The organism is Cohnella baijiui (assembly GCF_020731285.1).
GTDB lineage: Bacteria > Bacillota > Bacilli > Paenibacillales > Paenibacillaceae > Cohnella.
The window spans coordinates 1-57,671 of sequence record NZ_JAJFOW010000011.1 but is presented as its reverse complement, the minus strand read 5'-3'; the positions used below and the strand labels follow the sequence as shown (position 1 = coordinate 57,671).

The following is a 57,671-nucleotide window of genomic DNA, read 5'->3' as shown; positions in this document are numbered from 1 at the left end:
AGGTCACGATCCCTTTGCCAAACTTGCTGCTAAGGGCGGAAGAGAAGAGCGGCGACATGTACGCGTCGATCGATCTCGTCGTGGACAAACTGGAACGCCAAATTCGCAAGCACAAGACGAAGATGAACCGCAAGCTGAAGCACCTGAACTCCTCCAAGGTGATGTTCAGGGAGGAGGCCGAATCGGCCGGACATACGGCAGCGGCGCTGCTGACGGACGAGGAAGAGGATTTCGAGCTCGTACGCACGAAGCGGTTTAAGTTCAAGCCGATGGACGTCGAAGAAGCGATCCTGCAAATGAACCTCGTCGGACATACGTTTTACGTCTTTGCGAATTCCGCCACGAAGGAAGTGAACGTAGTCTACCGCCGTACGGACGGGACCTACGGTCTGATCGAGTCGGACAACTAAACTTTACAAATGGATGCCCCGGCAATCTTTGCCGGGGCTTATTGATGTCCTCCGCGCCCGGCCTTCCTTGCCCCCATATCTCCAAGCTGTTAAAATAAGTAGATACGGCCATACCCGCATAAGGAAGGGGTCCAAACATGCTCGGATTGGTTAAAAAGATATTCGGAGACGCCAACGAACGCGAAGTGAAGAGGCTCACCAAGACGGTGGAGCAAATCAACGCGATGGAGCCGTCCGTTTCGGGACTAAGCGACGAACAGCTGCGCGCGAAGACGGATGAGTTCCGCGGCCGCCTGGAGAAGGGCGAGGAACTCGACGACCTGCTGCCCGAAGCGTTTGCCGTCGTCCGCGAAGCCGCGAAGCGCGTCCTGAAGATGCGCCATTTCGACGTGCAGCTGATCGGCGGTATGGTGCTTCATCAAGGCAAAATCTCGGAGATGAAGACCGGGGAAGGGAAAACGCTCGTCGGCACGCTCGCCGTCTATCTGAACGCCCTGTCCGGCAAAGGCGTGCACGTCGTCACGGTTAACGATTACCTGGCCCAGCGCGATAGCCAGCTCATGGGGCAAGTGTACGGGTTCCTGGGCATGACGGTCGGATGCAACCTGAACGGCCTGTCTCACGAGGAAAAGCAGCTGGCGTACGCATGCGACATTACGTACGGCACGAACAACGAGTTCGGCTTCGACTACCTGCGGGACAACATGGTGCTCTACAAAGAGCAAATGGTCCAACGGCCGCTCTACTACGCGATCATCGACGAAGTGGACTCCATCCTCATCGACGAGGCGCGGACGCCGCTGATCATTTCCGGACAAGCACAGAAGTCGACGCAGTTATACTATGCGGCAGACCGTTTCGCCAGCCGGCTCAAGGAGACCGACGATTACACGATCGACGTGAAGATGCGCACCATCGTGCTGACGGAGCAAGGGGTGACGAAGGCTGAAGAAGCGTTCAACATCGACAACCTGTTCTCGCACGAGCATGTGCTGCTGAACCACCACGTGAACCAAGCGCTGCGCGCTCGCTATATTATGAGACGAGACGTCGACTACGTCGTGCAGGAAGACGAAGTCGTCATCGTCGACGAATTCACCGGCCGCCTCATGGCCGGCCGTCGCTACAGCGACGGGCTGCACCAAGCGATCGAAGCGAAGGAAGGCCTCGAAGTCCAAAACGAGAGCATGACGCTTGCAACGATCACGTTCCAGAACTACTTCCGGATGTACCGCAAGCTGGCCGGCATGACCGGTACGGCGAAGACGGAGGAAGAGGAGTTCAAGCGGATCTACGGCCTCGAGGTTATCCAGGTCCCGACGAACCGGCCGAACATCCGCGCCGACATGCCGGACGTCGTCTACAAGTCGGAGAACGGCAAGTTCCGCGCCGTCGTCGACGAGATCGTCAAGCGGCACCAGACCGGCCAGCCGGTCCTCGTCGGCACCGTCTCGATCGAGAACTCCGAGCGGGTATCCGAGATGCTGAAGAAGAAGGGCATCAAGCACCAGGTGCTGAATGCCAAGTACCATGCCGAGGAAGCGACGATCATCTCGAGCGCGGGCCAGCGCGATACCGTGACGATCGCCACGAATATGGCCGGCCGCGGTACGGACATCCTGTTGGGTGAAGGCGTGCCCGATCTGGGCGGCCTGCACATCATCGGGACGGAGCGCCACGAGAGCCGCCGGATCGACAACCAGCTGCGCGGCCGCGCCGGCCGTCAGGGCGACCCCGGCTCGTCGCAGTTCTACCTCTCCATGGAGGACGAACTGATGCGCCGCTTCGGCGCCGACAATATTATGGGCATGATGGAGCGTCTCGGATTCGAGGAGGATTCCCCGATCGAGAGCAAGCTCATCAGCCGCGCGATCGAATCCGCGCAGAAGCGGGTCGAGGGCAGCAACTTCGACGCCCGCCGCGTCGTGCTCCAGTACGACGACGTCATCAACCTGCAGCGGGAGAAGATCTACGGCGACCGCCGGCAGATCCTGTACGCGGAGAACATCCGCGACGTTGTCACCGGCATGATCAAGTCCGTCGTCGAGCGCGCGGTCGAGAAGCATTGCCCGGGCGACGACGTGCCGGAGGATTGGGATCTCGAAGGTCTCGCCACCTATGCACAAGCGACGTTCCTGCCGGAAGGCTCCGTCGACAAAGACGAGCTTTGGGGCAAGGAGAAGGAAGAGCTCGTCGAGCTGCTGCTCGCCAAGATCGAGAAGGTGTACGACGAGCGGGAAGAGCAGATCGGCGTCGAGACGATGCGCGAGTTCGAGAAGGTCGTCGTCCTTCGGGCCGTCGACAGCAAGTGGATGGACCACATCGACGCGATGGACCAGCTGCGGCAGGGTATCCATCTCCGCGCTTACGGCGGCAACGATCCGCTCCGCGAGTATCAGTTCGAGGGACACAACATGTTCCTGAGCATGGTCGAGCGGATCGAGGAGGAAATCGCGCTCTACATCATGAAGGCACAGGTAGAGAGCAACGTGAAGCGCGAAGCGGTCGCCGAAGGCCAGGCCGTCGACACCAAGGCCGAGGCCGGCCCGAAGCGTCCGGCCAAGCAGGAGCAGCGCATCGGACGCAACGACCCCTGCCCGTGCGGCAGCGGCAAGAAATACAAAATGTGCCATGGTCGCATAGACTGACCATGACGCGACAGCGGTGCTTTTCCGTCGGCCGGTCCGGCGGAAGCACCGTTTCGCATGTCGTGCAGCAACGAACTTTTACACGAGGTGAGGGTATCCATGGCAATCAACGATACGTCCGTCAAGCAAGACCTTCGCGAGACCGCGAAGCGATTACAGCAACTTAGGGGGTCTCTTTGACTTAGATCTCAAGCTGGAAATGATCGCGAACTTCGAAGAGAAGATGAGCGCGCCGGACTTCTGGGACGACAACGAGAAGGCGCAGGGCGTCATCACCGAGCTGAACGCGATCCGCAGCGTCGTCGAGCAATACCAGAAGCTGTTCTCCGAGCAGGAGGACCTGGAAGGGATGCTCGAGATTCTGGAAGAAGAGACCGACGAAGAAATGGAAGCGGAGTGGGTTGCGAGCGTCAAGGCGTTGAACGAGAAGGTGGACGGCTTCGAGCTGCAGCTGCTCCTCAATCAGCCCTACGACAAATCCCATGCCATCCTGGAGCTGCATCCCGGCGCGGGCGGCACCGAGTCGCAGGACTGGGCGTCCATGCTCTATCGGATGTATACTCGCTGGGCGGAGAAGAAGGGTTTTAAAGTCGAGCTGTTGGACTACCTGCCGGGCGACGAAGCGGGCATCAAGAGCGTCACGATTATGGTCCGCGGCTACAATGCCTACGGCTATCTGAAGGCCGAGAAAGGCGTGCACCGCCTCGTGCGGATCTCGCCGTTCGACGCGTCGGGACGCCGCCATACGTCGTTCGTGTCCTGCGACGTCGTGCCGGAAATCCCGGACGACATCCAGATTGATATCCGGCCGGAAGACCTGCGCGTCGACACGTACCGCGCGAGCGGCGCCGGCGGCCAGCACATCAACAAAACCGACTCCGCGATCCGGATCACGCACTTGCCGACCGGCATCGTCGTCGCCTGTCAGACCGAGCGCTCCCAGATCTCCAACCGCGACCGCGCGATGAAGATGCTTCAATCCAAGCTTTACGAGAAAAAGATTCAGGAGCAGCAGGCAGAGCTTGCGGCGATCCGCGGCGAACAGCTCGACATCGCCTGGGGCAGCCAGATCCGCTCCTACGTCTTCCATCCGTACAGCATGGTGAAGGATCACCGCACCAGCGTCGAGACCGGCAACGTGCAGGCCGTCATGGATGGCGAACTCGATCCGTTCATCGACGGGTATTTGCGGAGCCAGATCCGGCAAGACCAGAACGACTAAACGCCTCCGGCGTATGCGCGCTTGCGGTCGATCCGCATTTGCATAGCTTCTCCTACAAGTTCTTACACTACCAGGTGTAAGAACTTTTTTGAGCGGTCGGCCGCGATTCGATTTCGAATCCTGCCGACTGCGTTCCGCACAGCTTTGACGCGGCCTCGTTGCGTTCAGCCATCGCCGCCGCCCGACGGGTTCGCCTTCCTTGTGCGCTTGGCGGACCCGTTTTTGCTTGCCAGATTCCGCGTATCCGAAAGGAAGTCGCCATCATGTCCAATTCGTCCAGCCTCCCCCGGGGCGTACAGCTGCCTCTAGAGCTGCGCCCCAACAAACGCCGGCGCAAGCCGCGCTCCCGCGTCTTCCAGGAAACGACGTCGCTCCTCCTGCTGATCGCAGGCGCCTTCCTCGTCGCGTTCAGCTTCAATATGTTCCTCCTGCCGAACAAGATCGCCTCCGGCGGCGTGTCCGGCATCTCCGTCATCGTGAACGCGCTGTTCGCCATCCCGCCAGCCTACACCCAATGGGTGCTCAATATCCCGCTCTTTATCGCGGGCATCTTCGTATTCGGCAGCCGCTTCGGCGTGAAGACCGCCGTCGGCTCCGTCGTGCTGCCGCTCTTCGTCCTGCTCACCGCCCATTGGACGCCGCCGACGCAAAATCCACTGCTCGCCGCCATCTACGGCGGACTGGGCGTCGGGATCGGCCTCGGCCTCGTCTTTCGCGGGCGGGCGTCAACCGGCGGGCTGGACGTCGCCGCCCAGATCATCCATCGCCTGACGGGTCTTACGCTCGGCATTGCCGTCGCGACGCTCGACGGACTCGTCATCCTTTCCGCCGGCATCCTCATCTCCCCGGAGAACGCGCTGTACGCGCTGATCGGGCTGTTCGTCACCAGCAAGACGATCGACGTCGTCCAGACCGGCCTCCAGACGTCGAAAGCCGCCTTCATCGTCACGTCCCAGCCGGAGAAGGTAAGCCAGGCGGTGCTGATCGATCTGGATCGCGGCTTGACCAAGCTCCAGGGCGAAGGGGGCTATACCGGCGAGCAGCGACCGGTGCTGCTAACGGTCGTCGGGCAAAACGAGGTGTCCCGGCTCAAGGCGCTCGTCCGCGAAGCGGACCCCGGCGCATTCGTCATCATCACCAGCGCGGCCGAAGTGCTCGGAGAAGGATTTCATGATCATCCATTGAATAAATAATCATTCGGATGTATAATGATTCACATCGAGAAGCTGCGGACCGATCTGCCATTCGGCTTTAGACATCCCCGCCGGAATTCGGTACAATGGGGATGGTTTGCCATTTCCGCGTTTGCGGATACGGCGCGATATTCGTTCGAGTTCTTATTCATCCTTTATATGACACCTACGATTAACGGGCTTGGATCCGGAACAGCGAACTTGAACCGCATTCGGGCCTGAACCCGGACACGTGCCGCCTGCGGGCGGCGCAGCCTATTTTTCTAGCAGAGGAGCGTCTCCGATGTCATCATCCTCCCTCGTACGCGCCGCCATTATCGGTTCCACCGGCTACGGCGGCGTCGAACTCATTCGTCTGTTGGCCGCCCACCCGCGCGTGACCGTCACGTCGGTCGTCTCCTCGTCGAGCGCCGGCGAGCCTTTTGCCGCGGGATACCCGCATCTGACGGAGATCCGCACCGACACGCTCGACGCGATCGACCCCGCGCTCATCGCCGGCAAGGCCGACGTCGTCTTCTTCGCCACCCCGCACGGCGTCAGCACGAAGCTGGCGGCCGACTTTCTCGCGGCGGGGATGAAGATCATCGACCTGTCGGGCGACTTCCGGCTGAAGTCGAGAGAGACCTACACCCAGTGGTATAAAAAAGAAGCACCGGAGCAGGACGTACTGGACCGGGCCGTGTACGGCATGTGCGAGCTGTTCGGCGACGAGGTGGCGGGCGTGGACTTCGTCTCCAACCCGGGGTGCTTCCCGACGGCGACGACGCTCGGCCTGTATCCGGCCGTGAAGGCCGGCTGGATCGATCCCGACACGATCATCGTCGACGCCAAGACCGGCGTCTCCGGCGCGGGCCGGGGATTGAGCCTGAGCTCGCACTTCTCCGAAGTGAACGAGAACCTGAAGGCGTACAAGATCCACCAGCACCAGCATACGCCGGAGATCGAGCAGGTGCTCTCCCGCGCGGCCGGCAGGCCGGTGACCGCATCGTTCACGACACATCTGATTCCGATGACGCGCGGCATCATGAGCACGATGTACGCCTCGCTCGCGGACCGGAGCCGCACGACGGCGGACTTCGCGGAGCTGTATCGCCAATTCTATGAAGGCCGCAAGTTCGTCCGCGTCCGGCCGACCGGCACGTGGCCGGCAACCAAGGAAGTGTACGGCTCGAACTACTGCGACATCGGCGTGCTCGTCGACGAGCGGACGAAGCGTCTCACGATCGTGTCGGTCATCGACAACCTCGTGAAGGGCGCCTCCGGACAGGCCATTCAAAACCTGAACTTGATGATGGGCTGGGACGAGACGCTGGGTCTCGAATTCGTCCCGGTGTATCCTTGATCGTACGCATTTATCGGCATTTATACGCGGCAGGCGAAACGGGGGAACGGATTGACCATGGGGAAGCGGTATGACATCGTGCCCGAAGGCGGCGTGACGACGCCCAAGGGATTTACGGCAGGCGGATTGCATTGCGGATTGAAAAAAACGGACCGCCACGATCTCGGCGCGATCGTTTGCGAGGTGCCGGCGGCGGCGGCGGCGGTCTACACGACGAATTTGTTCCAAGCGGCCCCGCTGCAGGTGACGCGCGAGAGCCTGGCCGAGGAGGGCAAGCTGCGGGCGGTCCTCGTGAACAGCGGCAACGCCAACGCCTGCACGGGCGAGCAGGGCGAACGGGACGCGCACGCGATGCGCGCCGAGCTGGCCGAAGCGATCGGCGTGCCGAAGCATCAGGTGGCAGTCGCTTCGACGGGTGTCATCGGCGAGCTGCTGAAGATGGACCGCGTATCCGCGGGCATCGGGCAGCTGCCGGCTAGGTTGAAGGGAGACGCGGCGGGGGCCGAAGACTTTTGCCAGGCGATTCTGACGACGGATCTGGTGAAAAAGACCGCATGCGTGCGGTTCGACGTCGACGGCCGGACCGTGACGATCGCGGGCGCGGCCAAAGGATCGGGCATGATCCATCCGAACATGGCGACGATGCTCGGCTTCGTCACGACGGACGCGGAGATCGGCTCCGAGGAGCTTCAGGCGCTGCTGCGCGAGGTGACGAACCTGACGTTTAACATGATCACCGTCGACGGGGACACAAGCACGAACGACATGCTCGTCGCGATGGCGAGCGGGCTCGCGGGCAACCGGCCGCTGACGCGAAGCCATCCGGAATGGGATGCCTTTGCCGAAGGGCTGCGCTACGTGTGCCAGGAGCTGGCCAAGGCGATCGCCCGCGACGGCGAAGGCGCGACCAAGCTGATCGAGACGACCGTCGCGGGCGCGGAGAGCGACGAAGCGGCCCAGGCGATCGCCAAGACGATCATCGGCTCGAGCCTCGTCAAGTCCGCCGCGTTCGGCGCGGACGCGAACTGGGGACGCATCATCGCGGCCGTCGGGCGCGCGGGCGTGCCGGTCAACGTGAACACGGTCGACGTTCGCCTCGGCGACATCCTCGTGCTCGAGCAGTCGCGGCCGATTCCGTTCGACGAGGACGCGGCGCTCGCTTATCTGAAGGGCGACACCGTCGCGATCGACGTGAACCTTCATATGGGCGGCGGTCGCGCGATCGCCTGGGGCTGTGACCTGACCTACGACTACGTGCGGATCAACGCCGCGTACCGGACCTAGGAGGATCGCGGCATGGCGACGAACCGATTCGTGATGAAATGCGGCGGCAGCACGCTGGCGGCGCTGCCGGACGCTTTTTTCCAAGACCTGAAGGAACTGCAGGAAAGCGGCGTTCAGCCGGTCATCGTACACGGCGGCGGACCCGCCATTAACGAGACGCTCGGCAAGCTCGGCATCGAGAGCAAGTTCCTGAACGGCCTGCGCGTCACCGACGAAGCGACGCTCGACGTCGTGGAGATGGTGCTCGCCGGCCGCATCAACAAAGAAATCGTGCGCAAGCTGCAGCAAAACGGCGCCCGCTCGCTCGGCCTCTCCGGCACGGACGGCCGGCTTATCGAGGCGCGGCCGGTGGCGAATGCGAACGAGGTCGGCCTCGTCGGCGACGTGACCGGCGTCAACGCGGCGCTCATCGAAGGCGTCGTAGCGCTCGGCTACCTGCCCGTCATCGCCCCGATTGGCATCGACGCGGCGGGCCAGCGTTACAATATCAACGCCGACACTGCGGCGGGCGCCGTCGCCTCGCATCTGGGCGTCGACACGATGATCGTCGTAACGGACGTTCCGGGCATCATGCGGACGATCGAAGGCGAGAAGCGCGTGCTGCCTCAAGCGACGTTCGCGGATATCGAAGAGATGATCGCCAGCGGCGAAATCTACGGCGGCATGATTCCCAAGGTTCGCGCCGCGATGGCCTGCCTGCACGGAGATGTGCGTGAAGTGCTCATCGTCGACGGCTCCGCGCCCCGCGTGCTGAGCCGGGCGGTGCGCGAAGGCGGCATCGGCACCCGCATTTTGCGCGCTTGATTCTGCCGGACAGCAGGCATTCATCCGCCGACGGCGGATTTCTGGATAAGCGCATGAAGCGCCTGCCTGCGTAGGGCATCTGGCAATTTTGGCAGAAAAGCAGCAGGCAGCATGCAATCGGCAATAGGCATCACCCCGCCGACGGCGGATCCGAGGAGAAGGAGTGGGTAAAATGAGCAGCTTGTTCCCGACTTACGCGAGATATCCGATCACGCTCGTAAAGGGCAAAGGCAGCCGCCTATGGGATGACCAGGGCAAGGAATATCTCGACTTCATGGGCGGGCTGGCCGTGACCAGTCTCGGCCATGTGCCGGACGAGGTGAAGGACGCGATCGTTGCCCAGCTGGGCGAGCTTTGGCACATGTCCAACCTGTTCAGCAACCCGAACCAGGAGAAAGCGGCCAAGCTGCTCACGGACAACAGCTGCGCCGATGCGGTCTTCTTCTGCAACAGCGGCGCCGAAGCGAACGAGGCCGCCATCAAGCTGGCCCGCCGCTACCACCAGAAGGTGCTCGGCAACGGCCGCTACGAAGTGATCGCCTTCAACCAGTCGTTCCACGGCCGCACGATCGCGACGCTGACGGCGACCGGCCAGGACAAGGTGAAGGAAGGCTTCCTCCCGCTGCCGGAAGGCTTCGTGCACGTGCCGCTGCACGATCTGCCGGCGCTCGAAGCGGCGATTAACGACCGTACCGCGGCGATCATGCTCGAGCTGGTGCAGGCGGAGGGCGGCGTTATCGTGGTCGATCCCGAATTCCTGCGCGGCGTGCGCGAGCTGTGCGACCGCCACGGCCTGCTCCTCATCCTCGACGAGATCCAGACCGGCATGGGCCGCACGGGCAAGCTGTTCGCCCACCAGCACTACGGCGTCGAGCCGGACATCTTTACGCTGGCCAAAGGCATCGGCAGCGGCTTCCCGGTCGGCGCGATGCTGGGCAAGGCCAAGCTCGTCCCCGCCTTCGTCGCAGGCGCGCATGCCTCGACGTTCGGGGGCACGCCGATCGCCGCAGCGGCGGTCGCCGCCACGATCGAGACGATGCTGAAGCTGGACGCGCCCGGCCGTGCGGCCGAGGCCGGCGATTATCTGATCGGCAAGCTTCAAGAGGCGCTCGGCGATCTGCCGAACGTCCTTGAGATCCGCGGCAAAGGCCTATTGATCGGTATCCAGTGCGCCGGTCCCGTGGCGGACCAGGTCGCAGAGCTGCATCGCCGCGGCCTGCTCGTCGTGACGGCGGGTCCGACGGTCATCCGCCTGCTGCCGAGCCTCCTCGTCACCCATGAAGAAATCGACCGGGCGGTGAGCCTCATTGCCGCCGTACTAACCGAACAGGCGGCGGCGAAGACCGTCGCGCCTTAACGAGTAGGAGGGACTGTCTTGCAACCGACCGCAAACATGGAGGAACTTGCTTTGCAGCTCAAGGGCCGGGATTTTCTCGGTCTCGTCGATTACCACCCCGATGAAATCCGCTACCTGCTCGATCTGGCGATCGAGCTGAAGCGCAAGCAAAAGGCCGGCGAGATTTACCACCCCCTGAAGGGCAAGTCGCTCGGCATGATTTTCGAGAAATCGTCCACCCGCACGCGGGTTTCCTTTGAAGTAGGTATGTATCAGCTGGGCGGCCAGGCGCTGTTCCTCAGCAAAAACGACATTCAGATGGGGCGCGGCGAGACGATCCGCGACACGGCGCAGACGATGTCCCGCTACCTGGACGGCATCATCATCCGGACGTTCGGCCACCGCAACGTCGTCGAGCTCGCCCGGTCCGCGACCGTGCCGGTCATCAACGCCCTGTCCGACCAGTCCCATCCGTGCCAGGCGCTGGCCGATTACCAGACGATTCTGGAGAAGAAGGGCAAGCTGGAAGGGATCAAGATCGCCTACATCGGCGACGGCAACAACATGCTGCACTCCCTCATGATCGGCGCGAGCAAGCTCGGCCTGCATTTCGCGAGCGCTTCCCCCGAGGGCTATGAACCGGACGCCGAGCAGGTGCGCCTCGCCCGCGAGTTCGCCGGCGAATTCGGCGGCAAGGTCGACGTCCTGCGCGACGCCCGCGAGGCGGTCGAAGGCGCGGACGTCATTTATACCGACGTCTGGGCGAGCATGGGCTTCGAGGAAGAGCAGAAGGAGCGGGAGCGTGCCTTCAAAGACTACCAAGTGAACGAAGCGCTCGCCGGACACGCCAAGAGCGACTACCTGTTCATGCACTGCCTGCCCGCCCATCGCGGCGAGGAAGTGACCGAGGGCGTCATCGACGGCCCGAATTCCGTCGTCTTCGACGAGGCCGAGAATCGCCTGCACGCGCAAAAAGCGATCATGGCCGCCATCATGTAACCATTTTTCGAACAGAGGAGCGGTATCCCTACCATGGCTAAAGAAAAAATCGTGCTCGCCTACTCCGGGGGCCTCGATACGTCCGTCATCCTGACGTGGCTCAAGGAAACCTACGATGCCGAGATCATCACCTTCACGGCCGACATCGGCCAGCGCGAGGAGCTCGAAGGCCTCGAGGAGAAGGCGATCAAGACCGGCGCGTCCAAAGTGTACATCGACGATCTGCAGGACGAGTTCGCGAAGGACTTTATCTTCCCGATGTTCCAGGCCGGCGCGCTGTATGAAGGCCAGTACCTGCTCGGCACGTCCATCGCGCGCCCGCTGATCGCCAAGCGCATGGTCGAGATCGCCCGCGCCGAAGGCGCGACCGCCATCGCGCACGGCGCCACCGGCAAAGGCAACGACCAGGTCCGCTTCGAGCTGACGGCGGCCGCGCTCGCGCCCGACATTAAGGTCATCGCGCCGTGGCGCGACGAGGCGTTCCGTGCCGCGTTCCCGGGCCGCGCCGAGATGATCGCCTACGCCGAGAAGCACGGCATCAACGTTCAAGCCTCCGCCGCCAAGCCTTACTCGATGGACCGCAACCTGCTGCACATCAGCTTCGAGAGCGGCATGCTCGAGGATCCGTGGTTCGACTCCAGCGCGCCGGACGTGCAGGACATGTACGTGCTGAGCGTTTCGCCGGAACAAGCGCCGGACACGCCCGAATACGTCGAGCTCGACTTTGAAGCGGGCGATTGCGTAGCCATTAACGGAGAGCGTCTCACGCCGCTCGGCATCATGAACAAGCTGAACGAGCTTGGCGGCAAGCACGGCATCGGCCGCGTCGACATGGTGGAGAACCGCTTCGTCGGCATGAAGAGCCGCGGCGTCTACGAGACGCCGGGCGGCAGCATCCTGTTCGCGGCGCACCGCAAGATGGAGTCGCTGACGATGGACCGCGATGTCATGCACCTGCGCGACTCGCTCATCTCCAAGTACAGCTCGCTCGTGTACAACGGCTTCTGGTTCGCGCCGGAGCGTCTGGCGATCCAGGCGCTCGTGGCCGAGTCGCAGAAAAACGTCATGGGCACCGTCCGTCTGAAGCTGTACAAAGGCAACATCATGGCCGCCGGCCTCAAGAGCCCGGTCAGCCTGTACAACCCGCACATCGCGACGATGGAGGCCGATCCGACCCAAGCGTACGACCAGGGGGACGCCACCGGCTTCATCCGCCTGAACGCGCTGCGTCTGAAGGTATCGTCCGGCGTGAACGGCGCTTCCGGCCTGAACTAAAAGCGGCGGAAGGACGGCGAGCGGCCGGCGCGGCTTCCCCGTCGATATTCGGCGGCGGGGAGGCAAGCGTTTGGCACCGTTCGCTGGTTCGTTTCCGTCCCTCCAGGCCGCGGCGGACTGGAACCGTCGCCAACGGCCAAGGCCGGCAGGGAGCACCGCGGGCGCCGCGCGCCTTCGGGGCTCCCATTTTTGCCGTTTGGGACGGCGGACGGCTTGATCCTATCTTTGGGAGCTATTAGTTGCATATGTACCTCCATTTTGGGATCGTAAGGACGTTAAATGCGATTTAGTTGCATTTGTACAACTAAATTCCTGAAATAAGATCGAAAACGCGAGAATTCATGAAATTAGTTGTACTTTTGCAACTAAAGGGCGTAATTGGGCGAGATCGCGCGAAAAAGGATGTAAATTTGCAACTATTTACGGCAGGATGCGGATTTGCAATTATTCTCGGTAGGATGCAGGTTTGCAACTTTTCTCGGCAGGGTGCGGGTTGGCGAATCGCAAGTCGCGGAAGCAAGCCCGGACTTCCATGGGATCGCCGTTAGCGAGACGGCTAGCAAGCGCAGTCGAATATGCATAAAGACGAAAGGGGCAAACGCACGCATGAGCAAGCTATGGGGCGGACGGTTCACGAAAAAGACCGATCAGTTGGTTGAGGAATATACCGCGTCGATTCCATTCGACAAAGAGCTGGCCGAGGAAGATATTCAGGGCAGCCTGGCGCACGTCTCGATGCTCGGACACTGCGGCATCCTGCCGGCGGACGACGTCGAGAAGATCAAGGAAGGCCTGCTCAAGGTCCGCAATCGCATCCAGCGGGGCGAGCAGGAGTTCGCGATCGCGGACGAAGACATCCATATGAACATCGAGAAGGCGCTCATCGACGAGATCGGGCCGGTCGGCGGCAAGCTGCACACCGGGCGCAGCCGCAACGACCAGGTCGCGACGGACATGCACTTGTACCTGCGCAAGCGCGTCGTGGAATTCGTGGATCTGCTGTCCAAGCTGCAGAACGCGCTGATCGGACAGGCCAAGGCGAACCTGGACACCATCGTCCCGGGTTACACGCATCTCCAGCGGGCTCAGCCGATCCTGTTCGCGCATCATCTGATGGCGTACGTGTCCATGTTCGGCCGCGACATCGAGCGCTTGCAGGACAGCTACAAGCGCATCGACGCCCTGCCGCTCGGCGCGGGGGCGCTGGCCGGCACGACGTTCGCGATCGACCGGCACTATACCGCCAAGCTGCTGAACTTCGGCCGCGTCTACGAGAACAGCCTCGACGCCGTCAGCGACCGCGACTTCATCGTCGAGTTTCTGGCCGGCGCCTCGCTGATCATGACGCATCTGTCGCGCCTGAGCGAGGAGCTGATCCTTTGGTCGAGCACGGAGTTCCAGTTCGTCGAGCTGGACGACGCGTTCTGCACCGGCTCGAGCATCATGCCTCAGAAGAAAAACCCGGACGTGCCCGAGCTCGTTCGCGGCAAAACCGGACGCGTCTACGGCAACCTCGTCGGCCTGCTGACGGTGCTGAAGTCGCTGCCGCTCGCCTATAACAAGGATATGCAGGAAGACAAGGAAGGCATGTTCGACACCGTCAAGACGCTCCAGGGCGCGCTCCAGCTGTTCGCGCCGATGATCGAGACGATGAAGGTGCGCAAGGAGCGCATGCGCCGCGCCGTCGACCAGGACTTCTCGAACGCGACCGACATCGCCGATTTCCTCGTGAACAAGGGCTTGCCGTTCCGCCAGGCGCACGAAGTCATCGGCAAGACGGTGCTGTACTGCATCCAGCAGAACAAGTTCCTGCTCGACCTCACGCTGGACGAGTTCAAGCAGTTCTCGCCGCTGTTCGACGACCGGATCTACGAAGTGCTCCAGCCGGCGACCGTCGTCAATGCGCGCAACGTCTACGGCGGCACCGCGACGAACCAAGTGTCCGAAGCGATCGCACGCGCCGAGGCCGAGCTCGCCCGCACGCAGGCGTGGACGGCCGAGTACGAAGCCAAAAGCCGCTAATCTTACGCGAATGAACGCAAAGAGGATCCCCGAACCGCCCGGCAGGCGGCTTGGGGATCCTCTTTTGCCTAAGCGGCGCATAACAAGACAGGGGAGGGGAGACCGTGCCGTTCCCGGGACGGGCTGTATGCTTCGGGCGAGAACGCGCCTAAGCCATCCACGCTATTTCATCCATCGAACCGTTCGAGCCGCCTACACCGGCTCCACCGGCGCTTCCTTGCCACCTTCGCCTGCGTCCGGGGGAGGCGCTGTCTTGCCTTCCGGCGGGGCGACGCGCGGGTCGGTCGGATTCACGGCGACGATCCGGTCCTGCGCCCGGTAGGTGGAGCGGTTCAGCTTGTCGCGCGAGGCGAGCGCGTCGTCGACGTATTTGAGCCGGAACGTGTCGACGACGAACCCGGCTGCACCGTTCTCGAGCACTTTCGTCTCGCCGGGCGCGACGCCTTCGTCCCGCACGTAGGTGAGCTTCGGCTCAAGCACCTTCACTTGCTCCGTTTTCAGCTCGTAGCGCACATGCTCATCCATCGTGCCGAACAGCTTGACGGTCAGCTTTTTGTCCGAGACGACCGTCTTGATCAGCAGCAGCTTGCCGGTTTCGTTGCGGAACCGGAAGTCGATGTAGCCTTCGGCGAACGTAGCGTCCATGCCCGCGGGCAAATAGCTGACGGGAAGCGAATGGTTCCGGCGCTCGACGATGCCGATGCCCGAGACGCGGAGGATGGCGTTGTACAGCGTGCTGGACACCTGGCAGATGCCGCCTCCGATGCCGGGCGTCAGCTTGCCCTTGACGATGACGGGCGCTTCCCGGTATCCGTACGCCTTCTCCGCTTTGGCGACGATCTCGCCGTAGGAGAATTCGTCGCCCGGCTTCAGCAGCGTGCCGTCCAGCGCCATCGCGGCCGCCGTCACGTTATGCGAGCGGCCTTCGCCGCTCGTCGAGAACGACGTCGTGAACTCGGCGATTTTGCGTTCGAGTCCTTCGTCGCGCAGAGAAGCCACCGTCACCTCGGGTTGGACGGGCACCGTCGGCAGCTCGAGACCCAAGGCGCGGATGCCGCCGCTAGAAGCGCCGTCCGCATCGGCGAGCGATCGGGGCGCGCCGCGCTTCACCGCTTCGAACAATCCCGCGACGTCCAGCGAGGCGCCGGCGACTTCAGGCGTATAGACGACTTCGTCCCGCTCGTTGATCGTCCGCGCGGCGTTCTTCGGGGCGATCTCGGCCTCCGCCGCCCAGCGCGCCTCCGCCCGGTCCGCGAATGTCTCCTCGTCCCACGTCACGCCGAGCGGGTAGCTCTCCAGCAGCTGGCGTTTGACTTTCCCCTTCGTCCACCAGCCCGCGTCCCGATACCGTTCGAAATCGCGGAGCGCCTCGTCGGCTTCGACCGCCATGCCGAGCTCGCGCAGCGTATAAGCGTCACCGTCCGCCCGCGCGGCTTCTTCGCCTAGCGAGACGCGCTGACTCACCAGCGCTTCCGTCCGGGACCTCACGAGCGCAATCGCGTCCTCCGCCTCCATGCCGCCGACCGCCAAGCCGCCTACCGTCAGCCGCTCGGGCAGCCGGCGGTCGGCGTCCCGGCTGAACGCGTACCCGCTGGCGGCCCCCGCGCCCAGCGACAAGGCGACGAGGACGGCGGCGGTCCACCTCCACGCTTTTCTCATTGGACAACCTCCATCCCAGAATCATCCAGAATAGCAACTGCGATCCAATTACTAGACGTATCGAACCGACGAAACGTTTTTCCTAAAGATTAGAAATTTCTAAAAAAATTCGTGCGACCCAAGCCCCATGGCGCTTGCCGGGTTTCGACAAGACCGAGAAAACTGCGGAGAATGATCGACAAATAAAGGATTTTATTGCATGATGTCGAAGTACCTAAAGTCCAAGTCAAGCCGAAATTTTCCACCAGCATACCGAATCAGTCCGACAGGAAGTGATTGCATGATCGAAATGCACGACATCTGGAAGACGTATCCCGACGGCACCTCCGCGCTCCAAGGCGTAAGCGTCGTCATCGACCGGAACGAATTCGTCTACGTCGTCGGGCCCTCGGGGGCCGGCAAGTCGACCTTCATGAAGCTCATCTACCGGGAAGAAGTGCCCACCAAGGGGCAGCTTTCCGTGAACGGGTTCAATATAGGCAAGCTGAAGCAGCGCAAAATTCCGTACGTCCGCCGCAATATCGGCGTCGTATTCCAAGATTTCCGCCTCCTCCCCAAATTATCCGTCTTCGAGAACGTCGCCTTCGCGATGGAGGTCATCGAGTCGCCGAAGCGGCTGATCCGCAAGCGGACGATGGAGGTGCTGGATCTGGTCGGCCTGAAGCACAAGGCTGCCAGCCTGCCGGCCCAGCTCTCGGGCGGGGAGCAGCAGCGCGTCGCCATCGCCCGCGCCATCGTCAACAACCCGTCCGTCATCGTGGCGGACGAGCCGACGGGCAACCTCGATCCGGAGACGTCCTGGGGGATCATGAAGCTGCTCGAGGAGATCAACTTCAGAGGCACGACCATCGTCATGGCCACGCACAACAAAGAGATCGTCAACTCCTTGCGCAAGCGCGTCATCGCCATCGAACGGGGCATGATCGTCCGGGACGAGCAGAGAGGGGAATACGGCTATGAAGCTTAACACCCTCCTGCGCCATGTTCGCGAAGGCGCGAAAAACGTATTCCGCAACGGATGGATGTCGTTCGCATCCATGGGCTCGATCGTCGTCTCTTTATTCGTACTCGGCGTCTTCATGCTTCTTGCGCTGAACGTCAACAAGCTTGCCGACCAGTTCGACAGCCAGGTGCAGATCAGCGTCTTCCTGCAGACCGGCACGAATCAGTCGAAGATCGAAGAGGTCGAGCGCCTGATCGGCCGGGTCCCCGAGGTCAAGAAGGTGACCTTCATTTCCAAGGAAGAAGGCCTGAACCGGCTGCGCGAGAGCCTCGACGAGGATGCCCGCAGCGCGTTGGACGGCTACGAGAAGGAAGACAATCCGCTGCCGGACGCGTACGACGTCGAATTGTTCGACCCGCAGCAGGTCGCCTACGTCGCCAAGCAGATCAAAGCGATTAACGAGACCGACGCGTCGAAGCCGATTCTCGGCGTCAAATATGGCCAAGGCACCGTCGAAAAGCTGTTCCGCATTACCAACGCCGTGCGCAATATCGGTCTGGTCATCGTCGCGGGACTTGCCGTGATGGCGATGTTCCTCATTTCGACGACGATCAAGATGACGATTCTGGCCCGGCGCCGCGAGATCGGCATCATGAAGCTGGTCGGCGCGACGAACAACTTTATCCGCTGGCCGTTCTTCATCGAAGGCGTGCTGATCGGGGCCGGGGGTTCGGCGATCACGACCGCGCTTCTGCTCTACGGATATTCGAAGCTCATCAAGACCGCGCAATACGATCTGGGGCTCATGCTGATCCAACTGGCCGAACTGAAGGAAGTCGGATGGATGGTAGGCGGCACGCTGCTCATCTTGGGCACGCTGCTCGGCATCTGGGGAAGCGTCGTCTCCGTACGCAAATATTTGAAAGTATAGTCGTCCGTCGCCCTTGAACCATTTGAAGGAGGACAGCCGTGAAGAAGCGATTGTTGGCCCTGACGGCCATGCTGGTAGGTCTGGTGTTCTTGCTCCATCCTTACGACAGCTACGCGGAGACGAGCCTGCAAAAAGTCGAACGGGAGCTCAAGCAGATACAGGCGCAGATGAACGAGGCGGCCAAGAACAAAAAGGATGCCGAGAAAAAGACGGTCCATCTGAACGCGCAAAAGCAAGCGACCGCAGCGGATATTAACCAACTGATGGCGCAAATCCAGAAGGCGGGCGACGACCTGGACGCGACCCAGAACAAGATCGACGCCGCCGAAGCCAAGCTCCTGAAGACGACGGCCGAGCTGGAAAAAGCCGAGAACGCCCGCGCGAACCGCGACGAACTGCTCAAAAAGCGGATTCGCCTTATGTATACAAATGGGGCCGTCTCTTATGTGGACGTCCTGATGAGCTCGACCAGCTTCAGCGACTTCCTGAACCGGTTCCAGTCGCTGCAGTCGATCATGCAGCAGGACAAGGACGTGCTCGAGCAGACCAAGTCCTACAAAGCGCTGGTCGAGGACAAAAAGGCGCAGGTCGAGCAGGAGTTGGGCAGCGTTAAGACGCTGTATGGCGAGATGGCGACTCGCAAAGCCGACCTTGAGGCTAAAGAAAAGGACAAGGAAGTCCTCGTCGCCAGCCTCACCAAGCAGATCGAAGAGACCGAGGACATCAGCGAGGAAGCCGAAGCGGCGCTCATGGAGTTCGGGAAAAAGTACTCCAAGCTGCTCGAGCAAAAAAACGCGCTTAAAAACTACTACAAGGGCGGCAAGCTCGGCGTACCGCTCAAAGTCAACTATCGCATCTCTTCGCCGTTCGGCTACCGGACGCATCCGGTCTCGGGCGAGAAGAACAAGCTCCACACGGGGATGGACATGGCCGCGCCGAACGGCACGTCGGTCTATGCCGCGGAATCGGGCGTCGTCATCGTCGCGCAAACGTGGAGCGGGTACGGCAACTGCATTATTATCAACCATGGCGGCGGCCTCTGGACGCTCTACGGCCACTTGAAGCCGGGCGGCATCCTGGTCAAGAAGGGCGAGACGGTCAAGCGCGGCGAGAAGATCGGTCTCGTCGGCATGACCGGCACCGCGACGGGGTATCATCTGCACTTCGAAGTACGCAAGGACGGCACGCCGGTCAACCCGGCGCCATATCTGAAGTAATTTATCGCGTTCAGCGCCACACAGCCGTTGCAGCCCCGCGTGCCAGCAGGGGGCTGGCGGCTGTTTTGGCTTTGCCGACGCCACTCTTTTTTATTTACCCATGCGACATGTTGCCATATCGCCTTTGCACGATGGATAATGATGGAAGAAGACACATAGGTTAGATTAGGACGGGACGAGTCAGGGAAAGCGGAGGAGGAGCGACAGTGCTGCTGCGGGGCCGTACGGTATTGGGGCTGATGGCGGGCACGGCGGTCGTTGCGTGCGCGGCGACCGTCGGCGTGCTGAGTTGGACGAACGAAACGCCCCTATGGTCTGCCGCGCGCACGCAGCATGTCCAAACGGACGATTCGCCCGCTTCGCGGCCGGGACATGGGCTGTGGGACGAACGGCAATGGGACAAGCTGGACAAAGCGCTGGCGCTTATCGGGAGCAAGGCGCTCCAGACGCCGGACGGGGACAAGCTGCTGGACGGCGCGATCAAAGGGATAGTCGGGGCGCTAAGCGACCCTTATAGCGATTATATTCCAAGCAAGGAAGCGGACAAATACACCGACAAGCTCCGGGGGACGTTCAGCGGAATCGGCGCCAAGCTGGAGCCGGACGGCGACTTGTTCGTCGTCGTCGACCTGATGAAGGACTCGCCTGCCGAACGCGCGGGCTTGCGGTTGAAGGACGTGCTCTTGTCCGTCAACGGTCAGTCGCTGAGCGGGCTCAGTCTCGAGGAGGCGACGGCGAAGGTCCGCGGTCCGAAGGGGACGAAAGCCAAGCTCGTCGTCCGCCGTCCGGGGACGGAAGCGCCACTGCACCTGGAGCTGGTGCGAGAGGTTCTCGACTACAAGACGGTCGGCAGCGAGCTCGGCGCCGACGGCGTCGGGCGGCTGTGGATCAGCTCCTTCACGTTCGATACGGGAGAGCGCGTCGCCCAGGAGCTGGAGAAGCTGGAGGCCGGCGGCATGAAGGCGCTCGTCCTGGACGTGCGGCACAATCCGGGCGGCGTGCTGGCGTCGGTGCTGGACGTAGCCTCCCAGTTCGTGCCCGGCGGACGGACGATCGTCGTCTACGCGTCCGCCGACGGCGTTCAACAGCCGGAGAAAGCAACGGGCGAACCCGAACGGGGCAAACCTTACCCGGTCGTCGTCCTGATCGACCATGAGACGGCCAGCGCGGCGGAGATTCTGGCCGGCGCGCTGAAGATGACGATCGGGGCGACGCTTGTCGGGGAGACGACCTACGGCAAAGGCACGGTGCAGATTAGCTACGAGGATCTCGGCGATGGCAGCCTTGTGAAGCTGACCGTTTCCAAGTGGCTGCTGCCGGACGGCACGTCGATCGACCGCCGAGGCGTGCGGCCGGACGCGGAGGTCGTACAGCCGGATTATTTCGCGGCCGTGCGGCTGACGCGAGGTCAGGTGCTGAAGCAGGATCAGATCGGCGACGAGGTGCGGAACCTGCAGTTGCTCCTCGCGGGGGCGGGATGCCCGGCCGACCGTCAGGACGGCTATTTCAGCGAAGGAACGCGGGAAGCCGTCGCGAAGTTCCAACGGCTTTCGGGCTTGCCCGAGACGGGAGCGGTCGACGATGCGACGGCGGAACGGCTGGAGGCTGCATCGTTCGCGGCGAAGCAGGACGAAGCGCACGACAAGCAATGGCAGGAAGCGCATGCGCTGGCGCTGCAGGCTGCCGGAGTCGGCGGGAAAGCCCGATAGGCAGCCGGGTAGTCGATGGGCCGAGAAGCGCTGGGGCGGTTAGTTAGGCTTGACGCCGGACGCGTTTGGGAAAGCGGACGCGGAGGCGCGCGCGGTTCGGGAGGCAGGATTTCGCCCGCGCGGCGTCGAATAGTCGAGGGAAAGGAAGCGCCATGCGGACCGAGCCGGCCGAGCAGATCGAGGAAGCCGGCGGCGGAGCGGAAGGTTGTGACAGAAGACATGGAGCTTGTGCTCGATTGGCTGCGGACAGCGGGGCAGGCCTTGGCCGGATTGTTCACGCTGCCGTATTTTTATATCGCGTTGTTGATCGTCTGGTGGCACGGCCGCCAGCAAGTCGTTCTTCAGCGCCAGCTGTTCCACGTGCGGCTGCGCGGGAGCATTCCGATGATGATCGGCAGATCCGTCGCGGGTTTGGCGGTCGGCGCGGCGTTGTCCGCGCTCGGCTTCGCCGCGGGAGCGAATCTGACGCAGGAGACGCTTCTTTGCGTTTGGGCGGCGACGATCGTGCTGGCGATCTTCCGGCTGCACTACATCTGTCTGGCTTATGCGGCAGGTGCCCTCGGCGTCGTGCAGGCATTGCTGGCATGGACGGGGTTGGAGTCTCGCGCCGGCGAGACGCTCGCTCCCGTCGCGCGCGCGCTGGCCGGGATCGACGTGCCGGCGCTGCTGTTTCTCGCCGGTCTGCTGCATATCGCGGAAGGCATTCTCGTGCGCGCGCAGGGAGCGCGCTATGCGACGCCGCTGTTTCTGGAGGGCAAGCGGGGCAAGCCGGTCGGCGCGTATTCGCTGTCCGGCGTCTGGCCCGTGCCGCTGCTCTGGCTGATTCCGACCGCGGGCGGAGCGGGGCTGTCGCTGCCGTGGACGCCGCTGTTCGGCCTGGACGGCGCGGGCGGGGCCGCCGCATCGGCGGCCGGCTGGACGCTCGCGGCGTTTCCGGTGCTGATCGGCTTCAGCGAGCGGACGGAGACGCGCTGGCCGGGCGACAAGGCTCGCGAAACCGCGCGCGGCCTCGTCGTCTACGGCGCGGCTGTCGCCGCGCTGGCGGCCGGCGCGGCTTTCTGGGCGCCGCTGACGGTTGCGGCCGCGCTCGCGGCTTTCGCGGGCCATGAAGGGCTGCTGCTGCGCGGGCGATTCAGCGAGCGCGGCCGGCAGCCGGTCTATGTGCAGCGCGGACGCGGCGTGACGGTGCTGGCCGTGCTTCCGGGGACGCCCGCGGCGGAGATGCAGCTCGAGGCGGGGGAGATCGTCACCAAGGTGAACGGCATGTCCGTCCGAAGCAAGGAGCAGCTGCATGCCGCGCTGCAGCTTCAATCGGCGTTTTGCAAGCTCGAGGTGCTGAACCGCGAGGGGCACGTGAAATTCGCGCAGCGCGCGCGGTACGCGGGCGAGCACTATCAGCTCGGCTTGATCCTCGCGCCGGACGAGGACGCCGAGTATGTCGCAGCCCCGCGTGCGGCTTCGCTGTGGCAGGGGCTGCGGCATGCCGGCGCGCGGCTGCGCGGCGAGCGCGGGGCCGGCTTGACCGGCGCTCGGGACGAGACGGCTGCGGCCGTGGAGGACGCGAGCACGGTTGCGGTTGAGGTTCCCGGAGAAAGGGGAGCCGGGGTGCAAGACGTCGGCGAGCCGGCGACCGGCGAAGCGGTGGCCGCCAGCGAGTCGACGGCGACCCGCGAGACGGGGACCGCGCTGCCGCCGGCAGTTGTCGCCGCGCCGTCCGAGCCGGGCTTGCCCCCGCGGCGGAGCCGGCGCGGTACGAGTTGACACTTGACACGTCATGTCAACGCGTACTAAGATGAGAAAGATTCGTTCTCTAGGGTTCCGCGGCGCGCGCCGGTCTGGTCCAAGGGAGAACGCGCAGTCCCGTTAAGCGGGAGGCGTCACGGAGGGACAAAAGCCCGGGAGTATCAGGATGTTCGGTCTCCATCAACGACGGAAGTTGATGAAGCGCCGAGCATGCCGATGCTCCCGGGTATTTTTTTATGCCGATATCTTTTCTGATCGGCGTAAAGCCCGCTTCGGACCGTTCCACGGCCGTGATTCCCGCGCTTTCCTGGGGCATCCTGATCAGAGGGGGTTGACATCATGAGTCGTCATTGGTTGTTATTGTTGATCGCGGGCTTGAGCGAGATCGGGTGGGTTTCCGGCCTGAAGCACGCGGACCAGATCTGGGAGTGGGCGTTGACCGCCGCCGCGATCGTCTTCAGCTTTGGCATGCTGCTGTACGTTTCGCGTGTGCTGCCGGTCGGCACCGTCTATGCCGTGTTTACGGGGATCGGCGCGGCGGGCACCGTGATCGGCGAATCCGTCTTCTTCGGCGTCAATCTCGATGCGGGCAAGCTCGCGCTCGTTATCGTCCTCGTGCTCGGCATCGCCGGGCTCAAGATGACGACGGGCCATGTCCCCGCAAGGGAGGAGGAGTAGGCGATGGCTTGGATCATTCTCATTCTCGCCGGATTGGGCGAGGTCGTCGGCGTCCTCGGTCTGAACCGGCTGAACGTTCGCCGGAACATCGGCGCCTGGACGCTCATGCTGGGCGGATTCGCAGCCAGCTTCGTCCTGCTGACGATTGCGATGAATTCGTTGTCGATGGGCACCGCGTACGCTGTCTGGACCGCGATCGGCACGATCGGCGCCACGGTGATCGGCATGTTGTTCTACGGCGAATCCCGCCAGCCGCGCCGCCTTTTTTTCCTCGCGCTGGTTGTCGGAGCCGTGATCGGGCTGAAGATCATGGAATAGGCATCCCAATGCATAAGGCGATCCTGCGGTTCATGCGTGAAGCACGGACCGGCAGGAGCGCCATTCTGATTTTTGGGGAATGTAGGTAGTTTACATACGCACATTGGTACCCCGCCAGCTTTTTTCGACGAATGTAGGTAGTTTGCATACGCACATCGGAGCTCGGCCGGCTTTTTCGAGGAATGTAGGTAGTTTACATACGCACATTGGTGCCCCGCCAGCTTTTTCGACGAATGTAGGTAGTTTGCATACGCACATCGGAGCTCGGCCGGCTTTTTCGAGGAATGTAGGTAGTTTACATACGCACATTGGTGCCCTGCCAGCTTTTTCGAGGAATGTAGGTAGTTTACATACGCACATTGGTGCCCCGCCAGCTTTTTCAACGAATGTAGGTAGTCTGCATACTTACATTGGTGCCCCGCCAGCTTTTTCGACGAATGTAGGTAGTCTACATACGCACATCGGCGGTGGTCCTTACTTTTCGATGGTTGGAGAACGGATGAACGGATTCAACCCTAAACAGATGCATTCGATCCGTACGCGATGTACAGACCGATCGCGCCGAGCACGACCGCCAGGCAGACCAGGACGAACAACGTGATCTTGACCCCGCTTCGAGGGACGCGACCCGAAACGAGGCCCGTCTGGCCGTTGACCATAAAGCGGTAGGGCTTGGCCTTGTATACGTAACGGGCGTTCCACACCGGCAGCAGCAAATGCTTAAACGTGCGGTCGCCGTAGTCCGTTCCGATGCGCAGTCCCCGAATTTCGTCGCCGCCGATCTTGGAGCGGATTTCCTTCGACAGCGTCTCATGCATTCTTTCCTCCGCCCGCTGCCAGCCGTCGGCCCGCGACACGGAATAGCGCTCCGCGATGAACCCGCTCAAGTACTCCGGTTTGTACGGCAAAAGCTGCGCCAGATCAAAGTTGCCAAGCTTCTCCAGCAGCTCGGCGTCGTATTGGCCGGAGGCGGGCACGAGAACGTCGTCGAACGACCTGCCGTACACGCCGCTGGTCGAATGCCAAACGGTATAGCGCTCCTGCTCCGTGTATCTTTCTGTTTTCCCGTTCACGGTGCGGGTTTTGGTGACGGTGCGATAATGATGAACGCCGACTTCGGCTGAGTAGACGGACGTCGTTTCCGCGTCGAACGTCCAGTACGGGACGTAGATCCCGGTCAGCTTGGCGTCGATGTCGCCTTTCTTGAAGGCGTTCGGCACGAACCAGCGCTTGCGTTTCCAGGCGTAAAAGCGCTCCGCCGCGGCCTTCACGGAGAGGCGAAAGGGGATGACCGATTCCGGGCGAATACTGCGCGAGCCTTGCTGGACAAGGACCTTCGGCGACCCGCAAAACACGCACGAAGCCGCCGTCTGCGTCGCCGGAATGAGCGATTGCCCGCCGCATTGCTCGCATTGCATCGCCTGTTGGGCGACGCCCCAATCAGTCCCCGCCGTCTCGTCCGCGTCATCGTCCGTCAGCCGATGCTCCTTCGGCGCGAGCAGGACGTTTTCGATCGGCTGATCGGTTCCGCAGTAATCGCATTTAAGTCGTTGGCTGTCCGCATCGAATCTTGTCGGTCCACCGCAAGCCGAACAAGGAAATCCGATCGCGGAGATCGCCTGGGTATCGATAGCCATAAGCCTGCCGCTCCTCCGATTCGCCCTCGACGGCGAACGACGCAGGGCGACAACATTTTCCACCATTATAAACGGAAAGACGGCCGGTGAGCTTCTTTTTTTTCGGAAAAGGCTGCCGCAGCCTTCCTTTTGTCGCGAGCATTGTGTTATCATGACATCCATATACGCTGCGCGATGATGAAGAAGAGTAATCGCCGGGAAGACCCAGAGAGCCGACGGGTGGTGCGAGTCGGCGTCCGAACGGCGGCGAATGGGCTTCGGAGCGTCCGATCCGATCCGTCCGAGACGGGGTAGGTGAGGCGGGCGTCTCGCCGATACAAGAGACGGGGCATCGAACGATGTCTGGCCAAAGAGGGTTCGCCGACGCATGCGCGGCGGGCCAATAAAGGTGGTACCGCGAAGCGACAACTTCGTCCTTTAACGAGGACGGAGTTTTTTTGTTTTCCGGAAAGGAGGTGATGGCCGATGGATGACGGCTGGCGTTGGCGAAAACAGGTCAGGTGGATCATGACAAACCGTTTCAAAACCATATGGAGGAGGATTTTCGATGCAACAACGCGTATTAACCGGCGACCGGGTCACGGGCAAGCTGCACCTCGGTCATTACCTCGGCAGTCTTCAAAACCGGGTCCTGCTGCAAGAGCGGCATGAATGCTTCGTCATGCTGGCGGACGTGCAGGCGCTGACGACGCATTTCGACCGGCCCGGACTTATCCGCGACCACCTGCGTCAGGTGGCGCTGGATTACCTTTCCGTGGGGATCGATCCCGGCAAGTCGACGATGTTCGTCCAATCGCTCGTTCCCGAGATCGCGGAGCTCACCGTGATCTTCTCGATGTTCGTCACCGTCAACGCACTGAGGCACAATCCCACGATCAAGGCCGAGGCTGCCGCGCACGGCTATACGGACCTGTACTACGGCTTTTTGGGCTATCCCGTCAGCCAGGCGGCGGACATCGCCTTCTGCAAGGCGACGCTCGTCCCGGTCGGCGAAGACCAGATTCCGCATATCGAGCAGACGCGGAAGATCGTTCGCCGCTTCAACGATCTGTACGCCCCCGTCCTTGTGGAGCCGCAAGCGCTGGTGGGCGATCGGCTGGAAGGGCTCGACGGGACCGGCAAGATGAGCAAAAGCCTCGGCAACGCGATCGCGCTCGATTGCACGACCGAGGAGCTGGAGGTTAAGGTGAAGCGGGCCAAAACGGATCCGAGCCGCATCCGCAAGGACGATCCCGGCCACCCCGACGTCTGTCCCGTCTACGGCTATCACCGGTCGTTTAACCCGGACGAAGCGGGAGAGATACGCGAAAGCTGCGAGAAGGGAACGATCGGCTGTACGGCGTGCAAGGCGAGTATCGTTCGGGCGCTGGACGGACTGTTGAAGCCGCTGCGGGAACGAAGAAGCCGGTACGAGGGGAAAGACGCATTTCTCGACGAGATGTTGATCGACGGCACGGAGCGGGCGCGCGCGATCGCCAAGACGACGATGGGCGAGGTGCGGGAAGCGATGAAGATCGACTACTTCGCGCGAAAATAAAAGAATCGGATGCCCGAACGCCCGGCAGCCGCCCAGGAAAAGTCCGGGGAGGGCTGCCGGGCGTTCGGCTTGTCCGCTCGGAAGACGCTTAGGAGCGCTGCGCCTGCCGCAGCACGAGAATTTCGACGCGGCGGTTTTTTTGGCGGTTCGCTTCCGTGTCGTTCGGGGCGATCGGCTGCGTGTCGGCATAGCCGGCGATTTCGAAGACGTCCTCTTTTAGCTTTTTCTCGTCGACGAAGTAGCGCAGCACGGACAGCGCGCGGCCGGCCGACAATCCCCAGTTGTCCCTGTAGACGGCGCCGTCCTGCAGCGGGAGGTTGTCGGTGTGGCCCTGGATGGAGATCGGATTGTCGAGGTCGGCGAACAGGCTGGACAGCTTGTCCAGGACGGGGCGCGCGTCCTTTTTGAGATCGGCTTTGCCGAGATCGAACAGGAAACGGTCCGACAGCCGGATCGCGATCCCTCGGGGCGTGTCTTCGACGAACACCTGCGTCTCCAGATGATTGGCCTTGACGTACGCCTGGACGACCTTCAGCAGATCCTGCAGTTGCTGCTCATGCGCCTGGATCTTCACCTCTCTGGCGGAAGAAGGCTCGGGGGAGGCGGAAGGCGCCGGGGTCCGGTACTTGGCCGCGTCGGTGGAGCCGGTCACGCCGGAGCCGAGCTCGAGGACGGTGTCGGCCTGACGGAACTGGAGCTGCAGCGAAGCAGCCAGCGAATCGTACTTTTTGATGTCCAGCTGGCTCATCGCGTAAAGGACGACGAAGAAAATCATGAGCAGCGTGATGAGATCGGCGTACGTGATCAGCCAGCGTTCGTGATTGTCATGCGCGGCTTGCTTGCGCTTGGTCCGGCTCCGCCGCATCGGACGCCACCTTCTTCCCCTGCGGAATGTCCTCCAGCAGCATGAAGGAGGTCAGCTTTTTGCGAATGAGATTCGGGTTCTCCCCGGCCTGGATGGCGAGGATGCCTTCCAGCATCAGCTCCATCGTTTGCACCGTTTCCGCCGCGCGGGCGCGAATTTTCGAGGCGATGGGGAGATAGACGACGTTCGCCGACGCGACGCCGTACAGCGTCGCCGTGAAGGCGACCGCGATCGAAGGTCCGAGCGAGCCCGGGTCCGACAGGTTGCCGAGCACGTGGATCAGTCCCATGACGGTGCCGATAATTCCCATCGTGGGGGCGAAGCCGCCCGCCGAATCGAAGATTTTGGCCTGTTGCTCGAGCTTCCGCTCGATCGCGTCGATCTCGACCTCGAGAATTTGCCGGTTCAGCTCGGGGTCGGTGCCGTCGACCACCATTTGGAGACCGTTGCGCAGGAAGGGCGTCGGATGCTCGACGACCTTGTTCTCCAGCGCCAGCACCCCTTCGCGGCGGGCGACCGTCGCGAAATCGACGAGATCGTCGATGATCGCTCGCGAGTCTTGCGCCTGCGGACGGAACGCCAGCCGCAGCGCCTCGGGAATTTGTTTGAGCCGCTGAGCGGGATGGCTGACCGCCACCGCGGCGAAGGTGCCGCCGAAGACGATCAGCAGCGCGGACTTCTCGATGAGTCCGCCCCAGTGACCGCCCTCCCACAAGAACCCGCCGATAAGCGCGGCGAGCCCCGCGAGGATGCCCCACGACGTCGTGTGATCCAGCCGTTTCAATGAGATCGCTCCTTTTTGACGGCGTTCCCTCTAATCGGTATAATAGACGGGAACACATATTCTGTTTCGCGTTGACAGTATATTCTATTTATCGGGATTCTAAGGGCTGGAATAATATAGGGCTTTGGTCTATGGGACAATGGAGGTGCGCGTAACGATGTCAGTACCGTCTGCTTTTAAGCTCATGTCCGAATACGAACCGCAGGGCGACCAGCCGGGAGCGATCCGGCAGCTGACCGAAGGGATCGAGCAAGGCAAAAAGCACCAGACGCTGCTCGGCGCGACCGGCACCGGCAAGACGTTCACGATCGCGCAGACGATCGCGAAGGTGAACAAGCCGACGCTCGTCATCGCCCACAACAAGACGCTCGCCGCGCAGCTGTGCAGCGAATTCAAGGAGTTTTTCCCGGAGAACGCCGTGGAATACTTCGTCAGCTACTATGACTACTATCAGCCGGAAGCGTACATCCCGTCTTCGGATACGTATATCGAGAAGGATTCCAGCATTAACGACGAGATCGACAAGCTCCGCCACTCCGCGACCTCGGCGCTGTTCGAGCGCAAGGACGTCATCATCGTGGCGAGCGTCTCGTGCATCTACGGCTTGGGCTCGCCGGAGGAATACCGGGACCTTCGGCTCAGCCTGCGGGTCGGCATGGAAAAGTCGCGCAACGCGATTCTGCACAAGCTGGTGGACATTCAATACCAGCGCAACGACCTCAACTTCACGCGGGGGACGTTCCGGGTGCGGGGCGATGTTATCGAGATCTTTCCCGTGTCGGTGGGGGATCGCGCGATCCGGGTCGAGATGTTCGGCGACGAGATCGAGCGGATTACCGAGATCGACGTGCTCACGGGCGAGATCATCGGCCAGCGGGAGCACGTGGCGATCTTCCCGGCGTCTCACTTCGTGACTGCCGAGGAGAAGATGAAGCTCGCGATGGTCAACATCGAGCGCGAGCTCGAGGAGCGGCTCGCCGAGCTCCGCGAGCAAGGCAAGCTGCTCGAGGCCCAGCGGCTCGAGCAGCGCACCCGCTACGACCTCGAGATGATGGCGGAGATGGGCTTCTGCTCCGGCATCGAGAACTACTCGGGACCGCTGACGTTCCGCGAGCGCGGCGCCACGCCGTATACGCTCATGGACTTTTTCCCGGACGACTACCTGATCGTCATCGACGAGTCGCACGTGACGGTGCCGCAGATCCGGGCGATGTACAATGGAGACCAGGCGCGCAAGACCGTCCTCGTCGACCACGGCTTCCGCCTGCCTTCGGCGAAGGACAACCGTCCGCTGCGCTTCGAGGAGTTCGAGGGCAAGGCCAAGCAGCTCGTCTACGTCTCCGCCACGCCCGGCCCGTACGAGCTGGAGCACTGCCCGACGATGGTGCAGCAGATCATCCGGCCGACGGGGCTCGTCGATCCGGTCATCGAGGTGCGCCCGACGAAGGGGCAGATCGATGACCTGCTGGGCGAAATCCGCACCCGCATCGCCAAGGACGAGCGCATCCTGGTCACGACCCTGACGAAGAAGATGGCGGAGGACCTGACCGATTATCTGAAGGAGGTCGGCATCAAGGTCCGCTACCTGCACTCGGATATCAAGACGCTGGAGCGGATGGCCATCCTCCGCGACCTGCGCATCGGCACATTCGACGTGCTGGTCGGGATCAACCTGCTGCGGGAAGGGTTGGACTTGCCGGAGGTGACGCTGGTGGCGATCCTCGACGCGGACAAGGAAGGCTTCCTTCGGGCGGAGCGCTCGCTCATCCAGACGATCGGACGCGCGGCGCGGAACTCCGAAGGCCGCGTCATCATGTATGGCGACAAGATCACCGATTCCATGGAAAAAGCGATCGGAGAGACGGAGCGCCGCCGCGCGATCCAGATGGCATACAACGAGAAGCACGGCATCACGCCGCAGACGATCCGCAAAAAAGTGCGCGACGTCATCGAGGCGACGAAGGTGGCCGAGCAGAAGAGCACGTACCTGACCGGCATGGAAGGCGTCGACAAGATGACGAAGAAGGATCGCCAGTCCGTCATCAACCGCCTCGAGGCGGAGATGAAGGATGCCGCGAAGAACCTGCAGTTCGAGCGGGCCGCCGAGCTTCGCGACGCGCTGCTGGAGCTTCGCGCAGGCATGTAGCGACTCGATAGATATACGGAATACGGATGCGAACCTCTTTCCGCGATCGCGGGGAGAGGTTCTTTGCACGGCGGCTAGGGTCGACCTCGTTCACGGATCGGCGATCGGGGTAGAGGATAGCAGGACGGTCGGCGAGCCTCTGGCGCGACGAAGCCGGAAACATTTCGGACGGCGGTCCGGATTTCCATTTGCATGCCAGTTCCGGACGCCGTATAATGAAACGAGAACACATATTCCTATGCACGGATCGACTGCGGACGGTTTTTGAGCGAGCCCCGCCGTGACCGTTTGGAAAGGGGCTTTCCCGTTGGCTAACGAAAGCATCGTGATCAAGGGCGCCCGCGCCCATAACCTGAAAAACATCGACGTCACCATTCCCCGCGACAAGTTCGTCGTGCTGACAGGGCTGAGCGGCTCCGGCAAGTCGTCGCTGGCGTTCGATACGATTTATGCGGAAGGGCAGCGGCGCTACGTCGAGTCGCTGTCCGCCTATGCGCGCCAGTTCCTCGGCCAAATGGACAAACCCGACGTCGACTCCATCGACGGGCTGTCGCCCGCCATCTCGATCGATCAGAAGACGACCAGCCGCAACCCTCGTTCTACCGTCGGCACGGTCACCGAGATTTACGACTATTTGCGGCTCATGTTCGCGCGTGTCGGCCGCCCGCACTGCCCGGAGCACGGCGTCGAGATCACCTCGCAGACCGTCGAGCAGATGGTAGACCGCCTGCTCGAATTGCCGGAGCGGACGAGATTGCAGATTTTGGCCCCGGTCGTCTCCGGGCGCAAGGGCGAGCATAGCAAGCTGTTCGCCGACGTGCAGAAGCAGGGCTTCGTTCGCGTGCGCGTCAACGGCGAGATCCGTGACCTGTCCGAGACGATCGAGCTGGAGAAAAACAAGAAGCACTCCATCGAGGTCGTCGTCGACCGGATCGTCGTCAAGGACGACGTTGCCACGCGGCTTGCGGACTCGCTCGAGATGGCGCTCAAGCTCGGCGGAGGCCGCGTCATCGTGGACGTGATGGACAAGGAGGAGCTTCTCTTCAACGCCAATCTGGCCTGTCCGATCTGCGGCTTCTCCATGGAGGAGCTCGCGCCCCGGATGTTCTCCTTCAACTCGCCCTTCGGCGCTTGTCCCGATTGCGACGGCCTCGGGGTCAAGATGGTCGTCGACCCGGCGCTGCTTGTCCCCGACCGGGCCAAGAGCATCGAGGACGGCGCGTTCGAGGCATGGGCAGGCAGCACGTCCAACTACTACCCGCAATTCCTGCAAGCCGTCTGCCAGCACTTCGGCATCCCGACGGGCGTACCGATCTCGGAGCTGGACGACAAGCAGTTGAATACGATCCTATACGGCACCGGCTCGGAGAAGATCCGGTTCCGCTACGAGAACGAGTTCGGCCACCGGCGCGACGCGCTCGTCCCGTTCGAGGGGGTCGTTCCGAACCTGGAGCGCCGCTATCGCGACACGGCTTCGGAGGGCATCCGCGAGTTCATCGAGGAGTACATGAGCGCCCAGCCCTGCGCGAAGTGCAAGGGCCACCGCCTGAAGAAGGAATCGCTCGCGGTGACGGTCGGCGGCCAGAACATGGCGTTCGTGACAGGGCTGTCGATCGGGGACGCGCAGCGATTTTTCGCCGGACTGGACCTGAACGAGAAGGAAAAGCAGATCGCCAACCTCATCCTGAAGGAAATCAACAACCGTCTCGGCTTCCTCGTGAACGTCGGGCTGGACTATTTGACACTGTCCCGCGCGGCGGGTACGCTGTCCGGCGGCGAGGCGCAGCGGATCCGGCTCGCCACGCAGATCGGATCGAGCCTGATGGGCGTCCTCTACATCCTCGACGAGCCGAGCATCGGACTGCATCAGCGGGACAACGACAAGCTCATCCGGGCGCTCGAGCATATGCGCGACCTGGGCAATACGCTGATCGTCGTCGAGCATGACGAGGATACGATGATGGCGGCCGACTACCTGATCGACATCGGGCCGGGCGCCGGCATTCATGGCGGCAATGTCGTCTCGCACGGGACGCCGGAAGAAGTGATGGCCGATGCGAACTCGCTGACGGGGGCCTACCTCAGCGGCCGCAAGTTCATTCCCGTGCCGCTCGAGCGCCGCAAACCGAACGGCAAGTGGATCGAAGTGAAAGGCGCGAAGGAGAACAATCTGAAAAACCTGAACGCCAAAATTCCGCTCGGCGTCTTTACGGCGGTCACCGGGGTATCCGGTTCGGGCAAGTCGACGCTCGTCAACGAGATTCTGTACAAGACGCTGGCCCGCGACCTGAACAAGGCGAAGACGCGTCCCGGCGAGTACCGGGAGATCGTCGGCATCGAGCATCTGGAGAAGGTCATCGACATCGACCAGTCTCCGATCGGCCGGACGCCGCGCTCGAACCCGGCGACCTACACCGGCGTGTTCGACGACATTCGCGACGTCTACGCGATGACGAACGAAGCGAAAGTCCGCGGCTACAAGAAGGGCCGCTTCAGCTTTAACGTCAAGGGCGGCCGCTGCGAAGCTTGCAAAGGCGACGGCATCATCAAGATCGAGATGCACTTCCTGCCGGACGTCTACGTGCCTTGCGAGGTCTGCAAAGGCAAACGCTACAACCGCGAGACGCTCGAAGTGAAATACAAAAGCAAGAGCATCGCCGAAGTGCTGGAGATGACGATCGAGCATGCGACGGAGTTCTTCCAGAACATCCCGCGCATTCATCGCAAGCTCCAGACGCTGCTCGACGTCGGCCTTGGCTACATGACGATCGGCCAGCCGTCGACGACGATGTCGGGCGGGGAGGCCCAGCGGGTCAAGCTGGCCGCCGAGCTGTACCGCCGCAGCACCGGCAAGACGCTGTACATCCTCGACGAGCCGACGACGGGGCTGCATGCGGATGACATCGACCGCCTGCTGCAGGTGCTGCAGCGGCTGGTCGACTCGGGCGAGAGCGTGCTCGTCATCGAGCACAATCTGGACGTCATCAAGACCGCCGACTACCTCGTCGACCTCGGACCGGAGGGCGGCAGCGGCGGCGGCACGATCGTCGGCACCGGCACGCCCGAGCAGTTGGCCGCCAACGAGAAGTCTTACACGGGCAAGTACCTCGGCCCCGTGCTGGAACGCGACCGCGCCCGCACCGAAGCGGCGCTCGCCAAAGCATAATGCAAATCGGACAGGCAGCTTGCCATGCGCAGGCTGCCTTTTTGTTTTGTTCGGAAGACGGCGTCGCGAGGTGGGCTTGCCATTTGCAGTTGAACTTGACGTGTCGCGGGAGGATAATGAAGGGAAGAGCGGCGCGAACCGCAAGCCTCATGAAATGTTCGCAGCCTAAACCATTCAGCACCTGAATTACGGGAGGTAGACGCGCCTTGGACATCGATCCCAAAAAAAACGCGGCGGAAGAAGCTGTTAAACTTGTGCAGGACGGCATGATCGTCGGGCTCGGCACCGGATCGACCGCCTACTGGGCCATTGAGAGGCTCGGAGAGCGAGTTCAGGAAGGGCTCCGCATTCAGACCGTCGCTACGTCGAAGCGGTCCGAAGCGCAAGCGCGCGAGCTGGGCATTCCGATCTTGCCGCTCGAAGACATCGAGCGCATCGATCTGACGATCGACGGCGCCGACGAAGCCGATGGCGACCGCAACTTGATCAAGGGCGGCGGCGGGGCGCTCCTGCGCGAGAAGATCATCGCGGCGCACAGCAAGCGGCTGGTAATCGTAGCGGACGAGTCCAAGACGGTCGAGACGCTGGGCCAATTCCCGCTGCCGGTCGAGATCGTTCCGTTTGGCGCGAATCTGACGATGCTGCGGCTCGCGGCGCTGCTGGGACATCCCCGCCTGCGGATGGACGGCGACCGTCCTTACGTGACGGACAACGGCAACTGGATCGCCGACTGCCGCTTCGGGACGATCGCCGACCCGGCGGGACTCGAACGCGAGCTGAACCTGATCCCCGGCGTCGTCGAGAACGGCCTGTTCATCGGCATGGCCGCGGCCGTCTACGTTGGACATGCCGACGGCTCGGTCAGCGTGCGGTAGGCTAAAGCATCCCGCTATGGAGGCCGTAACGAAAGATAGTTTCGTTACAGGGCCGGGTGTGAAGGGCTCAAAAACGGGAGGGCGGCAGCGATCGAGCGCGATATCGATTGGAAAGACATCGAATACCTCTCGCAGGGAACGGCCGACCAGCAGGACGTATACGAGCTGCTGACGCGTCGTCGCTGGCTGGAACGCCTGCTCGCCTACCATCCGATTCTCGTAGGCACGGTGCCTCTCGATCTGAACGTCCCCGGGAGCGATCTGGATCTCGTCTGCGAGCTGCCGGCGGAGGACGGGGGAGCGGCGTTCGAACGGGAGCTTCTCCATTGGTTCGGCCGTATGGACGGCTTCGCAATCGCGAAACGGGAGGTCGGCGGCCTCGCCCGTTGCAAGGCGAGCTTCGTTTGCGAGGGCTGGCCGGTCGAAATTTTCGCGCAGCCCGAGCCGACGGACCGTCAGAACGGTTACGTCCATATGATCGTGGAATACCGGCTGTTGCGGTTGTTAGGAGAGCCCTTCAAAAGCTGCGTTCGGGCGCTGAAGCGAGAGGGCGTGAAGACAGAGCCCGCATTCGCGCGGCTTTTAGGGCTGGAAGGCGATCCTTATGTCGCCATGCTGGGGCTGGCCGAGCGTTCGGACGAGGCGTTGTTTGCTCTCTTTGGCCGTTGGCAAGAAGGCGAGATCGCTTGGACGGAAAGGGGAGGGGAGCTTTGATTTTCGTCTGGCTGGCTTTGTGGGCGGTGGCGCTGTTTCTGCTCGTCTCCGACCCGCGCTCCTCCGCGATTCGCCGCCTTGCAGCCGTCGCGTTTCTCGGCGGCACGGGCGCGCTCGCCGCGGTCGTTGACGCCGGCTTTATTCCGGGGCTTTCTACGGAGGCGGCAAAGGCGCGTTGGGAGCCGCCGCTTTATCGGCTGCAGGTCGTCTCCGCGCTCGCTTCCTACTACGGTGTGCCTTACGCGTTCCTACTATTCGCCCTTGCTTTTCGGCCTGCCGGGTGGTCGATGGTGATGCGGCGGGGGCTGTCCGTCGCGCTGCTGCTGCCGATCGCGCTCTGCCTGCTCTTACTGCCGCCGTACACCGAACAGTACCCGATCTCCTTCGACATCGTCGTCTGGTGGGCGGTTCCCTACATCGCGTTCGGAGCAGCGCACATCTTGCTGCATCGCCCGCGTCACGCCCCGTTTTCGCCGGCTTATTGGATCGTCGTTCTGGCGGTGCTGCCGCCGATGCTTTTTCTGATGACGATGAACTATTTGCTGCCCAGTCTCGGGTGGCTCCGTCTATGGGTATACAATACGTGGATCGTAGGGCTGGCAGTGGCCTTCTTCTTGCTCGGTCTGTTCACCTACGGCTTTATGGGGACCAGGCTGCTCTTCGAGCGGCGCAGACTGGACTCGACGCTGCGCGCGGTCACGTCGGGAACCGCGATCCTGAACCATGCGATCAAAAACGACGCGGGCAAAATACGGCTCTTCGGGGAAAAGATGAAGCGTTACGCCGAGGAGACCGGGCAGCGCGAGCTGGCCGACGACGCCGAAACCGTGCTGAGCGCGTCCCGGCATATGCAGGAGATGGTGGCGCGCGTGCACCGGCGGACCGACGATCTGACGCTGCATTTGGCGGAGACGGACCTCGGCGGGCTGGTCGAACGGACGGTGGCGGCTTTTCAGCCGGCGCTAGGGGAAAGGCGGATCGATCTGGCTTGCGACGCCTCCTCCCGCTGGCGCTGCCGCATCGACGAGGCGCAAGTCGGCGAAGCGCTAAACAACCTCGTCGCCAACGCCGTCGAGGCGGTCGGAGGCGGAGATGGCCGGGAGGGGAAGGTACAGGTGCGGTTGACCGAAGGGCGGCGGGAACTGACGATCGAGGTTCGCGACGACGGTCCGGGCATGGAGCGGGCCCAAGCCGCGCGGGCGCTGGAGCCGTTTTACACGACCAAGCGCGGAGGGACCAACTTCGGGCTGGGCTTGCCTTACGCTTATCATGTCATGCGCAAACACGGCGGCACGCTGCAAATCCGCAGCCGCAAGGGGGCGGGGACGAGCGTCTACTTGACGTTCCCGAAGCGCAGGGTGCAGGCCGAACCGATCGCGGAGCGGCCGGCGGCAGCGGAAAGGAGAGGGACGATACATGGATAAGATTCGCATCTGGATCGTCGAGGACGACCCAGACTGGCTGCGCGGTCTCGCGGCGTATTTGTCGCGGGAGTCCGACCTGTCCGTGACGCTGGCGACGGACCGGCCGGAGCAGGTGCGCCGCGCGCTGGCGGGCGGGGAGGCGCAGCCGGCCGACGTCGTCCTGATGGACATTATGCTGCACGGCGAGCCGGAGGGGATCTCCCTGGCCGAGCAGGCGGCGGCCGTATCCGGCGCGCGGGTCATCATGTTGACGTCGATGGAGGAGAAGGAGCTGATCTTCCGCTCCTTCCAGGCGGGGGCGATCGACTACCAGCTGAAGTCCGACTTCGAAGCGCTGCCCGACGCGGTGCGGGCGGCGGCCGCCCGGCAGTCGTCGATCAGTCCGGCCGCGGCGGAGCGGATGCGCGAGGAGTTTCGCAGGCTGAAGCGGCTGGAGCGGGAGTTCGAGGCGAAGAAGCTGCGCGATCGCATCACGCCGGCCGAGCTGCAGCTGCTCGAAATGGTCGACCAAGGCTACTCCCAATCCCAAATGGCGGACAAGCTGTTCATTTCGATTCGGACGGTCAAAAACCACATCAACCACATCCTGAAAAAGCTGAAGGCCGGCGGCTCCAAGGCGGTGGCCAGGCAGGCGAAAGAGCTGGGTCTGTTCGACCGCAAGCCGGAGGACGAAGACGGGGGGCCGAGGTCCCTCTGAACTTCTGATCGATTTATCCCGAGATGGTACCACGTGAAGTTGGTACTATTTTTTTTGCGCCTTTTACCTAAAATGAAGGTGAAATCAAGCAAGCCAAGGAGGCGAACCCGCATGGCATTCGAAGCTTACTCGGCCGCGCATCTTGCCGCGCTCGCGGGAGCGGCAGCCGTCCTCTCGTCCATCCTCGCCTTTCGCGGCAGGCTGCGGTCCCCCGGGGCGCGGCGGACCGCGCGGACCGCGCTCGTCCTCGCCGCCGTCGCGTGCGAAGGCGCGATGCTCGTCCGGCGGGCGTGGCTGAACGATTGGGGGTTCGAAGCGCTGCCCTTCGAGCTGTGCAGCATGATGATCTGGCTTTCGGCGGCCGCCGTCTGGACCGGCAGCAAGCGGCTCTACGAGGTGACGTTTTTCCTCGGCATTTTGGGCGCTGCCCAGGCGCTGTTGACGCCCGATCTCGCCGCCGGTTTTCCGGACTACGACTACTTTCACTTTTTCCTCGGGCATACGGTGATCGTCGCGGCCAACGTCTACCTCACCGCGGTCGAAGGATACCGACCGACGGGAAGGTCCGTTTGGCGGGCCTGGCTGGGGCTTCACGCGCTGGCCGTCCCCGCGGCCGTCGCGGATCTCGCTTGGGGGACCAACTTCATGTTTCTCGCCCGCAAGCCCTCCGGCGCTTCGCTGCTCGATTTGCTCGGGCCGTGGCCCTGGTATTTGCTGCAGCTGGAGGCGGTCGCCTTGACGCTGATGCTGCTATTGTACGGCGCCGTACGGTTCGCCGATCGGTGGGCCAGTCGCCGTCCAACAACCATTCCGGGAGGAGAATCGTCATGAGCGATCGCATTCGCAAGCATCATCCTGGGAGGCATCTCGTTCCTGATCACTTGGGTGAACGGGCGGTGGAGCCAGAGCGCGGACGGCGTGGATGCCAAGCCGCCGGCGGGAGAATGAGGCGTCTTTCCTTGGAGGAGTTCCTGTTCCATAAAACCTCCGTCTGTTAAAATCAGGATATGAATCGGCGAGTTGGCGGATCGCGCGTTCGTTTCCGCCGGCCGGCTCGCACGAAAGAGAGGTCGACGCATATGATTCGAGGCATTCATCACGTCCAGATTACGATTCCGAAAGGCGGCGAGGCGGAGGCCAGGGCGTTCTACTGCGGCGTCCTCGGCTTGCCCGAGGTAGAGAAACCGACGTCGCTCCAAGGGCGGGGAGGCCTGTGGGTACGGGTCGGGGACCGCGACGTGCATATCGGCACGGAGGACGGAGTGGACCGAACGGCCACCAAAGCCCATATCGCCTACGAGGTCGAGAGCGTCCCCGCCGTCGCCGCGCTGCTGCGCCGCCACGGCATCGAGCCGATCGCTTCGGTACCGATACCCGGCTACGACCGGTTCGAGTTCCGCGATCCGTTCGGCAATCGGGCGGAGTGCATTCAACCGATCGGTTAACGGGGTCAAAGGTTCGCAACGCGAAGAAGGGGGAGCCCGAATGAAGCTGCACTACCGGAAGGCCGGGGCGGACGACGTGCCGGCGCTGGCCGAGATGAACCTGGAGCTTATCCGCGACGAAGGCAGCCGGAATCCGATGACATTGAACGAGCTCGCGGGCCGCATGACCGACTGGCTGGAGCGCGGGGAATACGTTGCCTGGCTGCTCTGCGACGGCGACGAGACGATCGGCTATGCACTCTGCCAACATCAGGAGCGGGGGAGCGAGGTCTATTTGCGCCAATACTTGATCCGGCAGTCCTATCGCCGGCGCGGCTGCGGACTCGAAGGAATCCATTTGCTGCGGGAACAGTTTGCTGGGATCTCCCTCTCGATCGACGTCTTGGACGGGAACGTCCGGGGCAGGCGATTCTGGGCCAAGGCCGGCTTCGTCCCCTACAGCATCCGCATGCGCCTCGATCCGCCGCAATAGCCCGCGTCCCCGACTTCGGTCGAGTGGCGGACAAGACTAACTGCGGGCAAGGAACCCGCCGTCCGACGATTCTGTCTTCGCGTTCCCCTCGTTACAATGAAGTCACTGGCCCGCCGAGACGCGGCGAGGCAAACGCGAGGGAGCGTGAGGATGATGAACGGGAAGACGGGCGGCGCCTGGGTGCTGGATGAAGGAGCGCTGGTGCGAGGCGGCAGCCACAGGCGGAATCTGGGGCAGATCGGATGGATGGCGTGGGAGCAGCTGTTCGCGAAGCTGCAGCGGCTCGGCAGCGTGTCGGTGACGGAGCACGGCATCTGCAAGGTCGTCGTCAAAAAACACCGCGGAGAACCGATCGAATGCGCCGACGGCACGCGGATCGAGAAGGGCGACTTGATCGGCGAGCTGCACCTGGATAATACGAAGGTGCTGGCCCTGACGGGAGCGGCGGGCTCCGAACGCGCCGCCCTGATGACGGCCCGTCTGGCCCGCGACTCGATCAAGCAGATCCACCAGGCGATGGAGCAGCGGGACGAGCTGTCCGAGGTGAAGGCTCTGATCGGGATTACGCTGCTGCATCGAGGGCTCATCCACGGCCTCGGTTTCGAGCAGCGCGGCCTCGATTCCAAGTGGTTCGCGCTTGGCAGCACGTTTTATTTGCGCTTGCTCCTGCGGTTCCTGCACCCCGAAGGCCGGGATCGGATCCGACGGCAGCGGGAGAAGCTGGTGCCGATGATGCTCATCCATACACGCGGGACGCTGGCCCGGCGTTTCTCCTCCTGAGGTTTTTTCTGAATCGTTCCATGTCCGAACGGCGCAACCCCATGCGCCGTTTTTTCGTCTAATGGACAGTCGAAACGCGGCTTTCCCATTAGATCGTCTGACGGATGCCGAGAACGGGCGTCTTGTGCGGGCAGGGGGTATAAAGACGAAGATGAAGAAGAAGCGGGAACGAACGGACGGCCAGGAGAAGCGGACGAACGGAAGGCAAGTGTGGAGATGGGGGCTGATGTTGGCGCTTTTCGCCGCGCTTCTGGCGAATACGTCCTGCGTCTCCTTCGCAGCCTTGAACGGTAATTGCCGCTACGCCGAAATCGATCGCGCCGACGCGCTGATGTGGCAGGACATCTACTTTGATCGAGAGGAGACGGCCAAGCCGGAGTCCGGTGAGCTCCGGACGCTCGCGCAGCCGATCGGGGAGGTGCGGTACAAGCTGGACGGGCAAGCTTGCGCGGACCATCGCTGGGCGAATGGGGACGCCACCAACCTGGAAGCCGGGACGCCGATCTACGCGCTGGCGGACTACAAACCGACGTTCCGGGTGGTGGCGGACGGGAGGGTTTACCAGGCGCTGGTCAATCCGCATGCCCGGACGATCGGGGATCTGTACGACATCGAGGGCAAGGTCAAGGAGATTTCGTTTAAGGAGGGCCGGATCGTGCTGGATCCGGAGGAGGAGCGGACGTTTACGGACCTGTACCTGAATGGCAAGTACGAAGGGATGGACGCGTTCGCCAAGCGTCGGCTCGCGGGTCCGATCGGCTTTCGCATTCGGCTGAAGGACGGCAGCGACGTGAGCGGCACCTACTTTTTGACGAACGGGCCGGTCATGCATCCGGGGATGGCGGCACCCGATCGGCTGCGGGACCTCGTGGAAGGCAAACTGCGGCAGGCTGGATATTTGCCTAGGGAGAGCGCGTGAGCGGGGCAGGTCTGCGCAAGTTTGTCCAGTTCGGCTGGAATCAGGCGCTGTGCTGCGCGTTTCCGGTCGTGATCTTCGCCGCGCTGGGGGTCACCAAGTGGCTGGGGAGCCCGTTGATTCCCCGCTACGACCTCATCCTCGTCCTCTGCATCGCCGCCCAGGCGGCGATGGTGCTGCTCAAGCTGGAGACGGCGGACGAGCTGAAGGTCATCACGCTGTTTCATGTCATCGGGCTCGGTCTGGAGTTGTTCAAGGTCCATATGGGCTCTTGGGCGTACCCGGAGGACGCATGGACCAAGGTGGCGGGAGTGCCGCTCTATAGCGGATTCATGTACGCCAGCGTGGCGAGCTACATCTGCCAGGCCTGGCGCAGGTTCGAGCTGCGCTTCCAAGCGTGGCCCCACCCGTACGCCGCCGTGGGGCTAGCCACGCTCATCTACGCCAACTTTTTTACCCATCATGTCATCCCCGATCTGCGCTGGCTGCTGATGCTGGGACTCGTCGCGCTCTTCTCCCGCACCTGGGTGTCGTTCGCGGTGGGCGGCCGTCCGTACCGGATGCATGCGGTCGTCTCGTTTGCGCTGATCGCCTTTTTCATCTGGCTCGCTGAGAACATCTCCACCCTACTCGGCGCCTGGCGTTATCCGAATCAGGCGACCCGCTGGGACTGGGTGCACTGGGGCAAGATGAGCTCCTGGTTTTTGCTCGTCATCATCAGCATCATCATCGTTGCGCAGCTCAAGGATTTGAAATACCGCGTGCTGCCGCGCGCCGCCGGCGCCATTCGGAAAGGCGAAGCCGAAGCCGAAGCGCCGCCCCGAAGAGGGTGACGGCATGCGGAACGGACGATTCGGCTGTTCGAGGACAAGCACGGGGCGTACCCAAAAGTCATTTTTTGATTGATTAAGTCCCAAGTACAACCGATTTTCTTGGAGAAAAAGGACCTCAACCCCACTTCATAGTGGAATTTGAGGTCCTTTGGTTTGCGTATGGAGAGCTTATGCGATTCTAGCCGATGCCGTATCTTTCCCGGAGGATGTTCAGGTGGTGCAGCTCGTGCCCAGCAATGAAGCAGGCGAGCGCCCGGGCGGAGACGGAATGGCCGCTTGCAGTACCGCTGCGGGTCCAAGCGGATTCCTGCAGCCCGCGAAGCAGCGTGAGCGTCGCCCGGCGGACGGCCAGATAGTCCTCCAGCAGCTGGCCGACCGACCAATCGGCGAAGGGGGATCCGCTCATCAGGTCGTCCTGGTTGTAACCCGGCAGCGGCGTATCGTCGCCGCGGGCGATCCGGAGCAGGCGATAGGACATGATCCGCTCGTTGTCCGTGATGTGGCCGATCGTTTCTTTGACGGTCCACTTGTCCGGCGCATAGCGATGATTGCCCTGCGCTTCGGAGAGGGAGGCGAGCAGGGCACGGGTATTTTCCCCCTGCTTCTCCAGGATGTCGATCAGGTTGCCTTCCGGCACCAATCCGATATACGCGAGAAGATGGTCGTGGTACTCGCCGGCCTGAGGACGAAGATTCATGCGCGAACAACCTCCTTTTAACTTTGATTAGAGGGTAGTTCCGCCCGATCTTTTTGTCAATAGCGAAGTCGCACGAGCCTGCCCGCCGGTTCGTTAGCCGATGAGTAGAGATTCCGCACCGTCGATGTAGATTACCGACCCGGTGATGAGCGACGAGCGGGGGGAAGCGAGGAACGCGACCAGCTCCGCCACCTGCTCGGGCGATCCGGGACCGTCCTGCAGCGGCATGCTGCCTTCCGGGAAGATGACCGGGATTTTCGCCTCTTCGGCTTCGGCCGTCCGATTCGTGTTTTGGCCGATATTCGTCCGGATGGCGCCGGGACAAATCGCGTTGACGCGAATTTGATGCTGGGCAAGCTCCAGCGCGGCCATCTTCGTAAAGGCGACCTGCCCCGCCTTGCTCGAGCTGTAGGCGCTGGCGCCCGTATTGGAGAAGATGCGGGTGCCGTTGACGGAGCTGGTGACGATGATGCTGCCGCCCTGCCGTTTCATGTAGGGGATCGCATACTTGACCGTCAGAAACGTCCCCCGCAAATTGATCGACAGCGTCTGGTCCCAATCCTCGGGCGACAGATCCTCGATCGGCGTCCACGTCCCGTTGATGCCGGCGTTGGCGAACACGACGTCGATGCGTCCCCAGCGCTCGACAGCCTGCCGGATGCCATGCTCCACCGAAGCGGCATCCGAGACGTCTGTCTCCACGGCGATCGCTTCGCCTCCCCTTTCCGCGATCCGGTCCTGCACCTTGTCGTTCGTCTCCTCGACCCGGTCGAGGAGGCAGATCTTGGCGCCGAGCTCCGCCAGCTTCCCCGCGGCCGCGCGCCCGATGCCCGAGCCGCCGCCGGTGACGACGGCCACTTGGCCTTTCAATAGCTGATCCATGCGCGATATCCCTCCTTCGGTATGCTAGCGTGCCCCAAATGCGGCTCGTCTGCTCACTTTCATCTTACCGAAGGGAGGGCGAATTGAATCGGACGGGGAGAGGAGGGCGCCGCTATCTTGTCCTTCAGGGGAGGCGCAGCGATGCCGACCAGTCCACATCGTTGTACAGGCGGAAGATGACGGTGCGTTTCAACCGCAGCTCGTCGGGGACGGTCGTAAGGCCCGCCGCCCGGAGTTCGTAGTCGAGGATCCGGATGAACCCGTTTTTCCAATCGGTGCCGTCCACGGATGAGGAACCTCGCGCCGTCAGAGCATATTCGCGTCCTTGCGGATCGACGATCACCCATTTGCCGGGTCTGTCGGAATTGCGGAAGCCGCCGGTCAGACGCAGCGCGCCTTCCGGCACGTCGCCGTTCGTATCCGGGGGAGAGGCCACGCGGAAGTCGGTCAGCAGCAGGTCGTCGCCGGAGAAGTGGAACGGGATGGGATGGTCCCGCAGCTCGGCGGGCGCGAAGGAAACGGAGGCATCGTCCCGCTCCGCAACCTCGTAGCCATCGAAAACGAACGTAAAGGGCTTGTTTTCCGGCATCTCCTTAAACGTAAAGCTCCAGTGCATAAGCCCGGGCCGGTCGCCGGGGACGCCCGATTCCGACTCGAGTTTGCTTTTGGTGTTTCTTTTTCGCGTGTGGACGCTATGGATTTCGCGGCCTTTTTGGTCTTCGAAGTGGAAGCTCAAGCTCATCTGCCGCCACAGGTCCCCCGGAGAGTGCAGCATCGCCTCCTCGCTCAGCTCCGTATCCAGCTCGAGGCGAATGCCCTGCACCATTCGGGTCAGCTTGGTCAAGCGAACCGTCAGCCCGTCGGGAGCGACGTAGCCGAGATCCAACGTGGAGGCGGTCGTATGGCTGTCGGCCTTGCGCAGGTCGAGGGGAAAGCGAAAGCTCCAATTCCCTTTGATCTCCGGGATCTTATCCACTCCCGGGCGATCGCTTTCGTTGCCGAGCGTCGTCAATTGTCCCTCCACGGTAATCTGATCCGTCTGCGGCGGAGACGTGAAGCGGCAGACCAGATAATAAAAATCTTCCGTCATCCCTTGATCGAACAGTTCGCCGATCACGTTTCCTTGCTCGTCCTTAAGCGTGATGTGGTTGCGCGAAACGTCCAGGTCCAGCGGGGTGAGGTGCAGATGCTCCCGCAGATGTCGGCCGTCCGGGCCGAATACCTGAAGAGCGAGAACGACGCGGGACGCATCGGCCGCCGCTTCGTCGATCCGGACGGTGTAGCCCTGGTCCGTCACCCGGATGTCGGGATGCTGGATGAGGCCAAGCTCTTGTGCGCGCAGCAGCCCGCTGTCGGCCGCCCCGCCTTGCTCGAACAAGGAACGGAGCCGATCGGCGACGGCGGGAATGGCGAAAGATGCGGCCATGCAGACCGCGAGAAGCAGCAGCACCGAGGAGATCAGGAGTTTCCGGCGGCTTGCGCGCGTCCGCCCGATGCCGATTCGGCCGGGGCGGAACGTCGTCTTCGTCTCTGGGGACGGGGCGGCATCGGAGGCGGCGATCGCCGCCATCACCTCGTCCGTAAAGGAAGCGGGCAGGCTGTCACCGAATAAATCTTCGTTCCAGTGGGCCTGCTCGCGCAGCAGCTCCTCGTACCGGGCGGCGCAGGACGGACAAGCGGCGAGATGTTCGGCCCCGGGAGACGCCGACGAGGAGTTCGCCTGCGCCAGCAGGCAATCGAACTCCGCTTCGCTAAAGCATGTCATGGCACGTTTCCTCCTTCGCGGTCATCCATTGCTTCAACCTTCTTTTGGCCCGGTGCAGATCGTTCTGAACTTTGCCGACCGGCACGCCCAGCACTTCGCCGATCTCCTCGTAGCTCAATTCGTTCGTATAGCGGAGCAGCACCACCGCCCGGTAGTTTTCCGGCAGGCGGCCAATCAGGTCTCGCAGCTCGCTGCGGTGCTCTCCTCTCAGCAGCGCTTCCTCGGGGTTGCCATCGGTTGCCGGAAGCTGGGGAGGCTCCGCCGTCCAATCGATAGGCGGGGCGCTTCGCCGGTGATCGATCAGCAGACGGTGGGCGATCCGGTAGAGCCATGCGGCAAAGCGCTTGGTTTCGTCGTGAGACGCGAGCTTGCGGTACGCTCTTACGAACGTCTCTTGGGTCAGGTCTTGGGCGTCCTGATGATTCGCCCCCATGCCGCGCAGCAGGCCGTAAACTCGATTTTTGTAGGCGTCCACCAGACGGCGATAGTCGTCCGCGTTTCCCGCGAGCACGCGGCGAATCCACTCCCGCTCGTCCTCCCCGTTCGTATTCTGCATGCGATCCTCCACTGCACGGCCTCCTATGCGTTCTCTACTGGATAGACGAGAAGAAGGGGACGAACCTCTCACTCGTCCGCGATTTTTTTGTTCGTCATACAGAAGCAACAAGTTTTACCCTATCCATTTCTGTATGACCTCCGATAAGAACGTGTCGCCGTCCGGGAAGACGGCAAAAGCCGTTTTTACTTGGCAGCCCAAACGAAAAAACCGCGCGAATGCGCGGCCCATAAAAAAGGGCGGCAACGGAACGAATCCGCGTGCCGCCGTCGTATGCCGTCAAGCTGCAGGAGCAGCGATAATTTCCGTCCATTTTTCTTGGAGGGCAGGGACGCCTACGCGTTGGACGAAGTCGTGGAACGACTCGTCGGCTTGGCGCTGCTCCTTGTAGAATTCGATCAGCTTGGCGATGCCGAACTGGACTTCCTCGCCTTTGATGCGACCCTTCAGCACCGTGTTGAACTTGGCATCCGGGCCGAGCTTGCCGCCGACCGCGATGTCGAACGCGTCGATCATGCCTTCCGGCGTCTTGATCAGCGAGCCCTGGAGGCCAATGTCGGCGACGTGCTTTTGGCCGCAGCCGTTCGGGCAGCCGATGAAGTGGATGCGGACCGGCGTGTCGAGCTCGACGTGCTCATCCAAGTAAGCGGCCACGCGCCGGGCGCGCTCCTTGGTCTCGACGATGGCCAGGTTGCAAAACTCGTTGCCTGTGCAGGAAACCGTACGGCTCATGAAGCGGTTCGGGTTCGGCGTCAGGCGCTGCAGCAGCGGGTGCGCGAGGAGCGCGTCGACTTTGTCGTCAGGCACGCCGGTCAGCAGCACGTTCTGCGTGATCGTCGTGCGGATCGTGCCGTCGCCGTATTGATCGGCCAGATCGGCGAGCTGGTCGAACTCGTCGCTGCTCGTGCGGCCGACCGGGATGTTCAGGCCGACGTAGTTCAAGCCTTGCTGCTTCTGCGGGTGCACGCCGTCGAAGTAGGAGCCGTTCCAGCCGACAACGCGGTCTTCTCCGCGCGGCGGCATGTCGCCGATCAGCTTCACGAGCTCCTCCTGGAACTTCTCGACGCCCCAGTCGGCGACGAGATACTTCAGGCGGGCGTAGTGGCGCTTCTCGCGGAAGCCGTGATCGCGGAACAGCGACGTGACGCCGATCGCCACCTTCAGGCACTCGTCCGGCAGGATGAACATGTCGAGCTGCTTGCCGAGGTGCGGCTTCGCCGACAGGCCGCCGCCGACGCTCGCGTGGAAGCCGATCACTTCTTTGCCGTCGATCGTCTTGGAGGCCGGCGTGAACGCGAGGCACTGGATTTCGGCAGACGCGTTGTTATAAATATTGGCGGAAATGGACATTTTATATTTCCGAGGCAGGTTGGAGAAATCCCGGTTGTTCAGGAAAAATGCCTCGAACTGGTCGACGATCGGCGTCGTGTCCATCAGCTCGTCGCGGTCGATGCCGACCAGCGGATTGCCGACGATCGTGCGCGGGCAGTCGCCGCAGGCTTCGACGGCCGACATGCCGACGGAGGCGAGGCGGTCGAAGATGTCCGGGAATTGCTCGATCTCGAGCCAGTGGTACTGAATCGCCTGGCGGGTCGTCACGTCGATCAGGCCGCGACCGTAGTCCCGTCCGATGCCGGCGAGCACGCGAGCCTGGGCGCTCGTCAGCACGCCGCCGGGGATGCGGATCCGCATCATGAAATGGCCGTTGTTCGGTTTTTGCTGATAGACGCCGGCCCACTTGAACAAATTGAAGTCTTCCTGCGGAATGGAGGCGAAGCCTTCCTTGGCGTACTTCTCCACGATGTCGCGGATAATGTCCAGGCCGTCCTTCTCGATTTTGTAGAATTCGAATTTATTCAGTTTGTCGGGATCTTTCATCCACACCGCTTCGTAAGCCATTTCCGGATCTCCCCTTGGTTCGGAACGGAACGGCAAGCGTCCTTAATTCCGATTTACTTAATGTGTATTTAATCGTAACATAATCACCCCCTACCGACAATGAATTCGGACGGTCGCGTCCATAAGACTTGCTGATACGAATGCATGCCGCAGCTTATAGTTGAAAGGTGCGTCATCCTGTGACAAACTTGTTACGACGATTCATTCGGACTTGCAACCGAGGCGGGCGGAAGATAACATATAGGATAATGGGAAAGTTATGATATTAAGGAGGTCACCGCATGTTTCTGGCGGCTAACGCGGCGGAGGAAGCTTCAAGCACGTTTACGGCTTTCGACGTGTTCATGGTTATTATTACGGTGCTGGTCGTGATCGGACTTGTGCGCCTGCTCATGCAGCGCCCCGGCAAGAATGTGTTCGCGATCGGCTTCACGGTTGTCTCCTTGGCCCTGCTCCTGATCGCCGACGTGAAGATGGTCAGCGGCTGGTAAGAAGAGAAAGACGGCGGGACGAAGACGGGCCGGAGAGCGTATGCTCTCCGGCCTGTTTTGATAGGGGGCGGCGCCGCGCGCAGACCCGGTCGTTCATGCGATGCGCAACGTCTTTCTACCTAAATAAGGGACACAACGCCTTGGTCGCCGTCTCATGCGCCCCGGGCTTATTTGCCTTTGGCCTGCTAGCGCGGGGTTTGCTATACTAAAGGGAGCTGACCGCCCGTCGCGGCGGTATGGAGGTTACTGAAGAAATGACGAACAAAGCCGCCGTGCGGCGTGAAGATATCGAATTGCTGGCGCCTGCCGGAGATTGGGATTGCATGCGGGCTGCCGTCGCCAACGGCGCGGACGCGATCTTTTTCGGCGTGGAAAAATTCAATGCGCGGGCGCGCGCGAACAACTTCCGGATGGACGAGCTGCCGGAAATCATGGCGTTTTTGCACCGGTACGGGGTGAAGGGCTTCCTGACCTTCAACATTCTCGTGTTCGAGGAAGAACTGCCGGACGCCGGGACGCTGGTCGAAGCCTGCATCGACGCGGGCGTGGACGCCGTCATCGTCCAGGATCTGGGGCTCGTGAAGATGATCCGCGAAATTTCGCCGGACTTTCCGATTCACGGCTCGACGCAGATGACGATCACCTCCCCGGAGGCGGTCGAATTCACCAAGCCGTTCGGGCTCGAGCGCGTCGTGCTGGGCCGGGAGAACAATCTCAAGCAAATTCAGAAGATCGGCGAGCAGGCGAAGCTGCCGATGGAAGTGTTCGTGCACGGCGCGCTCTGCGTCTCCTATTCGGGCCAGTGCCTGACCTCCGAGATGTGGGGCGGTCGTTCGGCCAACCGCGGCGAATGCGCGCAAGCTTGCCGCCTCCCATATGATCTCATGGTCGACGGCGTGCAGAAGCCGATGGGCGACATCGCCTACCTGCTGTCGCCCAAGGATCTCGCGGCGCTCGATCTGATGCCGGAGCTGATCGAAGCGGGCGTCACGTCGTTCAAGATCGAAGGCCGGCTGAAGAGCCCGGAGTACGTGGCGAACGTCGTGAGCAAATACCGCCGGGCGATCGACAAGTATTTCGCAGGCGATGAATCCGAACCGACGACGGAGGAAGTGCGCGAGCTGCAGCAGAGCTTCTCGCGGGGCTTCACGCACGGCTTCCTGGAAGGTACGAACAACAAGAAGCTCGTGGAAGGGACATTCCCGAAGAGCCGGGGCGTCTACCTCGGCCGGGTGGAGAAGGTGCTGCGGGACAGCATCGTCTGCGTGCTGGAGGCGCCGCTGAAGCGGGGCGACGGCCTCGTGTTCGACGCCGGCGATCCGACGAAGAAGGAAGAGGGCGGCCGCGTCTACGACCTGCGCCGAAGCGGCTCGAAGCTGGAGGGGGAAGTACCGGAAGGCGAGCGCATCGAGATCGTGATGGGCCGCAACGACGTGGATCTGCTGCGGGTGCATGAAGGCGACCGCGTCTGGAAGACGAGCGACCCTGCGCTCGACCGCCGTCTGCGGAGCACGTTCGAGACGGAGAAGCCGTACCGCACGTTCCCGCTCGCGGTGACGGCGGAGGGTCGCGAAGGCGCGCCGCTTCGCACGATATGGACAGACTTGAACAAAGGGACGACCGTCGTCGTCCAATCGGACATGCCGCTCGAGCGGGCGGAGCGCCGTCCGCTCGGACGCGAAGTGCTGGAGGAGCAGCTCGGACGTCTCGGGGGTTCGTTGTTCCGGCTGGAGCAGCTCACGGTGGCGCTCGAAGGCGAAGTGATCGTGCCGAAGAGCGAGCTGAACCGGATGCGCCGCGACGCCGTGGAGCGACTCGATCGGATGCGCGAGCAGCCGCCGGTCTATGTGAAGCGCGAGGCGGGCGTATTCGTGGATGCGCCTGCGCGGGAAGCCGCGGCTCTGGCCGGCGGCGGGCGCCTGACGGCGCTGTGCCGGACGCTGGAGCAGGTGAAGGCGGCCGTCGGCACGGACGTCGCGATGGTTTACGCCGACTTCGAGTTCATCAAGCAGTTCCCCGACGCGATCGCCGTCTGCCGCGAAGCGGGCAAGCCGATCGCGCTCGTTACCCCGCGCATCCATATGCCGGGGGAAAACGGCTACCATCGCAACATTCTGAAGCTGAAGCCGGACGCCGTGCTCGTGCGCAACACCGGCGCTCTTTACTTCTATTTGAAGGAGCGCATGGAGCACCCGGACGAAGCGCATCCGACGCTGATCGGCGACTTCTCGCTGAACGTGGCCAACCACAAGACGATCGAGCTGTTCCGGGAAGCCGGTCTCGACTGGGTTACGCCGTCCTACGACTTGAACGTCCAGCAGATGGTCGACATGCTGCGGCGCGCGGATACGTCCCGTCTGGAGCTCGTCATCCATCAGCATATGCCGATGTTCCACACCGAGCATTGCGTCTACTGCACGTTCATGAGCGAAGGGACGGACTACACGAACTGCGGCCGGCCGTGCGAAGCGCACCGCGCCTCCCTGCAGGACCGCATCGGCATGTCCCATCCGGTGCGGGTGGACGAAGGCTGCCGCAACACCGTCTACAACGCGATCGAGCAGTCGGGCGCCGAGTATTTGCAGACGTTCCAGGAGCTCGGCGTGCCGTCCTACCGCGTGGAATTCCTCGAGGAGGACGCCGACAAGGTGCTCGAGGTGCTCTCGCTCTACCGCGCCGCCATGGAAGGCCGGATCAGCGGCACCGAGGTGTGGCGCAAGCTGAAGGCGATCAATCAGCTCGGCGTTACGCGCGGGCAGTTGGTGAAGTAACGGAGGGGCCAGGAAGCCGTCTTGCGCAGCGCGCGGGACGGCTTTTTTGCGTTATAGGGGGCGGAAAGGCCGGAGGAGGAGGAGCGGTAAATGATTCCGTACATGGGGGGGATGCGTGGCGGAGAGGGTGGATGAGCGGTAAATGGTTCCGTACATTGGGGGGAGCGTGGCGGTAGAAGGTGGATGAGCGGTAAAAGGTTCCGTACACGGGTGGTGAGTGGCGGTAGAAGGTGGATGAGCGATAAAAGGTTCCGTACATGGAGGATGCATTGCGGCAGAGGGTGGATGAGCGGTAAATGGTTCCGTACATGGGGGGATGCGTGGCGGAGAGGTGGATGAGCGGTAAATGGTTCCGTACATTGGGGGAGCGTGGCGGTAGAAGGTGGATGAGCGATAAAAGGTTCCGTACACGGGTGGTGAGTGGAGGTAGAAGGTGGATGAGCGATAAAAGGTTCCGTACATTGGAGGATGCATTGCGGCAGAGGGTGGATGAGCGGTAAAAGGTTCCGTACATTGGGATGTACGTGGCGGTAGAAGGTGGATGAGCGATAAAAGGTTCCGTACATGGAGGATGCGTGGTGGTTGAGGGTAGATGAGCGGTAAAGGAGCGTGGCGGTAGAAGGTGGATGTGCGGTAAAAGGTTCCGTACACGGGAGATTAGCGGCGGTAGAAGGTGGATGTGCGGTAAAAGGTTCCGTACACGGGAGATTAGCGGCGGTAGAAGGTGGATGTGCGGTAAAAGGTTCCGTACACGGGAGATTAGCGCGGTAGAAGGTGGATGTGCGGTAAAAGATTCCGTACACGGGAGATTAGTGGCGGTAGAAGGTGGATGTGTGGTAAAAGGTTCCGTACACGGGAGATTAGCGGCGGTAAAAGGTGGATGTGCGGTAAAAGATTCCGTACACGGGTGGTGAGTGGAGGTAGAAGGTGGATGAGCGATAAAAGGTTCCGTACATGGGGGGATGTGTGGTAGAAGGTGGATGAGCGGTAAACGTTTCGCGCATGGAGGGAGTCGGCCCCGGCCTCATTTGTCAACGGGCAGCCCGATTTACGCACCTTTGCGGAAAAGTTTACGCCGGGTTGACAAAAATCGCTAAATCCCTTGTTGCGCCGATGGTAGAATCGAGATCACGATTCTGTTCATCGCGAGGAGGATGAGTCGCATGAAGTTGGCGGTAGTAGGCGCCGGATTGATCGGGTTGACGACGGCGGCGGGGTTCGCGGATTTGGGGCACCGGGTTCTTTGCTGCGATAGCGATAGCGGGAAAATCGGATTGCTGGCACGAGGGACTGTCTCCTATCGGGAGCCGGGGCTGGAGTCGCTCGTGCAACGGAACGTGTCCGCGGGACGATTGCGGTTCGGCGAAATGTCGGAAGAGCTCATGCGCAGCGCCGAAATCGTGTTTCTCGCGGTCGAGACGCCGTCCGCCGACGACGGACAGCTGCAGATGGCCCCGTTCTGGGCGGCTGCCGATCGACTCGGCAGCTGGGACGCGTGCAGCCGCATCGTCGCGATCGTCAGCACCGTGCCCGTCGGCACGGCCGAGCGGCTGGAGGCGCGTCTTCGCGCCCGATTGCCCGGTCACGCCGGTGTGGACGTCGCCTCGCTGCCTGTCTTTCTGCGGGAAGGCAGCGCCGTGCGCGACTTCTACGAGCCGTCCCGCATCGTGATCGGCACGGCATGCCCGGAAACGGCCGAGCGGCTGGACCTGCTTCACCAGCGCCTGCCGGGGCCGATCGTGCACGCCGACCGCCGCAGCGCCGAGCTGGCAAAGCTGGCGGCGAACGCCCATTTGGCGCTGCGGATTTCCTTCGCCAACGAGCTCGCCGCGCTGGCGGAGCAAACTGGGGCGGATTACCCCGCGGTCGCGCAGCTCATCGGACTCGATCCGCGCATCGGGCCGCACAGCCTAGGCGCGGGTCTCGGCTTCGGCGGCCCCAGCCTGCCGAAGGACGCGCGCGCCTACGTGCGGCTCGCGGACGAAGCGGGCGCGCCGCAGACGCTCGTCTCGGCGGCTATCCGCGCCAATGCGATGCTGCCGCTCCGGATGGTGCGCAAGCTGGAGGCGGCGCTCTCCGGCCCCGCGCGGCGCAAGGTGGCGCTGCTCGGCTTGACGTTCAAGCCCGGCTCCGAGGACATGCGCGAGGCGCCGTCCCTTCGGCTGATCGCCGAACTTCTCCGCCGCCACCCGGGCATTACGCTGACGGCCTACGATCCGGCGGGCCAATCGCCCGCGGTTCGACACGCCCTGCCGAACGCCGTCCAGCTCTGCGGCTCCGCCGAGGAGGCGCTGACCGGCGCGGATGCGACAATTCTCGTCACGGAATGGCAGGAGTTTCGGAAAATTCCCGCGCAAGACTACAAAAACTGGATGAACCGTCCTATAATACTAGATGGACGCAATGCTTTGGATGCCCCCGCGCTGAACGCGCAGGGCATCGTCTGCATCGGCGTCGGCCGCCTGCCGGCAACGCCGGCGGAGCCGCCGCCCAACTTCTCGGCGCGGCTGGCCGAGAACGCGTAAATAGAGAGAGGATGCAGCTGCATGAAGATTCGCAAAGCCATTATTCCCGCCGCCGGACTCGGCACCCGGTTTTTACCCGCCACCAAAGCGATGCCTAAAGAAATGCTGCCGATTATCGACAAGCCGGGCATTCAATACATCGTGGAGGAAGCCGTCGCATCCGGGATCGAGGACATTCTCATCGTGACGGGGAAAGGCAAGCGCGCCATCGAGGACCACTTCGACAGCTCCTACGAACTGGAACAGAACCTGCTCGAGAAGGGGAAGCTGGATCTGTTGTCCGAGGTGCAGAAGGCATCCGACTTGATCGATATTCATTATATCCGGCAAAAGGAGCCCAAAGGGCTCGGGCACGCGATCTGGTGCGCCCGCAAGTTCATCGGCGACGAGCCGTTCGCGGTGCTGCTCGGAGACGACATCGTCCAATCCGAGATCCCCTGCCTGAAACAAATGATGGACGTCTATGACGAGATGCAAGGGAGCGTTCTGGCCGTTAAACGGGTGCCTCAAGACGAAATCTCTCGATACGGGATCGTCGATCCTGCCGACGGATCCGATCCGGAGTCCGCTATCGTTCGCGTTCGCGGAGTCGTAGAGAAGCCCTCGCCGGACCGTGCCCCCTCCAATATCGCCATCATGGGCCGCTACATTTTGACGCCGGCGATCTTCGATCTGCTCGAGACGCAGGATACCGGCGCTGGCGGAGAAATCCAGCTGACCGACGCCATCTACCGGCTGATCGAACGCGAGCCGGTGTACGCTTATTCGTTCGAGGGGAACCGATACGACACGGGAGAGAAGATGGGCTATCTCAAAACCATCGTCGACTTCGCGCTCGAACGCCCCGATTTGAAGCACGAGTTCCGCAACTATTTGATGCGCAAGCTGAGCGAATAGTGCTCGGTACCGTCCACAGGCATGAAGCACATGCCGCTTGTCTCCATCGGAGACAGGCGGTTTTTTACGTTGCAGAGGCGGAAGAGGGGGCTATGCGCGCCGTAGCGAAAGAAACTTTCGTAGCAGAGGTCGGCTAAGCGGGCATGGTGCCGCGTATCTTCCGCCTCCGCCGACAGGGCCGTCACCAACAAATAATCAGCCCCGCGCTAGCCAATTTTTCCTCCGCCGTTCCCCTTCTTGGAAGACGCCGCAATTTCCTGTAGACTAGGGTTAAACGACCGATGGAGGAACACATGATCCCATCCTTCTATCCACATTGGCGGCATTCGTTCAAGCTGGACCCGGATCGCGAACTCTCGGACGAGGCGCTGGAGCGCGTATGCCTCTCGGGGACCGACGCGATCCTCGTAGGAGGCTCGAGCGGCGTGACGTACGACAATACGGTGGACCTCCTGTCCCGCATCCGGCGGTATGAAGTGCCTTGCGCACTCGAGCTGTCGGATCCCGCCTGCGCGGTGCCGGGCTTTGACGGCTATTTCATCCCGATGGTGCTCAACACCCCGCGGCGGGAATGGATCATCGGCAGGCAGGCGGAGGCGCTGGCCGACTTCGGCCACCTGATGCCGTGGGAGTCCGTCGCCGGCGAAGCGTACATCGTGCTGAACGGCGATTCGACGGCCGCGCGCGTCACCTGCGCCGACGCGTCCCTCTCGGCGGCGCAGGTGCTGGCTTACGCGCAGCTCGCGGACCGGCTATGGCGGGTGCCCGTGCTGTACGTGGAATACAGCGGCGCCTTCGGCGACATGGCGCTCGTCCGCCGGGTGCGGGAAACGCTGACCCAGGCACGGCTTTTCTACGGAGGCGGGATCCGCACGGTCGATCAAGCCCGCGAGGCGGCCGAGGCGGCGCACACGGTCGTCGTGGGGAACGTCGTCTACGACGATCTCGACGGCGCGCTCCGGACGGTCGGAGCGGTACGCGCCGTACAAGAATCAGCAAAGGAGCAAGGCTATGTTTTTTGAACCGGCAGACCCGCAATCGAACAACCCGTCGCCCCCGCAGCACGCTTTCAACATAGACGAAGCTATACAGAAACTGAATCCGAAGCAGCGCGAAGCGGCCGTCGCCACCGAAGGCCCGCTGCTGATCATGGCCGGCGCCGGCAGCGGCAAAACCCGCGTCCTCACGCACCGGATCGCCTATTTGATCGCGAAGCGCATCGCACCGCCATGGAGCATCCTCGCGATCACATTTACGAACAAGGCGGCGCGGGAAATGCAGGAGCGGGTGTCCAAGCTTGTCGGCTATGGCGGATCGGACGTCTGGGTGAGCACGTTCCACTCCATGTGCGTCCGCATTTTGCGCCGGGACATCGAGCGGATCGGCTACGGCTCGAACTTCAGCATCCTCGACTCGGCCGACCAGCTGTCCGTCATCCGCGGCGTCATGAAGGACCAGAACATCGACACCAAGAAGTTCGAGCCCAAAGCCGTGCAGGCGATGATCAGCGGCGCCAAGAACGAGCTGCTAACCCCGGAAAAGTACGAGAACCGCGCCGGAGACTACTTCCAGACGATCGCGGCCAAGGTGTACACTCAGTACCAAAAGCGGCTCAAAGCGAACAATTCGCTCGATTTCGACGATCTCATTCTTTTGACCATCCAGCTGTTCAAAGACGTGCCCGAAGTGCTCGAATTCTACCAGAACAAATTCAAATTCATTCACGTCGACGAATACCAGGATACGAACCGGGCGCAGTACATGCTGTGCAAAATGCTCGCGAGCAAGCATCACAACATCTGCGTCGTGGGCGACTCCGACCAGTCGATCTACCGGTGGCGCGGGGCCGACATCACGAACATCCTGAACTTCGAGGCGGACTATCCGGAGGCGAGGACGATTTTGCTGGAGCAGAATTACCGTTCCACATCCAACATCCTCGAAGCCGCGAACCGGGTCATCCAGAATAACATGGGACGCAAAGCGAAAAACCTGTGGACCGACCGCGCCGGCGGCGAAAAGATCACGGTGTACCAAGGGGACTCCGAGCACGAGGAAGGCTATTTCGTGGCGAACGAGATTCGCAAAAACCGGCAGAGCGGCCGCCGCTACGACGATCACGCGATATTGTACCGCACGAACGCGATGTCCCGGGTCGTGGAAGAAATCCTCATCAAGTCGGAAATTCCGTACCAGATCGTAGGCGGCACCAAGTTCTACGACCGCAAGGAAATCAAGGACATCCTCGCCTATCTGCGGCTCGTCTCCAACCCGGACGACGACATCAGCCTAAGCCGGATCGTCAACGTGCCGAAGCGATCCATCGGCGACACGACGATGGGCAAGGTGCAGGACGAAGCGGGGCGGCGGGGCATCTCGGTGTTCCGCCTGCTCAGCGAAGGCGACGGCCTCCTCGGCGACGGGCTCTACCATCTGGACATCCAGTCCCGCGCCAAGGCGGCGCTGTCCGAGTTCCGCCAGCTGATCCAGAACCTGACCGCGATGGTGGAGTATCTGTCCGTCACCGAACTTACGGAAAAAATGCTGGAGATGTCGGGCTACCGCGAGGAGCTGATTCGCGAAAATACGCTCGAGTCGAAGGCGCGGCTGGAAAACATCGAGGAGTTCCTGTCCGTTACGCAGGAGTTCGAGAGCCGCAACGAGGACAAGTCGCTGCTCTCGTTCCTGACCGATTTGGCGCTCATCGCCGACATCGATTCGATGAACAATGATCCCGAAGAAGATACCGGCGACTCGGTCGTGCTCATGACGATGCACAGCGCGAAGGGGCTGGAGTTCCCCGTCGTCTTCATCGTCGGCATGGAGGAAGGCGTGTTCCCGGGCAGCCGGGCGTTCATGGACAACGACGAGATGGAGGAAGAACGGCGCTTGGCGTATGTAGGCATCACCCGCGCGGAGAAGAAGCTGTACCTCACCTGCGCGCGCATGCGCTTGCTCTACGGCCGAACGAACAGCAACGCGCCGTCCCGGTTTCTCGGCGAGATTCCGGACGAGCTGAAGGAGCCGGTCGAGCCGCGCGGCGGACGCCTCGGCTCCTATGGCGGCTACGGCTCGCGGCTCGGCGGAGGCGCCTCCGCGGCCGGAGCCGGCGGATTCGGCGCGCGCGGCGGCAGTCCCGCGGGCGCCGGCTTCGGCAGCCGGCC

The 57,671-nt window shown here is 62.3% G+C and carries 46 protein-coding genes and 1 riboswitch (1 of these 47 running past the window's edge); of the genes, 37 read left to right on the top strand and 9 right to left on the bottom strand.

Features of this window, described 5'->3' with window-relative positions:
- From hpf to argH, 11 genes are all read left to right on the top strand, one after another.
- On the top strand, nt 1-410 hold the 3' portion of the coding sequence (gene hpf / locus LKX83_RS13365) for a ribosome hibernation-promoting factor, HPF/YfiA family (protein ID WP_227882768.1). It extends 157 nt beyond the left edge of the window; 410 of the gene's 567 nt are visible here — the last part of the coding sequence; its start codon lies beyond the left edge, outside the window; its stop codon occupies nt 408-410.
- Between the two features lie 137 nt (nt 411-547).
- The gene (secA, locus tag LKX83_RS13360) at nt 548-3,058 is read left to right on the top strand and encodes a preprotein translocase subunit SecA (RefSeq protein ID WP_227882767.1); all 2,511 of its coding nucleotides are present in this window, start codon (nt 548-550) and stop codon (nt 3,056-3,058) included.
- 99 nt (nt 3,059-3,157) lie between these two features.
- A protein-coding gene (prfB, locus tag LKX83_RS13355) for a peptide chain release factor 2 (RefSeq protein ID WP_227882766.1) occupies nt 3,158-4,280 on the top strand; the annotation gives its coding sequence in 2 pieces (ribosomal slippage) (nt 3,158-3,235 and nt 3,237-4,280; 1,122 coding nt in all).
- A gap of 263 nt (nt 4,281-4,543) precedes the next feature.
- Nucleotides 4,544-5,473 carry a YitT family protein gene (locus LKX83_RS13350; protein WP_227882765.1) on the top strand — a complete coding sequence of 310 codons (930 nt, stop codon included), beginning with the start codon at nt 4,544-4,546 and terminating at the stop codon, nt 5,471-5,473.
- Nucleotides 5,474-5,756: 283 nt separating this feature from the next.
- Nucleotides 5,757-6,815, top strand: coding sequence for an N-acetyl-gamma-glutamyl-phosphate reductase (gene argC / locus LKX83_RS13345; RefSeq protein WP_227882764.1), 1,059 nt, complete (start codon nt 5,757-5,759; stop codon nt 6,813-6,815).
- Between the two features lie 57 nt (nt 6,816-6,872).
- A complete protein-coding gene (gene argJ / locus LKX83_RS13340) occupies nt 6,873-8,099 on the top strand; it encodes a bifunctional glutamate N-acetyltransferase/amino-acid acetyltransferase ArgJ (RefSeq protein ID WP_227882763.1) in 1,227 nt (408 codons plus the stop codon).
- Between the two features lie 12 nt (nt 8,100-8,111).
- The gene (gene argB / locus LKX83_RS13335; protein ID WP_227882762.1) at nt 8,112-8,903 is read left to right on the top strand and encodes an acetylglutamate kinase; all 792 of its coding nucleotides are present in this window, start codon (nt 8,112-8,114) and stop codon (nt 8,901-8,903) included.
- Nucleotides 8,904-9,075: 172 nt separating this feature from the next.
- Complete coding sequence (locus LKX83_RS13330) at nt 9,076-10,260, top strand: acetylornithine transaminase (protein ID WP_227882761.1); 1,185 nt, start codon at nt 9,076-9,078, stop codon at nt 10,258-10,260.
- 36 nt (nt 10,261-10,296) lie between these two features.
- Nucleotides 10,297-11,238, top strand: coding sequence for an ornithine carbamoyltransferase (argF, locus tag LKX83_RS13325; RefSeq protein ID WP_227882837.1), 942 nt, complete (start codon nt 10,297-10,299; stop codon nt 11,236-11,238).
- 33 nt (nt 11,239-11,271) lie between these two features.
- Nucleotides 11,272-12,513: an argininosuccinate synthase gene (locus LKX83_RS13320; RefSeq protein WP_227882760.1), complete on the top strand. Its 1,242-nt coding sequence runs from the start codon at nt 11,272-11,274 to the stop codon at nt 12,511-12,513.
- Between the two features lie 606 nt (nt 12,514-13,119).
- Complete coding sequence (gene argH / locus LKX83_RS13315) at nt 13,120-14,535, top strand: argininosuccinate lyase (RefSeq protein ID WP_227882759.1); 1,416 nt, start codon at nt 13,120-13,122, stop codon at nt 14,533-14,535.
- 192 nt (nt 14,536-14,727) lie between these two features.
- Here the strand turns inward: argH and LKX83_RS13310 are convergent, their stop codons facing one another.
- On the bottom strand, nt 14,728-16,194 hold the full coding sequence (locus LKX83_RS13310; RefSeq protein ID WP_227882758.1) for a VanW family protein: 1,467 nt from the start codon (nt 16,192-16,194) through the stop codon (nt 14,728-14,730).
- Between the two features lie 280 nt (nt 16,195-16,474).
- On the opposite strand from LKX83_RS13310, the gene ftsE reads away from it, so the two are divergent.
- The 7 genes from ftsE to LKX83_RS13275 all read left to right on the top strand — a co-directional run bounded on the left by ftsE (nt 16,475) and on the right by LKX83_RS13275 (nt 23,733).
- Nucleotides 16,475-17,161 carry a cell division ATP-binding protein FtsE gene (gene ftsE, locus LKX83_RS13305; protein WP_227882757.1) on the top strand — a complete coding sequence of 229 codons (687 nt, stop codon included), beginning with the start codon at nt 16,475-16,477 and terminating at the stop codon, nt 17,159-17,161.
- Nucleotides 17,151-18,068 carry a permease-like cell division protein FtsX gene (gene ftsX / locus LKX83_RS13300; protein ID WP_227882756.1) on the top strand — a complete coding sequence of 306 codons (918 nt, stop codon included), beginning with the start codon at nt 17,151-17,153 and terminating at the stop codon, nt 18,066-18,068. Before ftsE ends, ftsX begins: the two co-directional genes overlap by 11 nt.
- A gap of 38 nt (nt 18,069-18,106) precedes the next feature.
- Nucleotides 18,107-19,285 carry a murein hydrolase activator EnvC family protein gene (locus tag LKX83_RS13295; RefSeq protein ID WP_227882755.1) on the top strand — a complete coding sequence of 393 codons (1,179 nt, stop codon included), beginning with the start codon at nt 18,107-18,109 and terminating at the stop codon, nt 19,283-19,285.
- A gap of 206 nt (nt 19,286-19,491) precedes the next feature.
- Complete coding sequence (locus tag LKX83_RS13290; RefSeq protein WP_227882754.1) at nt 19,492-20,994, top strand: S41 family peptidase; 1,503 nt, start codon at nt 19,492-19,494, stop codon at nt 20,992-20,994.
- A gap of 207 nt (nt 20,995-21,201) precedes the next feature.
- Nucleotides 21,202-22,755, top strand: a complete 1,554-nt coding sequence (locus LKX83_RS13285) for a PDZ domain-containing protein (protein ID WP_227882753.1) — start codon at nt 21,202-21,204, stop codon at nt 22,753-22,755.
- A gap of 38 nt (nt 22,756-22,793) precedes the next feature.
- A riboswitch (guanidine-I (ykkC/yxkD leader) is annotated at nt 22,794-22,898 on the top strand.
- A gap of 178 nt (nt 22,899-23,076) precedes the next feature.
- Nucleotides 23,077-23,415, top strand: coding sequence for a DMT family transporter (locus tag LKX83_RS13280; RefSeq protein ID WP_227882752.1), 339 nt, complete (start codon nt 23,077-23,079; stop codon nt 23,413-23,415).
- Nucleotides 23,416-23,418: 3 nt separating this feature from the next.
- Complete coding sequence (locus tag LKX83_RS13275) at nt 23,419-23,733, top strand: DMT family transporter (protein WP_227882751.1); 315 nt, start codon at nt 23,419-23,421, stop codon at nt 23,731-23,733.
- Between the two features lie 515 nt (nt 23,734-24,248).
- Here LKX83_RS13275 and LKX83_RS13270 read toward each other — a convergent pair.
- Entirely contained in the window at nt 24,249-25,370 is a 1,122-nt protein-coding gene (locus LKX83_RS13270; protein ID WP_227882750.1) for a TFIIB-type zinc ribbon-containing protein, read from the bottom strand.
- A gap of 547 nt (nt 25,371-25,917) precedes the next feature.
- Here LKX83_RS13270 and trpS point away from each other — a divergent pair.
- Entirely contained in the window at nt 25,918-26,907 is a 990-nt protein-coding gene (trpS, locus tag LKX83_RS13265; protein WP_227882749.1) for a tryptophan--tRNA ligase, read from the top strand.
- Between the two features lie 88 nt (nt 26,908-26,995).
- Here the strand turns inward: trpS and LKX83_RS13260 are convergent, their stop codons facing one another.
- On the bottom strand, nt 26,996-27,772 hold the full coding sequence (locus tag LKX83_RS13260) for an OmpA/MotB family protein (RefSeq protein ID WP_227882748.1): 777 nt from the start codon (nt 27,770-27,772) through the stop codon (nt 26,996-26,998).
- The gene (locus tag LKX83_RS13255; RefSeq protein ID WP_227882836.1) at nt 27,732-28,547 is read right to left on the bottom strand and encodes a flagellar motor protein; all 816 of its coding nucleotides are present in this window, start codon (nt 28,545-28,547) and stop codon (nt 27,732-27,734) included. Before LKX83_RS13255 ends, LKX83_RS13260 begins: the two co-directional genes overlap by 41 nt.
- Nucleotides 28,548-28,713: 166 nt before the next feature.
- Here LKX83_RS13255 and uvrB point away from each other — a divergent pair, with 166 nt between their 5' ends.
- The 12 genes from uvrB (at nt 28,714) to LKX83_RS13195 (ending at nt 42,024) form a co-directional block, all read left to right on the top strand.
- Nucleotides 28,714-30,702: an excinuclease ABC subunit UvrB gene (gene uvrB / locus LKX83_RS13250; RefSeq protein ID WP_227882747.1), complete on the top strand. Its 1,989-nt coding sequence runs from the start codon at nt 28,714-28,716 to the stop codon at nt 30,700-30,702.
- 307 nt (nt 30,703-31,009) lie between these two features.
- Complete coding sequence (uvrA, locus tag LKX83_RS13245) at nt 31,010-33,868, top strand: excinuclease ABC subunit UvrA (protein ID WP_227882746.1); 2,859 nt, start codon at nt 31,010-31,012, stop codon at nt 33,866-33,868.
- A gap of 212 nt (nt 33,869-34,080) precedes the next feature.
- Entirely contained in the window at nt 34,081-34,743 is a 663-nt protein-coding gene (rpiA, locus tag LKX83_RS13240; protein WP_227882835.1) for a ribose-5-phosphate isomerase RpiA, read from the top strand.
- A gap of 90 nt (nt 34,744-34,833) precedes the next feature.
- Nucleotides 34,834-35,457, top strand: a complete 624-nt coding sequence (locus LKX83_RS13235) for a DUF4269 domain-containing protein (RefSeq protein WP_370639076.1) — start codon at nt 34,834-34,836, stop codon at nt 35,455-35,457.
- Nucleotides 35,454-36,881 (top strand): sensor histidine kinase, encoded by a 1,428-nt coding sequence (locus LKX83_RS13230; protein ID WP_227882745.1) that lies wholly within the window; start codon nt 35,454-35,456, stop codon nt 36,879-36,881. Before LKX83_RS13235 ends, LKX83_RS13230 begins: the two co-directional genes overlap by 4 nt.
- The gene (locus LKX83_RS13225; protein ID WP_227882744.1) at nt 36,874-37,578 is read left to right on the top strand and encodes a response regulator transcription factor; all 705 of its coding nucleotides are present in this window, start codon (nt 36,874-36,876) and stop codon (nt 37,576-37,578) included. Before LKX83_RS13230 ends, LKX83_RS13225 begins: the two co-directional genes overlap by 8 nt.
- A 111-nt stretch (nt 37,579-37,689) precedes the next feature.
- The gene (locus LKX83_RS13220) at nt 37,690-38,409 is read left to right on the top strand and encodes a YwaF family protein (protein ID WP_227882743.1); all 720 of its coding nucleotides are present in this window, start codon (nt 37,690-37,692) and stop codon (nt 38,407-38,409) included.
- Between the two features lie 248 nt (nt 38,410-38,657).
- A complete protein-coding gene (locus tag LKX83_RS13215) occupies nt 38,658-39,023 on the top strand; it encodes a VOC family protein (protein ID WP_227882742.1) in 366 nt (121 codons plus the stop codon).
- Nucleotides 39,024-39,063: 40 nt separating this feature from the next.
- On the top strand, nt 39,064-39,495 hold the full coding sequence (locus tag LKX83_RS13210; protein WP_227882741.1) for a GNAT family N-acetyltransferase: 432 nt from the start codon (nt 39,064-39,066) through the stop codon (nt 39,493-39,495).
- A 153-nt stretch (nt 39,496-39,648) separates the two neighbouring features.
- Nucleotides 39,649-40,275: a YkoP family protein gene (locus tag LKX83_RS13205; RefSeq protein ID WP_227882740.1), complete on the top strand. Its 627-nt coding sequence runs from the start codon at nt 39,649-39,651 to the stop codon at nt 40,273-40,275.
- A 151-nt stretch (nt 40,276-40,426) separates the two neighbouring features.
- A complete protein-coding gene (locus LKX83_RS13200; protein ID WP_227882739.1) occupies nt 40,427-41,194 on the top strand; it encodes a hypothetical protein in 768 nt (255 codons plus the stop codon).
- Nucleotides 41,191-42,024, top strand: coding sequence for a DUF817 domain-containing protein (locus LKX83_RS13195; protein WP_227882738.1), 834 nt, complete (start codon nt 41,191-41,193; stop codon nt 42,022-42,024). Before LKX83_RS13200 ends, LKX83_RS13195 begins: the two co-directional genes overlap by 4 nt.
- A gap of 178 nt (nt 42,025-42,202) precedes the next feature.
- Here the strand turns inward: LKX83_RS13195 and LKX83_RS13190 are convergent, their stop codons facing one another.
- From LKX83_RS13190 to LKX83_RS13170, 5 genes are all read right to left on the bottom strand, one after another.
- Nucleotides 42,203-42,721, bottom strand: a complete 519-nt coding sequence (locus LKX83_RS13190) for a DinB family protein (RefSeq protein ID WP_227882737.1) — start codon at nt 42,719-42,721, stop codon at nt 42,203-42,205.
- A gap of 93 nt (nt 42,722-42,814) precedes the next feature.
- Complete coding sequence (locus LKX83_RS13185) at nt 42,815-43,603, bottom strand: SDR family oxidoreductase (RefSeq protein ID WP_227882736.1); 789 nt, start codon at nt 43,601-43,603, stop codon at nt 42,815-42,817.
- Between the two features lie 124 nt (nt 43,604-43,727).
- Entirely contained in the window at nt 43,728-45,368 is a 1,641-nt protein-coding gene (locus LKX83_RS13180) for a DUF4179 domain-containing protein (RefSeq protein ID WP_227882735.1), read from the bottom strand.
- On the bottom strand, nt 45,355-45,936 hold the full coding sequence (locus LKX83_RS13175) for an RNA polymerase sigma factor (RefSeq protein WP_227882734.1): 582 nt from the start codon (nt 45,934-45,936) through the stop codon (nt 45,355-45,357). The genes LKX83_RS13180 and LKX83_RS13175 overlap by 14 nt, the downstream gene beginning before the upstream one ends.
- 267 nt (nt 45,937-46,203) lie before the next feature.
- The gene (locus LKX83_RS13170) at nt 46,204-47,823 is read right to left on the bottom strand and encodes a nitrite/sulfite reductase (protein ID WP_227882733.1); all 1,620 of its coding nucleotides are present in this window, start codon (nt 47,821-47,823) and stop codon (nt 46,204-46,206) included.
- A gap of 281 nt (nt 47,824-48,104) precedes the next feature.
- Here LKX83_RS13170 and LKX83_RS13165 point away from each other — a divergent pair, with 281 nt between their 5' ends.
- The 6 genes from LKX83_RS13165 to pcrA form a co-directional block, all read left to right on the top strand.
- Nucleotides 48,105-48,314, top strand: coding sequence for a hypothetical protein (locus LKX83_RS13165; RefSeq protein WP_227882732.1), 210 nt, complete (start codon nt 48,105-48,107; stop codon nt 48,312-48,314).
- A gap of 254 nt (nt 48,315-48,568) precedes the next feature.
- Nucleotides 48,569-51,085, top strand: coding sequence for a U32 family peptidase (locus tag LKX83_RS13160; RefSeq protein WP_227882731.1), 2,517 nt, complete (start codon nt 48,569-48,571; stop codon nt 51,083-51,085).
- Between the two features lie 1,163 nt (nt 51,086-52,248).
- On the top strand, nt 52,249-53,610 hold the full coding sequence (locus tag LKX83_RS13155) for a UDP-glucose dehydrogenase family protein (protein ID WP_227882730.1): 1,362 nt from the start codon (nt 52,249-52,251) through the stop codon (nt 53,608-53,610).
- Nucleotides 53,611-53,631: 21 nt separating this feature from the next.
- Nucleotides 53,632-54,507 (top strand): UTP--glucose-1-phosphate uridylyltransferase GalU, encoded by an 876-nt coding sequence (gene galU, locus LKX83_RS13150; protein ID WP_227882729.1) that lies wholly within the window; start codon nt 53,632-53,634, stop codon nt 54,505-54,507.
- A 293-nt stretch (nt 54,508-54,800) separates the two neighbouring features.
- Complete coding sequence (pcrB, locus tag LKX83_RS13145) at nt 54,801-55,529, top strand: heptaprenylglyceryl phosphate synthase (protein WP_227882728.1); 729 nt, start codon at nt 54,801-54,803, stop codon at nt 55,527-55,529.
- Nucleotides 55,519-57,671: DNA helicase PcrA (gene pcrA / locus LKX83_RS13140; RefSeq protein ID WP_227882727.1), on the top strand; the 2,153-nt coding region annotated here is incomplete at its 3' end. The genes pcrB and pcrA, both read left to right, overlap by 11 nt.

Coding starts and splice junctions, on each gene's coding strand:
- LKX83_RS13225 (WP_227882744.1), top strand. CDS start 36,874: ATGGATAAGATTCGCATCTGGATCGTCGAGGACGACCCAGACTGGCTG.
- ftsE (WP_227882757.1), top strand. CDS start 16,475: ATGATCGAAATGCACGACATCTGGAAGACGTATCCCGACGGCACCTCC.
- LKX83_RS13185 (WP_227882736.1), bottom strand. CDS start 43,603: ATGGATCAGCTATTGAAAGGCCAAGTGGCCGTCGTCACCGGCGGCGGC.
- uvrB (WP_227882747.1), top strand. CDS start 28,714: ATGTCAGTACCGTCTGCTTTTAAGCTCATGTCCGAATACGAACCGCAG.
- argC (WP_227882764.1), top strand. CDS start 5,757: ATGTCATCATCCTCCCTCGTACGCGCCGCCATTATCGGTTCCACCGGC.
- LKX83_RS13205 (WP_227882740.1), top strand. CDS start 39,649: ATGAACGGGAAGACGGGCGGCGCCTGGGTGCTGGATGAAGGAGCGCTG.
- LKX83_RS13280 (WP_227882752.1), top strand. CDS start 23,077: ATGAGTCGTCATTGGTTGTTATTGTTGATCGCGGGCTTGAGCGAGATC.
- argJ (WP_227882763.1), top strand. CDS start 6,873: ATGGGGAAGCGGTATGACATCGTGCCCGAAGGCGGCGTGACGACGCCC.
- LKX83_RS13155 (WP_227882730.1), top strand. CDS start 52,249: ATGAAGTTGGCGGTAGTAGGCGCCGGATTGATCGGGTTGACGACGGCG.
- LKX83_RS13270 (WP_227882750.1), bottom strand. CDS start 25,370: ATGGCTATCGATACCCAGGCGATCTCCGCGATCGGATTTCCTTGTTCG.
- LKX83_RS13160 (WP_227882731.1), top strand. CDS start 48,569: ATGACGAACAAAGCCGCCGTGCGGCGTGAAGATATCGAATTGCTGGCG.
- argB (WP_227882762.1), top strand. CDS start 8,112: ATGGCGACGAACCGATTCGTGATGAAATGCGGCGGCAGCACGCTGGCG.
- argF (WP_227882837.1), top strand. CDS start 10,297: ATGGAGGAACTTGCTTTGCAGCTCAAGGGCCGGGATTTTCTCGGTCTC.
- galU (WP_227882729.1), top strand. CDS start 53,632: ATGAAGATTCGCAAAGCCATTATTCCCGCCGCCGGACTCGGCACCCGG.
- LKX83_RS13320 (WP_227882760.1), top strand. CDS start 11,272: ATGGCTAAAGAAAAAATCGTGCTCGCCTACTCCGGGGGCCTCGATACG.
- LKX83_RS13220 (WP_227882743.1), top strand. CDS start 37,690: ATGGCATTCGAAGCTTACTCGGCCGCGCATCTTGCCGCGCTCGCGGGA.
- LKX83_RS13200 (WP_227882739.1), top strand. CDS start 40,427: ATGAAGAAGAAGCGGGAACGAACGGACGGCCAGGAGAAGCGGACGAAC.
- LKX83_RS13330 (WP_227882761.1), top strand. CDS start 9,076: ATGAGCAGCTTGTTCCCGACTTACGCGAGATATCCGATCACGCTCGTA.
- LKX83_RS13350 (WP_227882765.1), top strand. CDS start 4,544: ATGTCCAATTCGTCCAGCCTCCCCCGGGGCGTACAGCTGCCTCTAGAG.
- LKX83_RS13215 (WP_227882742.1), top strand. CDS start 38,658: ATGATTCGAGGCATTCATCACGTCCAGATTACGATTCCGAAAGGCGGC.
- LKX83_RS13310 (WP_227882758.1), bottom strand. CDS start 16,194: ATGAGAAAAGCGTGGAGGTGGACCGCCGCCGTCCTCGTCGCCTTGTCG.
- LKX83_RS13180 (WP_227882735.1), bottom strand. CDS start 45,368: ATGACATGCTTTAGCGAAGCGGAGTTCGATTGCCTGCTGGCGCAGGCG.
- LKX83_RS13170 (WP_227882733.1), bottom strand. CDS start 47,823: ATGGCTTACGAAGCGGTGTGGATGAAAGATCCCGACAAACTGAATAAA.
- LKX83_RS13165 (WP_227882732.1), top strand. CDS start 48,105: ATGTTTCTGGCGGCTAACGCGGCGGAGGAAGCTTCAAGCACGTTTACG.
- argH (WP_227882759.1), top strand. CDS start 13,120: ATGAGCAAGCTATGGGGCGGACGGTTCACGAAAAAGACCGATCAGTTG.
- secA (WP_227882767.1), top strand. CDS start 548: ATGCTCGGATTGGTTAAAAAGATATTCGGAGACGCCAACGAACGCGAA.
- LKX83_RS13260 (WP_227882748.1), bottom strand. CDS start 27,772: ATGCGGCGGAGCCGGACCAAGCGCAAGCAAGCCGCGCATGACAATCAC.
- LKX83_RS13210 (WP_227882741.1), top strand. CDS start 39,064: ATGAAGCTGCACTACCGGAAGGCCGGGGCGGACGACGTGCCGGCGCTG.
- LKX83_RS13190 (WP_227882737.1), bottom strand. CDS start 42,721: ATGAATCTTCGTCCTCAGGCCGGCGAGTACCACGACCATCTTCTCGCG.
- LKX83_RS13275 (WP_227882751.1), top strand. CDS start 23,419: ATGGCTTGGATCATTCTCATTCTCGCCGGATTGGGCGAGGTCGTCGGC.
- trpS (WP_227882749.1), top strand. CDS start 25,918: ATGCAACAACGCGTATTAACCGGCGACCGGGTCACGGGCAAGCTGCAC.
- ftsX (WP_227882756.1), top strand. CDS start 17,151: ATGAAGCTTAACACCCTCCTGCGCCATGTTCGCGAAGGCGCGAAAAAC.
- pcrB (WP_227882728.1), top strand. CDS start 54,801: ATGATCCCATCCTTCTATCCACATTGGCGGCATTCGTTCAAGCTGGAC.